A 56,323-nucleotide genomic window follows, 5' to 3' on the forward strand; every position below is an offset into this window, starting at 1 on the left:
GAGACCACCCGCGCGCTGGTTGCCTGAGCGCGCGGTTCAGCCTCACCCTCTCGATGGCCGATAATGGCCGTCCTCACCGCCCCCCGCACCGACCCGAAGACGATGAGCGACATCCTGCAGACGATCCTGGCCCGCAAGGCCGAAGAAGTGGCCCAGCGCCGCGCCCAGCGCCCGCTCGAGGAGCTGCAGGCCGCCGTGGCCAGCGCCCCGCCGGTACGTGGCTTCGTGCGCGCGCTGCAGGCGGCGGTGGCCAATGGCGACCCGGCGGTGATTGCCGAGGTGAAGAAGGCCAGCCCCTCCAAGGGCGTGATCCGCCCGGATTTCCGCCCGGCCGACATCGCCGTCAGCTACGAGTTCGGTGGCGCCAGCTGCCTGTCGGTGCTGACCGACGTGGACTTCTTCCAGGGCGCCGACGCCTATCTGCAGCAGGCCCGCGAAGCCTGCACGCTGCCGGTGCTGCGCAAGGATTTCGTCATCGACGCTTACCAGGTGTACGAGGCGCGCGTGCTGGGCGCCGACTGCATCCTGCTGATCGTCGCCGCGCTGGACGATACCCAGCTGGCCACGTTGTCCGAGCTGGCGCTGTCGCTGGGCATGGACGTGCTGGTGGAAGTGCATGACATCGACGAACTGGAGCGCGCGCTGCAGGTGCCGGCGCCGATGATCGGCATCAACAACCGCAACCTGCGCACCTTCGAGGTGTCGCTGCAGACCACGCTGGACATGCAGCAGGCGGTGCCGCGTGACCGCCTGCTGGTCACCGAGAGTGGCATCCTCGGCCCGCAGGACGTCGCGCTGATGCGCGATGCCGGCATCCATGCATTCCTGGTCGGCGAGGCCTTCATGCGCGTGGAAGAGCCGGGCGAGGGCCTGCGTCAGCTATTCTTCGCGGCATGACAACGCACTATCCGACGCCGCGCGACGATGCGCCGCTGGTGGTCTTCGATTTCGACCACACCCTCTACGACGGCGATTCGGGCACCCATCTGTTCGCCTCGCTGATCAAGCGCAACCCGCTGCGCATGCTGGCCGCGCTGCTGGTCACGCCGATCGCCGGGCCGTTGGTGGCGATGCTGCCGACCCGCCGAACGGGTATTTCGGTCTACGTGTGGATTGGCAGCTTCGGCCTGCACCGTGCGCGCGATTTCAACAAGGTGATCGATTCCTACGTGCTGCGCAACGAGGCGCAGATGCGCGCCAAGCTGCTGCCGCAGGCGCTGGAGGTGTTCGCCGCGCACCGCGCCAAGGGCGACCGTGTAGTGGTCGCCACCGGCGCGCCGCCGGAACTGGCCCGCGCCATCCTGGCGTTCGTTGCCCACCAGGACGTGCCGGTGATCGGCACCGAGGTCGGCCCGCGACTGGGCGGCGTCGGCCCGACCCGCCACTGCCACAACGAAGAAAAGATGCGCATGCTGCGCGAGCGCGGCTACGGCAATATCGACATCGCCTACTCCGACAGCACCGCCGACCTGCCGTTGCTGCTGGCCGCCAAGGCGCCGGTGGTGGTGAACCCGAAGCGATCCAGGGTGGACTTCTTCCGCCGCGTGCTGCCGGCCGGCACCCGCATCCTCAACTGGGGCTGCGTGGACCGCGGCGGCGACAAGGCGTAGCCCGGGGCCGGATCCCGTCCGGGGCCTGACCCCATCGCACGATGACGGATCTGCCGGCCAGCGGCCGGCACTACCCTCCTCCGTCCCGGTAGTGCCGGCCGCTGGCCGGCAAACGCTCAATGCCCCAGGTACCCGTACACCGCATGGCCGATCTGGAACAGGCTGATCCCCAGCACCAGCACGCCAACGGCCACCAGCACCCAGCGCTCCTTCACCCGCTTGACCAGGATCGCCGCCACCGGCGCGGCCATCATGCCGCCGATCAGCAGGCCGGCGACGATCTGCAGGTGCTGCACGCCCATCGACAACAGGAAGGTCGCTGACACGGTCAACGTGACCACGAACTCGGCCGCGTTGACCGTACCGATGGTGGTGCGCGCCTGGCCGCCACGGGCGAGCAGGGTGGACGTGGCGATCGGTCCCCAGCCGCCACCGCCGCTGGCGTCCAGCAGGCCCGCGAAGAAGCCCAGCACCGGTACCCGGCGGATCTCGCCCTTGGGCATCCAGCGCCCCGCGGCGCGCGCCAGGATGATGATCGCCAGCACCAGCAGGTACAGGTAGATGAGGGGGCGGATGATGTCGCCGGGGATCTGGGTGAGCACGTACGCGCCCAGGGCGCCGCCCACCGCACCGGGCAGGGCCAGCCGCAGGAACAGGCGTTTATCGACATTCCCGGCGGCGAGGTGCGACACGCCCGAGGCACCGGTGGTGAACACTTCAGCGGTGTGGATGCTGGCGCTGACCTGCGCCGGTGGCAGGCCCATGCTCAGCATCACCGACGAGGACACCAGGCCGAAGGCCATGCCCAGTGCGCCGTCAACCAGCTGCGCGCCAAGGCCGATGAGGATGAACCACCAGAATTCGCTGCTCAGTTCCATGCACCGAGCCTAGCGCGCGAAGGAGTGCGGACCAAGGTCCGCACCCACCGGGTGCTCAACCGTCAACGGGTGCCGTACAGCACCACGGTCTTGCCGCGGGCATGCAGCAGGCCGTCGGTCTGCAGCTTCTTCAGCACGCGGCCGGCCATTTCGCGCGAGCAGCCGACCAGGCGCGCCAGTTCCTGGCGTGACACGCGCAGCTGGCTGCCCTGCGGATGGCTCATCGCTTCTGGTTCCTGCGCCAGATCGTGCAGTGTGCGCACGATCCGATCGGTAACATCCAGGAATGCCAGGCGACTGGCCTTGCGGCTGGTATCGAGCAGGCGCTTGGAAATCTGCTGGCCCAGCGCATACAGCAGGCGCGGGGCGTCGGCCGACAGCGGGCCGAGGAACAGCTGGTGTAGGCGCTCGTAGCTGATTTCGGCCAGTTCGCAGGCGGTACGGGTCCGCAGGATCACCTCGCGGCGGTCCGATTCGACGAACAGGCCCATTTCGCCAACGAACTCGCCGGCACCGAAGTAGCCCAGCACAAGCTCTCGATCGTCATCTTCCTCGGCCATGATTGAAACCGAGCCGCTGACAACGTAATACAGGGTTCCCGCCGGGTCACCGGGTCGGAAGACGTCGGTACGGGTGGGATATCGCCGCCGGTGGCTGTGCGCCAGGAAACGATCGATGGTGGCGATATCCAAGGCCAGTGGACTGCTAGCTAGGCGCACGGTTGACACGATAGGGGCGCTCCCTCTGCGCATGAACGGATTCACGGGGTCGATAGCGGAGCTTAACCAGCGCAATTGTTAAGGGCAAACAGTGTGCCAGAACTCTTGCGTCTTCACGTTCCCCCCGGGGGCAGTTTGCCCCATAATTCCCCCTTTCCCTTCTTACACAGGAATCGACCGCCGTGGTCAAGCCGTTGCCTCGCCTGAGGCTGCAGGGTTTCAACAACCTCACCAAGGCGCTGAGCTTCAACATCTATGACGTGTGTTACGCGCGCACCGAAGAGGAGCGTCAGCGTTACATTGAATACATCGATGAAGAGTACAACGCCGACAGGCTGACTCAAATCTTGACCGATGTCGCCGAGATCATCGGCGCCAACATCCTGAACGTGGCCCGCCAGGACTACGACCCGCAGGGTGCCTCGGTGACCATCCTGATCTCCGAAGAGCCGGTGATCGACAAGAAGCTGGCCGGCAAGGAGCTGATCTCCGACGCCGTGGTCGCGCACATGGACAAGAGCCACATCACTGTCCACACCTACCCGGAAACCCATCCGCAGGAAGGTATCGCGACGTTCCGCGCGGACATCGACGTGGCCACCTGTGGCGTCATTTCCCCGCTGAAGGCCCTGAACTACCTGATCGAGAGCCTTGAGTCGGACATCGTGATCATGGACTACCGCGTCCGTGGCTTCACCCGCGATGTGAAGGGCAAGAAGCACTTCATCGACCACAAGATCAACTCGATCCAGAACTTCCTGGCCAAGAACATCAAGTCGCGTTACGAGATGTTCGACGTCAACGTCTACCAGGAAAACATCTTCCACACGAAGATGCACCTGAAGGACTTCGACCTGGACCAGTACCTGTTCGAGGAAAAGGCCAAGAACCTGTCGTTCAAGGAACGCATGAAGATCGAAGCGCTGCTCAAGCGCGAGATCGAAGAGCTGTTCCACGGCCGCAACCTGTCCGAGTAAGCCCCATGTGCGATGCCCGCAGGCATCGCCACCCAGGCGGGACGACCCGCCCCGTGGAACCAGTGCCCCCGCACGCGTTACAGTTCCACGGTGATGTACCGACCCACGGCCCGGTGTGAAAACACCGGGCCGTTTCGTTTTTTTCAAAAAAGGTAAGGAGCCCCCACCCATGCCCTGGATCTACCTGCTGCTGGCCGGCCTGTTCGAGATCGGTTTCGCCCTCGGAATGAAGTACTCCGAAGGCTTCAGCAAACCCCTGCCCACCGCTGCCACGGTGGTATCCGCGCTGATCAGCCTGTACCTGATGAGCCAGGCGATGAAGAGCATCCCGGTCGGCACGGCCTACGCGATCTGGACCGGTATCGGTGCCATGGGCGTGGCGGTGCTGGGCATCTACCTGTTCAACGACAGCGCATCGCCGGCCCGCCTGGCCTGCGTGGGCCTGATCGTGGCTGGTGTGATCGGCCTGAAGCTGGTCTCGCCGAACTGATTGATGGCCCGACCAACGGTCGGGCCCCACCGTCGGCCCCCCCCGCACCTCCTGGTAGGCCCGCACCGTTGGTGCGGGCGACCCTTCAAATGCGGTAGGCGATGGTCTTCATCACCCTGGAGGCCAGTGCCATCACGCCCGGGATCGGGAACGGCAGGCGGCGAGCGCCGGCCTGCTCGGCGTGGTCCGCATGGCGGGCCTCGTCTTCCTTCATCACCGCGATGACCGCGCGGCTGCGCAGGTCGCCGGCCGGCAGGTCGACCAGGTGCTCGTCCAGGTGGGCCTCCACCTGGCGCTCGGTCTCGACCACGAAGCCCAGGTTCCAGCCGTCGCCGCGCAGCCCGGCCAGGGTGCCGATGGTGTAGCTGCCGGCGTACCAGAGCGGGTTGAACAGGCTCGGACGGCTGTCCAGTTCGGCCAGCCGGGTGGCGCACCAGGCCAGGTGGTCGGTTTCTTCCTGCGCCGCTTCCAGCAGGTGTTCCCGCGTGGCCGGGTCGCGCGCCACGGCGGCCTGGCCGAAGTACAGGCCCTGCGCGCAGACCTCGCCGACGTGGTTGATCCGCATCAGGCCTGCGGCATGACGCCGCTCGGCGCTGTCCATGCCGGGCTCGCCGGTGTCCGTGGCGGGGTAGGGGCGGGCCGCCGGCGGATTGCCGAACACTGTGTCCAGGGCGCGCTGCGCCTCGGTCAGCAGGTGGTCCAGCGGAGTGGTCTGGCGGAGCACGGTCATGGCAGTACGCGGTGGAGCGGAAGACCCCCCGATTCTCGCCCGGCCCCGCGCCCCTGCCAACCCGGCCCAGGGGACGGGTTGCGCTCCCGCGGCAGGATGAGTACAATCCCGCCTCTTACGCTTCACCTTTTCACAACGCGTGGCAGAGTTCCGGCGAGCCTTTCGCCGCAATGAGCCCGACCTAACCTAGAGTTCTTCATGAGCACTTTCACTGCCAAGAACGAGACCGTCCAGCGCGACTGGTACCTCGTCGACGCCGAGGGCAAGACCCTGGGCCGTCTCGCCACCGAGCTGGCCCGCCGTCTGCGTGGCAAGCACAAGCCGGTCTACACCCCGCACGTTGATACCGGCGACTACCTGGTCGTCATCAATGCAGAAAAGATTGCCGTCACCGGCAAGAAGCTGCAGGACAAGATGTATCACCGTTTCACCGGTTACATCGGCAACCTGAAGACCGAGTCCCTGGCCCAGGCGCTGGAGCGCCACCCGGAGCGCGTGATCGAGATCGCCGTCAAGGGCATGCTGCCGAAGGGCCCGCTGGGTCGCCAGATGTACCGCAAGCTCAAGGTCTACGCTGGCACTGAGCATCCGCACGCCGCACAGCAGCCGCAGGTTCTGGATATCTAATCATGGCTATCACTCAAAACTACGGCACTGGCCGCCGCAAGTCCTCCACCGCTCGCGTGTTCCTGCGCAAGGGTTCGGGCAACATCACCGTCAATGGCCGTCCGCTGGACGAGTTCTTCGGTCGTGAGACCGCGCGCATGATCGTGCGCCAGCCGCTCGAGCTGACCAAGAACACCGAGAGCTTCGACATCCTGGTCACCGCCGCTGGCGGCGGCACCACCGGCCAGGCCGGTGCGATCCGTCTGGGCATCGCCCGTGCTCTGGTCGAGTACGACGAAACCCTGAAGTCCGAGCTGCGCAAGGCTGGCTTCATGACCCGTGACGCCCGTGAAGTCGAGCGTAAGAAGGTCGGTCTGCACAAGGCCCGCCGCGCCACCCAGTTCTCCAAGCGCTGATTTACCGCGCCTGGTTGGGCTCCTTCGGGAGCCTGCTGGATGGAAAAGCAAAAGCCCGGCTTCGGCCGGGCTTTTGTCGTTCCGGGGTCATGGATTTCCTGGTTGCCGGCCAGCGGCCGGCACTACCCGTGGTCTCGCGTGTCGGGAGGGTGGGGTCAGGGCCTTTCCCTGCGGAAAAGGATCCGACCCTGGGGTTCTTTCTGGAGAAGAGCCCCCTTGTTGTTCAAGGGGGTGTGCCGACAGGCGCGGGGACAAGGTGGAATGCGCGACCAGATTAAAAGCAAAAGGCCAGATCTTTCGATCTGGCCTTTTGTTTTTAATTTGGCTGCCCCGGATGGATTCGAACCACCGAATGCCTGAGTCAGAGTCAGGTGCCTTACCGCTTGGCGACGGGGCAAAACGTGCAACTATTTTCTCACTTTTCACGCTGAAAAACAACTTGATTTTCAGTGTGGTGGCTATGGGTGGACTCGAACCACCGACCCCAGCATTATGAGTGCTGTGCTCTAACCGGCTGAGCTACATAGCCTTGGTGAGCCCGCTATTCTGCGGATGTGTACCGCCCCTGTCAACACTTTTGTGTCGTGCTTGTGGGCCGACAGAGGGCATGGGATAGTCCCGGCCAGTAGATTTTCTTAGGAGTCCGCATCGTGATCGATCCGGACGGCTATCGACCGAACGTCGGCATCGTGCTGATGCGGCAGGACGGCCAGGTGTTCTGGGCACGACGCGTGCGCCGGGACGGCTGGCAGTTCCCGCAGGGTGGCATGAACACCGACGAGACGCCTGTCGAGGCCATGTATCGTGAACTGCAGGAAGAGACCGGCCTGCTGCCCGAGCATGTGGAAGTGCTCGGGGCGACGCCCGGCTGGCTGCGCTACAAGCTGCCGGCGCGGGCCATCCGCCGCAATGAGCGGCAGGTCTGCATCGGCCAGAAGCAGGTCTGGTTCCTGCTGCGCCTGACCGGCGACGAATCCCACGTGAAGCTGGACCACACCGACTCGCCCGAGTTCGACCACTGGCGCTGGGTGGACTTCTGGTACCCGGTGGAGCATGTGGTGATGTTCAAGCGTGGCGTCTATGCGCGTGCGTTGCGACATCTGGCGCCGCTGGCCCGCGGGGTGGCCGGGCAGGGGGTTACCGCCATGCCCAAGAGCGCCGCCGAAGCCTGGATGCCTGGCCATACCGCCGGGCACGACCGCCCACGCAAGCGCCCTCGGACCCGCGGCTACTGGCCGAAGAAGGCCACGGGCGATGGCCCGGCCAGCTGACGGGCTGAACGGTATCGAGAATGGTTCAGGTCTCTGATTGACAACCATTCTCGTTTCCATTGGAATAGCCAACAGGCCGCTTCTGGCCTGCCAGCCCGGTTCACGCCTGTGTACGTCTGCATCTGCAACGGAGTCACCGACCACCAGATCCGCGAAGCCGCCAGCCATGGCGTCAGTACGGTGGCCGAACTGACCATGCGTACCGGCTGTGGCGCTACCTGCGGTTCCTGCCTGGACATGGCCGGCGATCTGCTGGCCAAGGCGCGTGCCACCCACGATCTGCCGCTGCCGGTATTGGGTCTGGCCCAGGTCGCCTGATCGTCTCTTGGCGGCGCGTTGACGGCGCGCTTTCGCATTCTTCACGTGCGGCCGCACAGGCCAATGCGCACGATTCGCGTTCCTTCACGGCTGCAGGCAAGGCGTTAAAGTGCCTGCGTTTTCAGCGTGCAGGAGCATCCCCATGAAGGGCGACACCAAGGTCATCGAATTCCTCAACAAGGTCCTCTACAACGAGCTGACCGCGATCAACCAGTACTTCCTGCATGCCAAGATGCTGAAGAACTGGGGCATCAAGGAACTGGCCGAACACGAGTACAAGGAATCGATCGACGAGATGAAGCATGCCGACATGCTCGCCGACCGCATCCTGTTCCTCGAAGGCCTGCCGAACTTCCAGGCGCTGGGCAAGCTGCGCATTGGTGAGAACCCGACCGAGATCCTGCAGTGCGACCTGTCGCTGGAACGCGATGGCGTGGTCACCCTGCGCGAGGCCGTGGCGTATGCCGATTCGGTCGGCGACTACGTCAGCCGCCAGCTGTTCGTGAAGATCCTTGATTCGGAAGAAGAGCACATCGACTGGCTGGAAACCCAGCTCGACCTGATCGAGCGCATCGGTGAACCGAAGTACCTGCTGAGCAAGCTGGAAGAGTGAGTCAGCCGGCCTGGCCGGCGCGATGCTGTGCCAGGTAGCCCGTCAGTGCAACGCGCGCTCGGGCGAATTCCGCAACCAGCAGCGCCACCGCTACTGCGGGGCGCTGCAGGCTGCCGCTGCGGGCTTCGTGCTCGATGCGCTGCGCGACTGACGACAGCGACAGTGCGCCCACGTTCGCGCTGGATGACTTGAGGCTGTGCGCGACGGCCTGCAGGCGAGGCTCGTCGCCGTTCTGCGCGGCCTGCTGCAGCTGCTGCACCATTGCCGGCGCATCCTCCAGGAACACCGAGACGATCTGGATGGCGCTCTCCCCGATCACTGCATGCAGTTCGTCCAGCACGTCGCGGTCCAGCACCGGCTGCGGCTTGGAGCCGACTCGGCTGTCATCGTCCTGTAGAGCCGAGCCATGCTCGGCTGATGGAGCGCGACGGCTATCGGCCGTCAGCCGGGCATGGCTCGGCTCTATCGAAGGCCGTGCAGGTGATGCGGTTTTGCCGCCGCCCCAGCGCTGCAGCAGCGCATGCAGGGTGGCGCGTGCAATCGGCTTGGACAGATAGTCGTCCATGCCGGCCTGCAGGCAGCGCTCGCGGTCACCGGCCATGGCATTGGCGGTCATCGCGATGATCGGCAGGCGCGGGCGCCCGTTTTCCACTTCCTCGGCGCGCCAGCGGCGGGTGGCGGCATAGCCGTCCAGCACCGGCATCTGGCAATCCATCAGCACCACATCCACGTCGTCTTCGCGCAGGGCAAGCAACGCCTGCTCGCCATCGGCGGCGTTGCGCACTTCGCACTGGAACACGCGCAGCAGCTGCTCGGCCACCATGCGGTTGACCGTGTTGTCCTCCACCAGCAGCACGCGCAGGTGCAGCGGCGGCAGCGTGGGCGTGGGCTGGCCCTGTCCGGCGTTGGCCAGCAGCGCGGCAGGGCGCGCATGCGCAACCGGTGCAGCCAGCAGTGCATGCAGCCCAGCGTCGTCGAAATGCGAGGGTAGCTGCCGCTGGCGTGGGCGTGGCGGAAGGGCATCGTCCTGCAGCCACAGCACCTGCAGCCCGTCGTCTTCGCCACGTTCGGCCAACGCCTGTTGCAGCGTCGCTTCACCGATGCGGCGCGCACGTGCATCGACCAGCAGCCACGCCGGTGCCGGTTGCCCCGGCCTCGGCACCGCGCGCAGGCGCTCGACCACGGCATCGAACTGCGCCAGGGCGTGCACCAGCAGTCCATGATGGGCCGCGATGCGCTCGATGCGTGCCTGCAGGATGGCATCGCTACTGAACAGCAGCACCGCGTCTGGCGTGCGCGCCATGGCCGGCAGGTCGCCGGGCACCTTCAACAACGGGATCTCGAACCAGAACGTGGCGCCTTGGCCGGGCGTGGACAGCACGCCGATGCGCCCGTGCATCAGGTCGATGATGCGCTTGCAGATCGCCAGGCCCAGGCCGGTGCCACCGTAGATGCGGGTCGTTGAGGCATCGGCCTGGCTGAAGGACTGGAACAGGCGCGCCTGCAGTGCGTCGTCGATGCCGATGCCGGTGTCGATGATCTCGAAGCGCAGCTGGTGCTGTGCGGGACCTTCGCCCAGGCGCTGCACGCGCAGCTGTACCTGGCCGCGCGCGGTGAACTTGATCGCGTTGGCCAGCAGGTTGCTCAACACCTGGCGCAGGCGTACCGGGTCGCCACGCACCGGCAGGCGCACCGACGGGTCCAGCTGCAGCCCCAGCGACAGGCCCTTGGCGTCGGCGGCGCGCTGCATCAGCTGCACCACGCCATCGAGCAGGTCGCGCAGGTTGAAGCTGGTGATCTCCAGTTCCAGCGCCTGTGCTTCCAGCCGCGAGTAGTCGAGGATGTCGTCGACGATGCGCAGCAGCTGCTGCGAGCTGGCCGAGGCGGTGGCCAGCATCTGCCGCTGGTCCTCGCCCAGCGGGCCGCGTGCGATCAGCTCCAGCATCGGCAGGATGCCGTTGAGCGGCGTACGGATCTCGTGGCTCATCGTGGCCAGGAACTCACCCTTGGCCAGCACCGCCGCCTCGGCGGCCTGCTTGGCCTGCAGCAGCTGCTGTTCCAGCTGCCCCTGTCGTTCGGTGGTGCGGCGCAGCTGGTCACGTTCGGCGGCCAGCAGGCTGCGCTCGCGTTGCAGCTGGGCCAGTGCCCGGTTGCGCGCGCGCAGCCGCAGGCCCAACAGCAGCGCGCTGATGGAGGCCGCAGCAAGGGCAACCAGCAGCGCGACCCACATCGGCACGTCAGAGCACCGCGTTGTGGAAGTCGAAGTTCAGATCGCTGCCGGCCGACTGCACCATGTTGCCCTGGATGTAGTCGACACCGCCCACCCACATCGCGGCGGCGGCCTGTGGATCTTCGATCTGCTGGCCGATGATCTGCTGCCCGGCGGCGTGCGCCCGCTCGATTGCCCGGCGCAGCTCTTCGCGCGTGGCCGGATTGGAATGACTGCTGGAGAAGCGCGCGGCCATGCGCACGAACGACAACGGCAGCTGGGTCAGCAGCGCATCGGCTTCGCCCCCGGGTTCGAACTGGCTCAGGCAGAAGCGCACGCCGACGCCGGCCATGCGCTGGCAGAACTGCTGTAGCGGCACGGTATGGATCAGCGCGTCGGGCAGGCGGACGTCGATCACCAGCGCGCTGCCGGGCAGGTCGCGCTGCTGCAGCGATTCCAGCAGCCAATCCGCGAACGCATCGCGTTGCAGGGTGCGCAGCGACTGCGAAACGAACAGGTTCAGTGGTTGCGTCGCGTGCCGGTAAAGGTCGAGAAGGCCCAGTGCATGGTCCATCACCTGCTGGTCGAGATCGGCGATGCGCCCGGCAGCCTCTGCGGCCGGAATCACCTGGCCTGCCGCCAGCAGCGTACCGTCGGCCTGGCGAAGGCGCAGCAGCAGCTGGTACTGCGCGGTGTTGCCGCCGGCGACGGCGACGATCGGCTGGTAGGCCAGCTCAAGCTGGCCTTCCAGCAGTGCCAGGTGTTCCTGCTCGCTGGTCACGTCGCGGTGCACGTGGCCGGCCACGCCGGCGCTGAGCAGCCGTGCCTGCAGGGTGGTGCGCTCGACTGCCTCCAGCGCGCTGTTGGCATTGTCGAAGCCCGGCGACAGCGGTGCATAGCCGACCACGCCCCGCAGATGCACCGATTCGTCATCGCGGATCACGAAGGCCCGCGCCGACAACTGCTCGCGCAGCGCAGCGGCAATGCCTTCCAGGCTGTCCTCGCTGACATTGCGCGCAAGCAGCAGGAAGCTGTTGTCGTTCAGGCGCGCCAGCAGGTGCGGGTGGCCGGCTTCTGCCAGGCGTTGCCCGGCCTGCACCATCAGGCGCTCGAAGGCGGCATAGCCATAGCGCTCGCGCAGGCCCAATGCGCTGGATATCTCGACGAACAGCACGCCGCCCTGGTCGCGGTGGGCGAGCGCGGCGTTGAGCTGCTGCAGCACGTGATGCCGCGTCGGCAGCCCGGTTTCCGGATTGCTGGTGGCCGGGGTGCCGGATACGCCGGGCAGGGTTGCGGCCTGCGCCCGCGCACGGCGGATGCGGTTGGCCACGGCGGCGATCAGGTGGCGCGGGCGGATCGGCTTGCTCAGGTAGTCGTCGGCGCCACTGTCGAGCACCTCGAACTGGCGTTCCGGGTCCGGGTCGCCGCTGAGGAACACGATGGGCAGCAGCTGCAGGCCGGGCTGCTGGCGGATCAGCGCGGTCAGCCGCATGCCGTCCAGACCGGGCAGGTGCAGGTCCATCAGGATCAGGTCGGGGCGATGTTCCTTGATCGCCTGCAGCGCACCGTCGGCATCGCTGTGCACGATCGCCTGCATGCCGGCGCCATGCAGCACGCTCTGTGCGAACAGTGCCTGGGCGCGATCATCCTCGACGATCAGCACGCGGTAGGGCGAATCGGAATGCAGCGGTGCCGGGTCATTGCCGCCGGCCTCGGCCAGCAGGGATGGGCCGGGCAGCGGCGGCGGTGCGCTGCCGATCGATGCGGGTGCGTCGGAGGCGGCCAGCGGCGGAACCGCTGCCGGCGCTGCGGCGACGGCGCTCGCCGGTTCAGCGGTCCAGCGTTGCCAATGATCGGCCGGAGGGGTTTCAGCGCGTCCCGGGCGGGCGCCCGCGGGGGATTCGTTTGCGGCCATCGGTGCTCCTGGTGTTCGCGCCCATTATGCGACAAGCCCGGCGATCAACCGGTGCCGGGCTGGCGTGGACTGTCGGGCGATGCACTGCGTGCCAGCCAGCGCACGCCCTTCCACAGGGTGCGCCAGACCAGCCACACCAGCAGCGCGCCCGCCAGGCTGCAGGCCAGCACCACGATCAGCGCGATCCACGGGTGTGCCAGGGCCAGGGCCAGACCACCGACCACCACGGTGTCCTCGGCGGCGGAGGCCACCCAGTTGCTGGCAGGCTCGGGCGAGGTATTGAGCAGGGCGCGGGTGCCTGCCTTCAGGCCGTGGCTGGCCAGCGCGACACCTGCACCGGCAGCAAGTGCGCCGGTGCCCAGCTGCCCATCCGGCGACAGCGTGGCTGCGGCAAGGAAGGCACCTGCGGGTACACGTGCCAGGGTCTGCACCAGATCCCACGCCGAGTCGACGCCGGGAATCTTGTCGGCGAAGAATTCGGTCACCGCCAGCGCCGCCGAGGTGCCCAGCACCCACCACGATTCAGTGGCCTGCAGGGCCGGTGGCAGGTCGACCCAGCCGAGCAGGCCGGCCAGGCCGACACCGAACACGGTGAGGTAGACGCGGATGCCGGCCAGCCAGGCCAGCAGGATGCCGATCACGAACAGGTGGGCTTCGGTCATGGCGATGCTCCGGCGACGGAACTGTGCAGGGGACCACACTATCGACGATGGCATGCCTGAACGCCACAGACCGTGGCTCGCCACTGCGCAGGAAACCCACCCGTCCTGTCATACACTAGCCCGTCGTTTGCCACAGGGGCCGTACCGGTGTCGCCCTCGCGATGCCCCGGAATCCACCCATGACCAACCGTCCTCCCATGCGCGTGCAGGTCCGCCTGCCCGGCGCGCCGCAACCGCCGGCCGACCGCCGCCGCCTGCTGGTGATCGGCGGCATCTGGCTGCTCAGCCTGGTGCTGGCGGTGCTCGGCGGCTGCTGGATGGCCACCCCGCGCGATGCGCAGGGCCAGCGCCTGCAGGCCGCCGAGAAGCGTGCCGAGACGCTGCAGGCGCAGCTGACCGAACTGCGCCAGAAGCAGGCCACGCTGGAAGCCTCCGACCGCATCAGCCGCGCCGCCAACACCGAGGTGCAGTCCTCGCTGGCCGAGCGCGATGAGGAAATCGCCGGCCTGCGTGCCGACGTTGCCTTCTATGAGCGCCTGGTGGGTTCGACCAGCCAGCGCAAGGGCCTGAACACCCATTCGATCGAGTTCAGCCCGGAAGCGGCCGGCACCTGGCAGTACACCGCGGTGCTGACCCAGAACCTCAACCGCGGCGCCATCAGCCAGGGGCAGATGCGCTTCACCGTGGAAGGCGTCAAGAACGGCAAGCTGGCCACGATCAGCTGGGATGATCTGCACCAGCGCAGCAAGGTACCGGGACAGGATTACTCGTTCCGGTACTTCCAGCAGCTCACCGGCAGCGTGATGCTGCCGGCTGACTTCACCCCGCAACGCGTGCGGGTGACATTGGGGAGTGGTACGGGGGGTACCACCCAGGTATTCGACTGGAAACAGGCCGGTGCGCCGGCCAGCAAAGGGGAGTAGGCAGATGTTCGGAAGCAGCAAATCCAACCGTGAAGGCCAGCTGGTGGTGGATGCCCTGATCGGCAACCAGGTGGTGATCCGCGGTGATGTGGAATTCAGTGGTGGCCTGTACGTGGAAGGCCGCATCCATGGCAAGGTGATCGCCGCCGAAGGCGCCAGTGGCGCGACCCTGACGGTCGCCGAGCATGGCGTGATCGAGGGCGAGATCCGTGCCCAGGTGGTGGTCATCAGTGGCCGCCTGGACGGCGACGTGCACGCCAGCGAGAAAGTCGAACTGACCCCGAGCGCGCGGGTCAACGGCAACGTCCATTACCAGGTGGTGGAGATGAATGCGGGCGCCCAGCTGAACGGTCGCCTGATCCATGCCAGCGCCCCGATGGCCGCCCTGCCGGCCCCGGAAGCTGATGAGGCCAATGGCGGCAAGGGTGACACCGCCGCACGCCGCAAGCTGGCCGAGGCGATGGCTTGAAAGCCATCGTCGGCATCCCCATGCTGACACCATGAGCACGCTAGTCTCCCTGCCCGGCGCCACCCCGGCCGCCGCGCCCGATTACCAGTCGCTGGAGCGCCCGCTGAACTTCACCGAGTCGGCGGCCGCCAAGGTCAAATCCCTGATCCAGGAAGAGGGCAACCCCGACCTGGCCCTGCGCGTGTACATCGAAGGTGGTGGCTGTTCGGGTTTCCAGTACGGGTTCGAGTTCGACGAGAACCGTGCCGAGGACGATCTGGCGGTACAGACCAGCGGGGTGACCCTGCTGGTCGACCCGTTGAGCCTGCAGTACCTGATGGGCGCCGAGGTGGACTACACCGAGAGCCTGACCGGTGCACAGTTCGTGATCCGCAACCCGAACGCAAAGACCACCTGCGGCTGCGGCAGCAGTTTCAGCATGTAGGCGGGGCGCGGGGCCTGCGTCCCGCGCGACAAGGTGTGTGGAGCAAGCTCCACACCCACAGACGGCTTCGGCAAAGCCCGCGGCTTGCCACCCGCATCGATTGGCGGCACGCTTGCAGGATGCCCAATACTCCTTCGCCGCTTTCCGGTTTCGCCTTCGTGGGCGAACCGCTGGAGCGCGCCGATGCCCTGCGCGAAGATGCCGATGCACTGGCGCGCCTGTGGCCGGGCGCGCACATTCTGGTGCTCGATCAGGGCGGCAGCGCCTTCACCGGCGATGACGACCAGCCGCTGGCGCTGACCGGCGCCGACATCGGCGGCGGTCCCGGCTCCGCGATCTTCCTCGGCCTGCGCGGGGAACAAGCGTGGTTCTCGGTTGAAGCCGCCAGCGTCACCGTCACCGCACCACGTCGCCTCGACCTGCGCCAGGCCGCGCTGCTGTGGTCGGTGGCTGATGCGACCGCTTTCAGCTACGCACGTGGCATGTCCTACTGGCACTCGCGCACCCGTTTCTGCGGGGTATGCGGTGGTGCCGTGGCGTTCGCCCGCGGCGGCTTCGTGGGGCGTTGCGCGCAGTGTTCCACCGAGCACTACCCGCGTGTCGACCCCGCGGTGATCGTGGCGGTTGAAAACCAGGGCCGCCTGCTGCTCGGCCGTCAGTCAAACTGGGCGCCACGTCGCTACTCGGTGCTGGCCGGCTTCGTCGAACCGGGCGAGACCTTCGAGCAGACCGTGGTACGCGAAGTCCACGAAGAGAGCAAAGTGCGGGTGACCGCTTGCCAGTATCTGGGCTCGCAGCCGTGGCCGTTCCCGGGCGCACTGATGGTCGGCTTCCGGGCGCAGGCGCAGGACGATCTGCCGACCGTGGACGGCGAGCTGGAAGACGCGCGCTGGTTCAGTGCCGACGAGGTCGGCGCGGCACTGGCGCGCGATGTGGAGGACGATGGCCAGGGCATCCGCCTGTCGCCGCCGATCTCGATTTCGCGCGGCCTGATCGAGCACTGGTACCGGCAGCAGAAGGGCTGAGAGGGGCTGGCTGGGGCGATTGCATTGCCGCCACCTGAACACGGCACGGGTTACAGTCCGGTTCACCGCTGAGGGCGCCGCTGCGACAGGTAAGGTAGCGGCGCCGAGCGTTCTGTTTCGTAGGGAGACCTGCCATGTTCACCACTCTGGCCGCCGTGCTGGTGGCACTGGCCCTGGGCCATGTTGCTCCGGCCGCTGCTGCCTCGCTGCGCCGTTTCGACGGTTTCCGGCGTTGGCTGGGCTGGCTGGATGCGCGTGGTGGCAAGGCCTGGCAGGGACCGGCCGGCGTTGCCTTGGCCCTGCTGCCGCCGCTGTTGCTGATGGCGCTGCTGGCGTGGCTGTTGCGCGGGGTGCTGTTCGGCCTGCCGTCGCTGCTGCTGGGCGTGGCGGTGCTGGCCTGGTGCTGGGGCCCGCGTGACCTGGACCGCGATATCGAGGCCATCATCGATGCCGATGATGCGGCGACGCGGCAGGCTGCAGTGCGCAACCTGCAGTCGGCCGGCGGCAGCCTGCGCGAGGACATTCCGTCACTGGTCGAGGCGACGGTGCTCAACGCACTGCGGCGCTGGTTCGCGGTGCTGTTCTGGTTCCTGTTGCTGGGCCCGGCTGGCGCGCTCGGTTACCGGCTGCTGGCGCTGATGGCGGAAAGCCCGATGCGTGCCCGCGTGCCGGTGGAGCCGCTGGCGCTGGCGCAGCGGCTGCTGGGCTGGATCGAGTGGCCGGTGGCACAGCTGATGGCGTTCTCGATGGCGCTGGTGGGCAACTTCGATACGGCGTGGAAGGCGTGGCGCCAGGCCCATGGCGAGCGCCTGACCGGCAACACCGGGTTCCTGGGTGCGGTGGCGCGGGCCAGCGTCAACGCCGAACTGCGCGAGGATGCGCACGACTACACCGAGGCGGGGCTGTTGCCGGTGTGGCAGCGGTTGCCGGACCTGCGTGATGCGATGAGCCTGGTGTGGCGGATGCTGCTGCTGTGGCTGGCGATCCTCGCCCTGCTGGTGATTGCAGGCTGGGTGACGTAGGTGTTTTGGCAGGGCTTGCAGCCCTGCACCTGCAGAGGCAACAGAGCAACAGCAACAGCAACAGCAACAGCAACAGCTGGATTGCTGCGGGTTGGCGGGGTGGGTCGGATGGCGGGGGACGCCGTGAATCCATCCATGGAGGCTTGGTCGCCGCTTGCTCGTGTGCGCTGTCCTGCGCACACGGCAAGACCCGGGTTGGGCGTCCTGCCCAACCCGCCCGAGGCATGCCTCGGGCCCATGCGGCTCACACCCCCGCCATCCAACCCACCCCGCCTTCGACAGTTTTCCGCGCACGGACGTTCTCCAGAGCCGAGCCATGCTTGGCTCCGAGCGAGCGTAGCGAAGCGATCCGCTTCTGCTTTTGATCTTCTTTTTCTTTTCCGTGGTGGACGCACACGGAAACTGTCCGTGGCCGGGCGGGATGGGTTTGCGGGGGTGTCCGCGGCATGGATGCCGCGGCCAAGCCTCCACGGACGGATTCACGGCGTCCCCCGCAAACCCATCCCGCCCGGCCAACCCCAAGGCTTCTGCCTTCAAACGCCGCCCACCACGAGGGGCTGCGCCGTTGGCTGGAAACCTAGACCGGTGCCAGTGCAGTGAACGGTGCCCACGGCAGGTTGCGCAGCAGCGCATACCCGGGCAGCACCCAGAGCCAGAACACAGGATTGGCCAGCACCCGCATCAGCGGGTCGAGCACGCGTGGGCGGATGCCGGCGATGTTCAGCAGCATCAGCAACAGGAACGGCAGGCTGATGACCAGCAGCGGGTTCATCGCCATCGCGCCGGGCAGGTCGAAGTGGACCAGGGAATACAGGCAGCGCGTGCTGCCACAGCCCGGGCAGTACAGGCCGGTCAGGGCGTACAGCGGGCAGCTCGGCAGTGGATTGCCGGCGACATACGGATTGACGTTGCGCAGCACCACCGTGGCACCCACGGCCAGGCCGGCGGAAGCCAGCAGCGGTGCCCAGCGGGCGAGTCGGGAACGAGCGGGAAGCGCGGACATGCAACAACGGATCCGGCGCAGGCGCCGGATCCGTCCAGGCGTATCAGTAGCCGCTGTTGCTCATCGCGCCCATGCCGCCGAGCACGACGAAGAACAGCACGTACAGCACGACCAGCACGGCCCAGGCAATGGCCGACCAGATGGCCCACTTCTTGGCCTTGGCGGCGGAGTCCTGGGCGCCGGCGATGTCGCCAGCGGCCAGCTTGCCGTTGACCTGTGCGGCGTAGACGATCGACACGATGCCGGCCGGCAGGCAGCAGAACAGGGTGGTCAGGATGGCCCAGACCAGGTTGTTCGGGACCTGCGGAGTAGCGGTATTCATGGGTTCAAGCTCCTTGATGGGTGGTGGTGGTGAATCATTGGTCGGAAAGAGCGCCCAGTACGGCCAAGCCGCCGAACAGCCCGAGCCACAACAGCAACAGGACCGGCAGGGCCACGGCCGAAGCCACTGCCCACCAGCCCGCCTTGCGCGACGCGCTGTAGGCCCCCGGCAGATCGCCAGCCGCGCGGCGGCCATCGACCTGGGAGGCATAGACGATCGACACCACGCCCAACGGCAGGCAGCAGAACAGCGTCGTCAGGATCGCCCAGACCAGATGGTTGGGGATGTAGACCGGACGGCTGAGCGGTGGTGGTTGATTCAAAGCGAGACTCCATTCCTTGGTGGCCGGCCTTGGTGAATCGGCCGAACCTCCCCCCTGTGGGTGCGTAATCTACCGCAACCGGCGTTGCATGTATGCGTTTACACGCACGGCATGTCGTGTTCGCCACTGGACGGTGGCGTATGCGGGGGAGGTTGCCGGGCCTGCCTGTCAGTCCGATTCTGTCAGGCGTGATCGCCGCGCAGGGCCCGCACCTGGGCTTCCAGCGCCTGGGCGTTGGTGGTGTGGCCGTCCATGGACGGTGCCGCCACCACCTCGACGGTGGCTCGGAAACGGCGCGGCACCCGCATGCGGCCGAGGCGGCTGTCGCGCCGGCTCCACATGCTCGACCACATGCCGCGCAGGGCCATCGGCACCACCGGCACCGGCCGCCGTTCGAGGATCTTCTCGACGCCGGACTTGAACGGGGCGATTGCACCATCCCTGGTCAGTGCGCCTTCCGGGAAGATGCAGACCAGCTCGCCTTCGGCCAACGCGGCGTCGATGTCATCGAACGCGCGCTGCATCAGCGCCGGGTCTTCGCGCGCACCGGCGATCGGGATCGCCTTGGCGGTACGGAAGATCCAGCGCATCACCGGGATGTTGAAGATCCTGTAGTACATGACGAAGCGCACCGGACGCGGAATCGTCGCCGACAGGATCAGTGCGTCCATGTAGCTGACATGGTTGCAGACCAGCAGCGCGGCACCTTCGTCGGGCACGTTGGCTTCGATGCCGTGCGGGCGCAGCCGGTACAGGGTGCGCACCATCAGCCAGCTGAGGAAGCGCATCAGGAATTCGGGGACGATGGTGAAGATGTAGATCGCCACCAGCGCGTTGGCGATGGCCAGCGCCAGGAACTGCTGCGGGATGGTCCAGTGCAGCAGCTTGTGCGCGGCCAGCGACAACAAGGCTGCGCCGACGATGAAGCCGGAATTCTGGATGTTCAGCGCCGCGAACACGCGCGACATCTGCGCCTTCGGCGTGCGGCTCTGGATCAGCGCGAACAATGGCACCACGAAGATACCGGTGAACAGGCCGATGCCGATCAGGTCGATGACGATGCGGATGCTGCCGGGCTGCTGCAGGAAGGTGCCGATGGTCAACCCGTGCGCGGTCGCCTCGCCGCTGCGCGCGAAGTACAGGTCGAGCAGGAACGCGGTCATGCCGAACGCGCCCAACGGCACCAGGCCGATTTCCACCGTGCGTGCCGACAGCTTTTCGCACAGCAGCGAGCCGACGCCGGTGCCGACCGAGAACAGGGCCAGCGCAAAGATATACAGGGTCGGTTCGCCGCCGAGGTTGGTCACCGCATAGGCCGGCAGCTGCGAGGTCAGCACGGTGCCGACGAACCAGAACCAGGACACGCCCAGGATTGAATTGCGCACCGCCTTCTGCTGACGCGCCATGCGCAGCACCGCCAGCGATTCCGGCAGCGGGTTCCAGTTGATCTTCAGGTCCGGGTCGCCGGCATCGACCTTGGGAATCAGGCGGGCGGCGATGTTGCCGCAGATCGCCAGCGCGATGATCGCGCACGCGGCCACCACCGTGCCATGGCTGCCGGCCACGGTGAACACCAGGCCGCCGACGATCATGCCGGACAGGATCGACATCGAGGTGCCCATCTCGACCAGGCCGTTGCCGCCGGTCAGCTCTTCGGGCTTGAGCACCGAGGGCAGCACCGAGTACTTCACCGGGCCGAACAGGGTTGACTGCATGCCGGTGCAGAACAAGGCGACCAGCAGCACCGGCAGGCTCTGGGTGAGGAAGCCGGTGGCCGCCAGCGACATGATCACGATCTCCATGGTGGTGGTGATCACGATCAGTCGCGATTTTTCCAGCTTGTCGGCGATCTGCCCGGCCAGTGCCGAGAACAGGAAGTACGGCAGGATGAAGATGGCCGGTGCCAGCGTGGCGTACAGCCCCAGTTCTTCCTCCGGCACGGCCATGAACAGCAACATGCTGATGATCGCCTGCCGGTACACGTTGTCGTTGAACGCACCCAGCGCCTGGACGACGAAGAACGGCAGGAAACGGCGCTGGCGCAGCAGGGCGAACTGGTTGTGACCGGACATGGAACCTCCTTGACCGGCGCAGCCTAGCATTCCTGCCTATCCGCTGTGGGTGCGGACCTGTGGGTGCGGATCGTTGGTCCGCACACCTGTCGATGGTCTCAGACGATATCGTCGACCACGCCGCCGTCCACGCGCAGTGCTGCACCGGAGGTGGCCGAAGCCTGCGGCGAGGCCAGGTACACCACCATGTTGGCTACTTCCTCGACCGTGGCGGTGCGCTGGATCACCGAAGACGGCCGGTGTGCCATCACGAACTCGCGGCCGATCTGCTCCAGCGGCTTGCCGCTGCGCTGGCGTTCATCTTCGAACATCGCCGCGAAACCGTCGGACAGGGTCGGGCCGGGCAGCACCGCGTTGACGGTGACGCCACTGCCGGCCACGCGCTTGGCCAGGCCGCGCGACAGCGACAGCTGCGCGGTCTTGCTGACACCGTAATGGATCATGTCGGCGGGAATGTTGCGTGCCGATTCGGAGGAGATGAACAGCACGCGGCCCCAGCCGGCGTCGACCATCGCCGGCAGCAGTGCCCGCGACAGACGCACGCCAGACATCACGTTGGTCTGCCAGTAGCGCTCCCAGGTGGCGTCTTCGGTCTCGAAGAAGTCCTCGGGGCCGAAAATGCCGGCGTTGTTGACCAGGATGTCGACCTTGGGCAGGCCGGCCAGCAGCACATCGACACCGGCTGCATCGGAAAGGTCGGCGGCGACGCCGATCACCTCGGCACCCGGAACGGCGGCGAGCAGGCGCTGGCGGGCGCGTTCGACACTGTCGGTGCTGCGGCCGTTGAGAATGACCCGCGCACCCGCCGCGGCAAGACCCTGGGCGATCGCCAGGCCGATGCCGGCGGTGGAAGCGGTAACGAGCGCGGTGCGGCCGGCGAGTTCGATCTTCATGGGGGGAGTCCAGGAGCAGGGGATCACCCAGTATCCGCGCAGGAACGTGATCGGGATGCAGCGCCAGGCGCAACACACGGTTGCACACGGTGCAGTCCATCCACGCCATGCGTGGATGGACTGCGGGTCGCGCCAGGCCCTGCCCGGCGCCGGCCTTCAGGTGAGCGTGCGCACGGCCTCATTCGCCGCCGCCCGCACCTTCGGCAGCATCCGCAGCACCAGCGCCATCTGCGTGCGGATCAACTGCAGCTTCGCCGGCATCGCCTCGTCGATCTGCTCCAGCTCGGCCGCCACCGCGCGGTCGGCGTCGTTGTCGTCCTCGCTGACCGGCCGCCGTGCGGTCAGGGCCGAGGCCAGCTGCTGCAGCGCTTTCCGCACGCGGTCACCGGCGGCCAAGGCCAGCGGATCGCCGGCGTAGCTGTCCACCTGGTCGCGGTGTGCACCCAGCGCCGACAAGTGCCCAAGCAGCGTGTTGGAGAGCGCCAGGAAGTGGAAGCCGGCATCCAGGTTGCGGCGCACGTGACCGGGTTCGCGCAGCATGTTCGACAGCGCGGTGGACAGCGCGGCGTCGGCGTTGTGCATGTCGCGGCGGGCGATGCGGTAGGCCAGGTCATCGCGCATGCCGCTGCGGTACTGGCCCAGCACCGAATCCAGGTAGCGCGCGGCGGTATCGAGCACCCGCGCCAGCACAAGGTGCAGCTGGCGGCCCTGCCAGTCGGGCAGGATCAGGAACGCGGCGGCAGCGGCAATCGCGCAGCCCAGCAGCGTGTCGACCATGCGCGGCACGATCAGCACGAAGCCATCGCCGATCAGGTTGAAGCAGGTCAGGGCCATCACCGTGATCGCCGCCGATGCCACCAGGTAGCGGTCGGTGCGGGTGAAGAAGAACAGCAGCGCCGACAGCAGCGCGATCAGCAGTTGCACGTGCAGTTGCGGGAACAACTGCAGCAGCGCCCAGGTGAGCACGAGGCCGGCCACGGTGCCGACGATGCGCTGCGCCAGGCGCTGCCGGGTCGCACCGAAGTTGGGCCGGCACACGAACACGATGGTCAGCAGCACCCACGAGCCGTTCTGCGCATTGAACAGACGGATCGCGGCGAAACCGGCGATCAGCGCCAATGCCATGCGCAGGCCGTGGCGGAACAGGACCGAGCCGGGCGTGAGCTGCTGGCGCACGCGCACGCCCATCTCGCGCAGGGTATGCGGGTTGCTGTCGCGCAGGCGCGTATCGACATTGTCGAGACTGGCCTCGGAGCGTTCGGCGTCCAGCAGGCGGCGTTCGATGCTGCGCAGGTTGTGCACCAGCAGGTCCAGCGAACCCAGCAGGCGCTGCCACTGCGGGCGCTGCTGGTCGCGCAGGTAGGCCAGCGCATCGGCCAGGTCGCGCCCGGCCTGCTGGTTGGTTTCGCCATACACGAACGGGCGGCGCAGGCGGATCGCCTCGCCCAGGCGCGCGCAGGCCTGGCCTTGAAGATCGAGCAGGCGCTGGCAGCGGTACAGCACGTCGCTGTGGAAGAACGCATCGACCAGGGCGCCGTACGGGTAGTGCGAGGAACTGGCGCGCTCGTGGAAATCCTGTGCCATGTAATAGAGGCGCAGGTACAGGCCGGAGTTCACGCCCGGCCGCCCGGAACGGCCGAAGCGGGCGAGAATCGCGGTCTTGGCCTCGTTCAACGCGCCGACCACGCGCCGGTTCTGCTCGGCCAGGTCGAGCTGGCGGCGTTGCAGGTCGGCCTCACGTACCGGTTCGAACAGGGCGGCCTTCAGCTGCAGGTAGCGGCCCAGCTCGATGTAAAGCCGCGCCACGCGCTCGCGCACCGGTCGGTTGGCGAACAGTGCGGTCCACAGGATCGACAGCAGTCCGTACCAGACGGCGCCCGCCAGCAGGTGGCTGACCGCTTGCAGCGCGGTGTGCAGGTCGCTGGCACCGTGCTGCTCCAGCCCGATCATCGTGTAGATCGCCAGCGTTACCGTGGCCTGGGCGATGGATGCGTAGCGCTCGCCGAGCGCGCCCAGCAGGGTCAGGCAGAAGGTGGACAGTGCCAGCGCGCCGATGAAGATCCACGGCCAGGGGAACAGCCAGATCACCGACGCCGCAGCGATGCAGAAACACAGCAGCGACAGCGCCACCGCCTTGGTCCGGCCCCACCAGTTGTCGTCGGTCTCGGCGATGGCGCTGGCGATGATGCCGAGGAAAACGCCGGGCAGGGCGGTCAGCGCATCCAGCTGCCAGCACACGGCAAGCGCTGCGGTCAGGGCGATGAACACGCGCAGGCCGTAACTGGCCTTCTCGTGGGCCCACAGGCGGCTGAGGCGGGATTGGCGGGCGGGCATGCAGGCTCGGCGGAAGGATCTCCCACCATTATTGCGGGGTGCGCGTGAAATATGGAGGGCGGACCACCGCGGTAGTGCCGGCCGCTGGCCGGCAGATTTGCCGTACCGAGAAAGCCGGCCAGCGGCCGGCTCTACCCGTAGATCCACGCCATGCGTGGATGGGCCGTTCTACGCACGCTGCGCGCGCTTGAGCAGCTTCGCTTCGCGCTTGCGCGCGCGACGGGCCCGCCAGCGTTCGGCCAGGCACGAGAAGATCACGTACAGCGCTGGCGTGCTGAGCAGGGTCAGGCTCTGCGAGAACAGCAGGCCGCCGATCATCGCGATGCCCAGCGGGCGGCGCAGTTCGGAGCCTTCGCCCAGGCCGATCGCCAGCGGCACCGCCGCCAGGATCGCCACCATCGTGGTCATCATGATCGGGCGGAAGCGCACGATGCTGGCCTCACGCGCGGCATCGCGCGGTGCCAGGCCATGCTCGCGCTGCGTCACCAGCGCGAAGTCGATCATCATGATCGCGTTCTTCTTGACGATGCCGATCAACAGCACCAGCGCGATCATCGAGATCACCGACAACTCGGTGTTGGTGCCGAACAACGCGAGCAGTGCACCCACGCCCGCCGCCGGCAGCGTGGACAGGATGGTGACCGGATGGATCAGGCTCTCGTAGAGCATGCCCAGCACCAGGTACACGGTCAGGATCGCGGCGAACACCAGGATCAGCATGTCGCTGGGGTCGGAGTTGAAGCCGAAGCCCGCATCATCGGCCAGGCGGATGTCACCAGGCATGCGCATGCCGGCCACGGTCGCGTCGATGATCGCCTTGGCCTCACCCATGCTCACGTTCGGAGCCAGGTTGTAGCTGAGGTCCATCGTCGTGTACTGGTTCTCGTGGGTGATCTGCGAAGGGGCCAGGCCGGGCATCTGCGTGGCCACCGCGGTGATCGGCACCATGTCGCCATTGCGCGCACGTACGTACACCTCGTCCAGCGCGGCGGGGGTGGCGGTCTGCGAGGGCAGGGCGTTGACCACCACGCTGTACTGGTTGATGTCCGAATAGATGGTGGAGATCTGGCGCTGGCCGAACGCACCGTACAGCGCACCGTCGATGGCACCCACGGTGATGCCCAGGCGTGCGGCCTTGGCGCGGTCGATCTGGATGTTCTGGCGCAGGCCGGCGTTGTCCACGTCGGTACCGACATCGCGCAGCTTGGGGTTCTTCTTCAGCTCCGCCTGCAGCTTGGGCAGCCATTCCTGCAGCGATGCCAGGTCGTTGCCCTGCAGCGAGATGCGGTACTGCGCGCCCTGGCTGGAACCGCCGCCATCGTTGCTGGGCAGATCCTGGATCGCGCGCAGGCGCAGCTGCAGGTCGGGGTAGCGGTCGGCCTTGGCACTCAGCCGTGCGAGTGCGTGCGCGGTGGTCTCGCGACGGCCATCGCTGCGCGACTTCAGCTCGATGTTGAACTGTGCGCTGGAGCCCTGGCGGCCGCTGCCCAGGCGCACGCCCACGGTCTTCACCGCGGGGTCGGCCATCAGCATGTCGGTGATGCGGCGCTGGCGGGCGACCATGTCCTCGAAGGACACCGTGGCGCTGGAATTGGCGCGGCCCCAGATCAGGCCGGTGTCCTGCGGCGGGAACGCGCCCTTTTTCACCGCGCCGAACAGGAAGACGGTGGCGCCGATCAGGATCAGCGGGGTCAGCGACAGCAGCAGCGCGTGGCGCAGCGAGAAGTCGAGGAAGACCGTGTAGATGCGAAGCATGCGCTCATGGCCGGCATCCAGCCAGCGGCCGAAGCGCGACGGCGGCGCGCTGTGGTCGTGTGCGCTGAGGAACCGGCTGCACAACGCCGGAGTCAGCGTCAGCGAGACGATCATCGAGACCACGATGGCCGCCACCAGGGTGACGGTGAATTCGCGGAAGAACGCACCCATCATGCCGCTGGCGAACAGGAGCGGGATGAACACCGCCACCAGCGAGGCGGTGATCGAGACGATGGTAAAGCCGATCTCGCGCGCGCCGGTGAGCGCCGCCTGCATCCGCGGCATGCCTTCGTCGAGGTGGCGCATGATGTTCTCGATCACCACGATCGCATCGTCGACCACGAAGCCGATGGCGATCACCAGCGCCAGCAGGCTCAGGTTGTTCAGGGTGAAGCCCATCACGTACATCACCAGCGCGGCACCGGCCAGCGACAGCGGCACGGTCACCGCAGCGATCAGCGTGGGTGCCAGCCGGCGCAGGAACAGCGCCATGGTCAGCACCACCATCGCCAGGCTGATCAGCAGGGTGATCTGCACTTCATGCAGCGACGAGCGGATGGTCGGCGTACGGTCGAAGTACGGCGTCATCGTGGTGCCGGGCTGCAGGTAATCGCGCAGGGTCGGGATCTGCGCCTTGACCCGGTCCACGGTCTCCACGATGTTGGCCCCGGCACGGGTGAACACGTACATCACCACCGCCGGTTTGTGGTCGAACCACGCGGCCTGGTAGGCATCCTGCTGGCCGTCGTAGACGTTGGCGATGTCCTTCAGGCGGATCACCTGGCCATCGCCCTGGGTCTTGACCACCAGGTCGGCGAAGTCGGCGGCACGCGCCACCGAGTCGTTGGCGATGATCGCGGTAGTGGTGTTGCCGTCGCTGAGGAAACCGGTGGGCGAGGTCACGTTGGCCGCGCGCACGGCGTTGCGCAGGTCATCGGCGGTCAGGCCGAGCGCGTTCATCAGGCGCAGGTTGACGTCCACACGCACCGCCGGCGTCGAAGCGCCAGCGATGTCGACCGAAGCAACGCCGCTGATCTGGCGGATGCGCTGGGCCAGCAGCGAGTCGGCGACGTTGTACAGCTCGTCGGCCGACTGCGTCTGCGAGGTCAGCGCGATGGCGATGACCGGGTCGTCGTTCGGATTCGCCTTCTGGTACATCGGCGAGCCCATGCCCGAAGGCAGGTCGGCCTGCGCCGAGTTGATCGCGGTCTGCACGTCCAGCGCGGCCGAATCGATGTTGTGGCCGCTCTGGAAGATCATGAACACCAGCGAGCTGCCTTCCGAGCTCGACGAGCGCATGCGGTCGATGCCCGGCAGCTGGCCGAGGTGGCGCTCCAGCGGCGCGGTGACTGTCGAGGCCATGGTCGCCGCATCCGCGCCGGACTGGCTGGCGTGCACGAAGATCACCGGGATCTCGATGTTCGGCAGTGCCGATACGCCCAGGCGCAGGTAGCAGATCAGGCCGACCATGAACAGGCCGATGGCCAGCAGCGCGGTGCCGATCGGGCGGCGGATGAAGGGGCCGGACAGGTTCATCGTGCGGCCCACCGCAGCAGCGGGGCGTGGATCATGCCTGCGGCTCCTGCAGCGAACCGTTGCGCAGTGCGCGCTGCTCGCGGCGGCGCGCCAGCCATTCGGAGAAGCGTTCCATGTACAGGTAGATCACCGGCGTTGTGTACAGCGTGACCAGCTGCGACAGCAGCAGGCCGCCGACGATGGCGATGCCCAGCGGGCGGCGCAGCTCCGAGCCGATGCCGGTGCCCAGCGCCAGCGGCAGTGCGCCGAGCATTGCCGCGGCGGTGGTCATCATGATCGGACGGAAGCGCAGCAGGCAGGCGCGGCGGATCGCTTCATGCGCGTTGGCACCGGCGCGACGCGCCTCGATCGCGAAGTCCACCATCATGATACCGTTCTTCTTGACGATGCCGATCAGCAGCACGATGCCGACGATGCCGTCCACCGACAGGCTCAGCCCGCACAGCATCAGCGCCAGCAGCGCGCCGACACCGGCCGGCGGCAGCGTGGAGATGATCGTGATCGGGTGGATGTAGCTCTCGTAGAGCACGCCCAGCACGATGTAGATCACCACCAGCGAGGCCAGCAGCAGCCACACCACGTCGGTCTGGCTGCCGGTGAACTCGGCGGCCTTGCCGATGAACTCGGCATGCAGGTGGGTGGGCATGTCCAGGCTGTCCTTGGTTTCCTGGATCGCACGCACCGCTTCGGACAGCGAGTAGCCCGGCGCCACGTTGAACGACACGGTCACCGCCGGCAGCTGCTGCTGGTGGCTGACCACCAGCGGTGCGCTGCTGACCTTGCCTTCGGCCAGCGCCGACAGCGGGATGATGTTGCCGGCGCCGACGGTGATGCCGGTGTTCTGCGCGCCGATGCCGGTGGCGGTGGACGAGTTGGACGAGGTGACCTGGCCGAAGCTGGTGGCATTGGTGCCGGTCAGCGCGCCGGCGCCGTTGGAAGCCACGGCCAGCTGTTCCATCAGCGCGGTGCTGGTACGGAACTCCGGCGCCACTTCCAGCACAACCCGATACTGGTTGAGTTCGGTGAAGATGGTCGAGATCTGGCGCTGGCCGAACGCATCGTAGAGCGTGTCGTCGATGGTCTGCATCGGCACGCCCAGCACACTGGCCTTGTCGCGGTCGATGTTCAGTTCAAGCGCGCGGCCCTGGTTGGACAGGTTGTTGTCCACGTCGGCCAGTTCCGGGCGCTTGCGCAGCGCTTCGGTCAGGCGCGTGGCCTGCGTGGCCACCGTTGCCGAATCCACGTCCGACAGCGAGTACTGGTACTCGGTGGCGGCCACGCGGGTATCGAGGGTCACGTCCTGCACCGGCTTAAGGTACAGCGCCACGCCCGGGATTCCGGCCACCGCCTTCTGCAGGCGCGGCAGGATCTCATCCAGGCCATCACGCTGGCTGCGCTCCTTCAGCACGATCGACAGCTGGCCCTGGTTGAGCGTGGGGTTCATGCTGCCGGCACCGATGAATGCCGACACGCCGGTCACGTCCGGATCCTGGCGCAGGGCTTCGGCGACCTGCCTGGTGCGCTGTTCCATCTGCGGGAAAGCGATGTTCTGGTCGGCCTGCACCACGCCGGTGATCAGGCCGGTGTCCTGCTCGGGCAGCAGCCCCTTGGGAATCAACACGTACAGCAGCACGGTCAGTACCAGCGCGCCACCGGCCACGGCCAGGGTCAGGCGCTGGTGGCCCAGCACCCAGTCCAGGCTGTGCTCGTACAGGCCGACGGTGCGCGTCCACAGGTTCTGTTTGCCGGCCGCCGCTGCGCGCTCATGCGCATCCTCGCCCTCGGGCAGGGCGTCGGGCTTGAGCAGGTAGGCGCACATCATCGGGGTCAGCGTCAGCGAGATCAGCATCGACAGCACCACGGCGATGCTCAGCACCCAGGCGAACTCGTGGAACAGGCGGCCGGTGACGCCAGGCATCAGCAGCAGCGGCAGGAACACCGCCACCAGCGAGACCGTCAGCGACAGCACGGTGAAGCCGATCTGGCGTGCGCCGATCTCGGCCGCTTCCTTGCCACTCTTGCCCTGCTCGATGTAACGCACGATGTTCTCGATCATCACGATCGCATCGTCGACCACGAAGCCGGTAGCCACCACCAGCGCCATCAGCGACAGGTTGTCCAGCGACATGCCGGCAAAGGCCATCACAGCGAAGGTGCCGGCCAGCGACAGCGGCACCGCCACCGAGGGGATGATGGTGGCCCACAGCCGGCGCAGGAACACGAAGATCACCGCCACCACCAGGCCGATGGTGAGGATCAGGGTGAACTGCACTTCATGCACCGAGGCGCGGATGGTCTCGGTGCGGTCGTTGAAGATCTCCAGGTGCACGTCGGCCGGCAGCACGCCCTGCAGCTGGGGCAGGATCGCGCGGATGCGCTCGACGGTCTGCACGATGTTGGCGCCCGGCTGGCGACGCACTTCCAGCAGCACCGCCGGCTTGCCATCGGCCCAGGCCGCCAGCTGGTCGTTCTCCACGCCGTCGACCACCTCGGCCACGTCGGACAGCCGCACCGGGCGGCCGTTCTTGTAGCTGATGATGGTGTCGCGGTACTCGGCGGCGCTGGCCAGCTGGTCGTTGGTGCCGATGCTGTAGGACTGGGTCTTGCCGTTCAACGAGCCCTTGGGCGCATTGACGTTGGCCTGGGTGAGCGCGCTGCGCAGCTGTTCCAGGGTCAGGCCCATGTTCGACAGCTGCGCCGGATTGACCTGGATGCGCACGGCCGGGCGCACGTTGCCGGCAATCGAGACCAGGCCGACGCCCTGCACCTGCGACAGGCGCTGGGCCAGGATCGAGTCGGCGTAATTGTTGACGTCGCGCAGCGGGCGCGTGTCAGAGGTCAGTTTCAGGGTGACGATGGCCGCGTCGGCCGGGTTCACCCGGTTGTAGACCGGCTGGTAGGGCAGCGACGAGGGCAGGGTGGCCTGGCGGATCGCCGCCTGCACGTCCTGCGCGGCGATGTCGATGTCGCGGTCCATCGAGAACTGCAGGATGATCGTGGACAAGCCAGCCGACGAGTCGGAGGTCATCAGCTCCAGCCCGGAGATCTGGCCGAACTGGCGCTCCAGCGGCGTGGTGACCAGCGAGGCCATGGTGGTGGCGTTGGCGCCGGGGTACTGGGTGGTGACCACCAGGCTGGGCGCATCGATTTCCGGCAGCGCCGACACCGGCAGCTTGCGGTAACCGAGGATGCCCAGCAGCAACAGGCCCGCCATCAACAGCGAGGTAGCGATCGGGCGGCGGATGAAGATCGTCGAAAAGCCCACGGACTGATCCTTGCTGGCACTTCAATGTCGGCGCCGGCGGGTCCGCCGGCGCGAGGGAGAACCGTGGCCTGCGCTCAGCGCGGACCGCCACCGCGACGGCCACCGCCGCCACCGTTCTTCTGCTCGGCCGCCTTCAGCTCGGCCTCGGTCGGTGCGGCCGGGGTTTCGCCCGGCTTCAGCGCGGTGACCTTGCTGCCCGGCTTCAGGCGGAACTGGCCTTCACTGACCACCCGCTCGCCGCCCTTCAGGCCTTCGGCGATCTGCACCTGGCTGTCGCCCACTTCCACGCCGCTGCGCACGGTCTGCATCTTCACCGTGTTGTCGCCCTGCACGACGTAGACGTACTCGCCATCCGGCCCACGCAGCACGGCCTGGGTCGGAATGACCACGCCGCCGGCAATCGTGCGCAGCTGCATGCGCACGTTGACGAACTGGCCCGGCCACAGGCCGTTGTCGGTGTTGTCGAACAGCGCGCGCGCCTTGAAGGTGCCGCTGTCGGCACTGATCAGGTTGTCGACCACGTCCAGCTTGCCGTCGCCGGACAGCACGTGCGAGTCGGCGCGGTCCAGTGCCGCCACCGGCACCGCGCCGGCGGCCTGCGCCTGGCGCACGTCGCCGAGCTGGCGTTCGGGCAGGTTGAACAGGACGTGGATCGGGTGGATCTGGGTCAGGGTGACCAGCGCGGTGCCGGCGTTGACCACGTTGCCCGCGTCGACCGCGCGGATGCCGGCGATGCCGGTGATCGGTGCGGTGACCCTGGTGTACTGCAGCTGCACCTGTGCCGAGCGCATGCTGGCTTCGTTCGCCGCGACTGCGCTTTCGTACTGTGCCACTTGGTTTCGCTGTGTATCCAGATCGGTCTTGGCGACGAACTGGCGGTACTCCGGCGCATTGGAGCGCTGGTAGTTGGAGCGCGCGGTGGCCAGCAGCGCCTCGTTCTGGCGCTTGGCTGCCGCGGCCTGGTCGTAGCTGGCCTGGGCGGTGCGTGGATCGATCACTGCCAGCACGTCGCCCTTCTTCACTTCCTGGCCCTCGCGGAAGTTCAGGCTCATCAGCTGGCCACCGACCTGCGGGCTGACGGTGACGGTGTTCATTGCCGTCACGGTACCCAGTGCGCTGGCATACACCGGTACGTCCTGGTGCGTGGCCTCGACCACGGTCACCGGCACCGGGCCGGCATCCGGGTCTTCGCCACCCTGGCGCGCTCCCGCTGCCGGCTTTCCAGCCTTGTCCTTGCCCCCGCCGATGACGCGCAGGCCGACCACGGCCAGCACCAGAACCGCCACGACCAGCAGCACGATCTTCCAAACACGTGACATTACGAGGACTCCAAGAGGGCTGGACGGGGCGCGGCCCCGGTTGGCAATGCGCAAAGCATACCTGTGCCACATCACGTTTCCTGCATGACGGATGGGACGGGCGCTAAGACCGGATCCGGCCGCGGAGGTTCCCGTGGCGGCGGTGTTGCCCTACATTCAGCTGGACCCCTCTTGCTGTGGAGATTGCGATGCGCCGTTCGCTGCTGCTGTCCGCCCTGCTGCTGGCCCTGCCGGCCGTTGCCCACGCCCAGGACGGGCAACGGCCCGAAGTGACCGCCGCTGCCCAGCGCCTGCAGGCCAAGGTGGTTGAATGGCGCCGCGACTTCCATCAGCACCCGGAACTGTCCAACCGCGAGGCGCGCACCTCGGCCGAGGTCGCCAAGCGCCTGCGTGCGATGGGCTTGAAGCCGAAGACCGGCATCGCCCACCACGGCGTGGTGGCGATCATCGAAGGCGGCAAGCCCGGCCCGAAGATCGCGCTGCGTGCGGACATGGACGCGCTGCCGGTAACCGAACAGACCGGGCTGCCGTTCGCCTCCAAGGCCACCGACCAGTACCGCGGCCAGACCGTGGGCGTGATGCATGCCTGCGGCCATGACGCGCACACCGCCACCTTGCTGGGCGTGGCCGAAGCGCTGGTGTCGATGAAGAAGGACCTGCCGGGCCAGGTGATGCTGATCTTCCAGCCGGCCGAGGAAGGCGCACCGCCGCCGGAAGAGGGCGGTGCCGCGCTGATGCTGAAGGAAGGCCTGTTCGCCGACTTCAAGCCGGAGGCGGTGTTTGGCCTGCATGTGTTCTCCAGCGTGCAGGCCGGTCAGATCGCGGTTCGCGGTGGCCCATTGATGGCCGCCTCGGATCGTTTCGGGATCAAGGTGATCGGTCGCCAGACGCACGGCTCGGCACCGTGGAACGGTGTCGACCCGATCGTTGCCACCGCTGATCTGGTCGGTACCGCGCAGACCATCGTCAGCCGCCGCGCGAATCTGTCCAAGCAGCCGGCGGTGCTGACCTTCGGTGCGATCAACGGTGGCATCCGCTACAACATCATTCCCGATGAAGTGGAGATGGTCGGCACCATCCGCACCTTCGACGAGGGCATGCGCCAGCAGATCTTCGCCGACCTGCGCAACGTCGCCGAGCACACCGCCGCCGCGCACGGTGCGAAGGCGGTGACCGACATCTACGAATCAGAAGGCAACCCGGCCACGGTGAACGACCCGGCGCTGACCGCGAAGATGCTGCCGAGCCTGCAGGCGGTGGTGGGCAAGGACAACGTGTACGAGCCACCGCTGCAGATGGGCGCGGAGGATTTCTCGCTGTACGCGAAGGAAGTGCCGGGGATGTTCTTCTTCGTTGGTTCCACCAGCGTGGGCATCGACCCGGCGACGGCGCCCGCCAATCATTCGCCGAAGTTCCTGCTGGATGAGAAGGCGCTGGATGTCGGACTGCGCGCGTTGCTGCAGGTGAGCCTGGATTACCTGCACGGTGCCGGCACGCCTGCGGGGTGAGGGTTTCCGGCAGGGCTTGCAGCCCTGCACCCGCCTAAATCAACGTCAACGTCAAAAGCGGGCATTCCGTGGGATGGCGGGGTGGGTCCGGTTGAGGGGGACGCCGTAAACCCGTCCATGGGGGCTTGGCCGCGGCATCCATGCCGCGGACACCCCCTCAACCGGACCCACCCCGCCTTCGACAGTTTCCCGCGGCTGTTGGTGCCCGCTGCTGTTGGTGGGTGCCGACCGTTGGTCGGCACGGCGGACGTCATGAATGTCTGAAGGATCGGCTTCTGATTTTGATTTTCCTGATCTTTCCCGTGGTGGTGGTGGCGCGCAAGGAACTGTCAGGGGCCGGGTGGGTAGGCGGGGCGGGGGTGTCCGCGGCATGGATGCCGCGGCCAAGCCCCCAAGGACGGGTTTACGGCGTCCCCCGACCCGCCTACCCACCCGGCCAAGCCGATAGACCGCCTTCCACGACCAACCAACAAAACCACCACGGAGGGGCTCCGCCGTTGGCCAGCCCGGCCGAAGGCCCGCCGTCCGCGCGATACAATGACCCCCATGAACACCCCACAGGATTCCAGCCTCGGTCGCGAGGTCAGTTACCCGTCGCAGTACGATCCCGGCCTGCTGTTTCCCATCCCCCGCAGCGGCGCCCGCGCCGAAATCGGCCTCGATGACGCCGCGCTGCCGTTCGTCGGCCATGACCGCTGGCACGCCTTCGAGCTGAGCTGGCTCGACCCGCGTGGCAAGCCGCAGGTGGCCGTGGCCACCGTGCAGGTGCCGTGCACTTCGCCGCGGCTGATCGAATCGAAGTCGTTCAAGCTGTACCTCAACTCCCTCAACAGCACCCGCATCGACAGCGCCGAGGCACTGCGCGCGCGCATCGTGGCGGATCTGTCAGATTGTGCCGGTGCGCCGGTCCAGGTCGAGTTCGGGCTGCCGGGCCTGCGCGAGACGCCGCTCGGTGAATCCATCGACGGGCTGGAGCTGGAGATCGACTGCTACGGCCCGCCGCAGGCGGACTTTCTCTCGGCCAATGCCGGTGAGGTGGTGGAGGAGACCCTGGTCTCGGCACTGCTGAAGTCCAACTGCCCGGTCACCGGCCAGCCGGACTGGGCGACGGTCAGCCTGCGTTACCGCGGGCCGAAGATCGATCGTGCCGGCCTGCTGCGCTATCTGGTCAGCTACCGCGAGCACGCCGAGTTCCACGAGCAGTGCGTTGAGCGGATCTTCAGCGAGGTGTCTGCGCGCTGCCAGCCGCAATGGCTGGAAGTGGAGGCGCGCTATACCCGCCGTGGCGGCCTGGACATCAATCCGTGGCGTGCCAGTCCCGGCATTGCCGCCCCGGCCGCGACCTACCGCGAACTGCGCCAGTAACCGCCGCAGGCGGTTGCCCGTTGTGCCGGGCCATGCCCGGCGAACACCGGCCAGCGGCCGGCACTACCATGATTCGCAGGCGGTTACGGGTAGTGCCGGCCGCTGGCCGGCAATCGGCCAAGGCCGGATCCCCCTGGCACAGCCGACCAGCGGCCGGCACTACCGGGCACCGTCTCTCCCGATTGTTCAGCCGCCCCCCGGGGCGGCTTCACATCTGCACCATCCCCATTTAACAACCGCCATGGCACCGTGCGAGCCACGTAGTCATGCAGACGGGAGTTGTGGATGAGTACCGAGAAGAAAGCCGATTTCTCCGGCGTCAGCGCCAGCGTCGACAGTACCGCCGAGCAGGTGCCGAAGGCGGACTTCTCCGGCGTGAGCGCTTCGGTGGACAGCACCGCCGAGATCGTCAGCGGCGGCACCTATACCGTGCAGAAGGGTGACTCGCTGTCGAAGATCGCCAAGCAGCATCTGGGCGACGCCAACGCCTGGAAGAAGATCTTCGAAGCCAATCGCGATGTGCTTGACGACCCGGACAAGATCTTCCCGGGCCAGACCCTGAAACTGCCGCCGAAGTAAGCCGGCGATCAAACGCCGTCCGACAATCCCTGGGAGGAACCCCGAATGATCAAGACCACCCCGCTCCAGACCGCCCTGATCGCCGCCCTGTTGGGCAGCGTTGCCTTGGTCGGTTGCAAGAAGAAGGAAGAGTCGACCGACACCAACGCCGCTCCGGCCGCCACGGCTCCGGCCGAGCCGGCAGCGCCGGCACCGATGACCGGTGCACCGCCGCCGATGGCGGAAGCTGCCGCGGTCAGCGTTTCCACCGTCACCGTGGGCAAGACCGCTGCCGCCGACAAATCGGTCGCCCCGGCTGCACTGTTCTCGCCGAAGGATGATGTCATCGTCTCGGTCAAGACCGATGGCGCCGCCAACAACGTCAATGTCGGTGCCAAGCTGACCTTCCAGGACGGCCAGGTGGCCGGCGAACAGACCGCGACCCTGAATGCCAGCGGCGCGGAGACCACCAACGTCACGTTCAAGAATGCAAAGGGCTGGCCGGCCGGCAAGTACCGCGCCGAGGTCACGGTCGATGGCAAGGCGGCTGGAACGCCGCAGGAGTTCGAGGTCAAGTAAGTCCTGCCGACTCTCTCCCGGCAGGACTCACGATGGACGCAGCCGCAAGGCTGCGTCCTTTTTTATTGGCCGGTGGCTGGCTTCATCCATGCATGGCGTGGATTCACTGACGGCGGCGTTCGCGCAGATCCACGCCGCGCGTGGATGGATCACAGCGTTGCCGCCGTGCAGTACCGCCGCGTATGGCGCGGCTTTGCCCCGCGCGGCTGAAAACGCGACAATGCAGGGGTTTCCCCGCCGCGCGCCCACCCTGACGGCGACGGGGGAAAGCGACACGGTTGCACGTGGCCCGGCGCTGGCGCCGGCCTTCCCCTGAGCATTGCTACAGAGTCCAAGTCCCCCATGTCCAAGATCCTCTACACGCTGACCGACGAAGCACCGTTCCTGGCGACCCAGTCGCTGCTGCCGATCGTCGACGCCTACACCGCCACTGCCGGCATCGTGGTGGAAACCCGTGACATCTCGCTGTCCGGCCGCATCCTGTCGCAGTTCCCGGAACTGCTGTCCGACGCGCAGAAGGTCAGCGACGACCTGGCCGAGCTGGGCCAGCTGGCGACCACCCCGGACGCCAACATCATCAAGCTGCCGAACATCTCCGCCTCGGTGCCGCAGTTGAAGGCGGCCATCAAGGAACTGCAGGACCAGGGCTATCCGCTGCCGGATTACCCGGAAACCCCGGCCGACGACCAGCAGCGCGACTACAAGGCGCGCTACGACAAGGTCAAGGGCAGTGCGGTGAACCCGGTTCTGCGCGAAGGCAACTCCGACCGTCGTGCACCGCTGTCGGTGAAGAACTACGCGCGCAAGCACCCGCACCGCATGGGCGCCTGGGCGTCGGATTCGAAGTCGCACGTCGCGCACATGGCCGCCGGCGATTTCTACGGCAGCGAGAAGTCGGCCACCCTGGCCAACGCCGGTGCGCTGAAGATCACCTTCCACGGCAAGGACGGCAGCGCCGTCGTGCTGAAGGAAAAGACCACGGTCAAGGCCGGCGAGATCGTCGATGCCGCCGTCATGAGCCGCAAGGCGCTGGCCGCGTTCATCGGTGAGCAGATCGCCGATGCCAAGGCCCAGGGCGTGCTGTTCTCGCTGCACCTGAAGGCGACCATGATGAAGGTCTCCGACCCGATCATGTTCGGCGTGGCGGTCAACGAGTTCTACAAGGACGTGCTGGCCAAGCACGCCGACGTGCTCAAGCAGGCCGGTTTCGATGCCAACAACGGCATCGGTGACCTGGCCGCGCGCCTGCCGTCGCTGCCGGAAGCCACCCGCGCCGCGATCGAAGCGGACCTGGCCGCCGAGTACGCGCAGCGTCCGGGCGTGGCCATGGTCAATTCGGACAAGGGCATCACCAACCTGCACGTGCCGAGCGACGTGATCGTCGACGCCTCGATGCCGGCGATGATCCGCGACTCGGGCAAGATGTGGAACGCCGAAGGCAAGCTGCAGGACACCAAGGCGGTCATTCCGGACCGCTGCTACGCCGGCGTGTACCAGGCCGTCATCGACGACTGCAAGGCGCACGGCGCCTTCGACCCGGCCACCATGGGCTCGGTGCCGAACGTCGGCCTGATGGCGCAGAAGGCCGAAGAGTACGGTTCGCACGACAAGACCTTCCAGATTGCTGCCGACGGCGTGGTCAAGGTCACCGACGATGCCGGCAACGTGGTGTTCGAACACGCCGTGGAAGCCGGTGACATCTGGCGCATGTGCCAGACCAAGGACGCGCCGATCCAGGACTGGGTCAAGCTGGCCGTCGAACGCGCCCGCCTGAGCAGCACCCCGGCCGTGTTCTGGCTGGATGCCGCCCGCGCCCACGACGCGCAGGTCATCGCCAAGGTCGAGCAGTACCTGAAGAACCACGACACCACCGGCCTGGACATCCGCATCCTGCCGCCGGTGGAAGCCACCGCGTTCTCGCTGGACCGCATCCGCAAGGGCGAGGACACCATCTCGGTGACCGGCAACGTGCTGCGCGACTACCTGACCGACCTGTTCCCGATCATGGAGCTGGGCACCAGCGCCAAGATGCTGTCGATCGTGCCGCTGATGGCCGGTGGCGGCCTGTTCGAGACCGGCGCCGGTGGTTCGGCCCCGAAGCACGTGCAGCAGTTCGTCGAAGAGGACTACCTGCGCTGGGATTCGCTGGGTGAGTTCCTGGCCCTGGCCGCGTCGCTGGAACACCTGGGCAACCGCTACGACAACGCCGCCGCCCGCGTGCTGGCCAAGGCGCTGGACGAAGCCAACGGCCAGTTCCTGGACAACGACAAGTCGCCGTCGCGCAAGCTGGGTGGCATCGACAACCGTGGCAGCCACTTCTACATCGCGCTGTACTGGGCGCAGGCGCTGGCCGCACAGGACGAAGATGCGGCACTGAAGGCACGCTTCGCACCGCTGGCCAAGGCACTGACCGACAACGAGCAGAAGATCGTCGAAGAGCTGATCGCGGTGCAGGGCAAGGCCGTGGACATCGGCGGCTACTACCGCCCGGACGTCGCCAAGGCGAGCAAGGCGATGCGCCCGAGCGCGACCTTCAACGCCGCGCTGGAGCAGCTGCGCGGCTGATCCATCGCCGTTCGGTTGTGACACCGGAACCCGCGCTTCGGCGCGGGTTTCTTTTGGGCTCCGGGTCAGAACCCTTTTGCCATGCAAAAGGGTTCTGACCCCATTCGACCCGCGTCCAGAACCGTGATTCCCGTCGGCTGTCGGAATGTCGTCAACGAGGCATGAAACTTGCCCGCGATGGCCGTCGCAGAACTGATCGGACACCGTCTGCAACCGCCCTCGATCTGAGCAGTCGATCACGACGGCTGCCGCTGGCGATGCCCTAGCCTTGGCGACGCGAGGCCACCGGGGAGGTGGCCGCACGGGGAACACGGATGGCACGCGTGCTGGTAGTGGGAACCGACATCCAGGGCGAGCAGGCCCTGCTGCAGCGGCTGCGCGTGGCATCGGCCCTGCCGGACGGCCAGATCCGCCGCAGCCAGGACCTGGACGATTGCGACCTGCTGGTCATCCGCGATACGCCGGCGCTGCGCAACGCGGCCCAGCGCATGCGCCAGCAGCGTCCGCGACTGCAGTGCTGGATCGAAGACATCGGCGGCCAGCTGCGTGATGGCGACGGGCACCAGGACGTGCTTGATGACAGTGCCATCGGTCGCGCGCTGCGCCGCATGCAGTTGGCAGTGGAGCCCTTGGCCATGCACGCACCCGCACCGATCCGCCTGGCTGATGGTGCGCATGCCATCACCCGTCTGCTGCGCGAGCGGCTGCCGCTGCGACAGGGCCAGGCACTGCTGAGTGATGCGGGCGAGCCACTGCTGCTGATGGACCTTGAGCATGACCAGGCCGTGCTGCTGCAGGAACCGGCTACGGCCCTGGTGGAGCGTTTGGCCGATGCCTTCGACCGCCTGCAGCTGGATGCGCTGACACCCGCACGCCTGCATGGCCTGGCCGGCGAGCGGCCACGCCAGCCACTGCGGCCGCTGCTGTGGCAATGGGCGCAACGTAGCCGCCATTGGCAGGCACTGGACGAACGCCTGCGCGGTGCTTCGGTAAAGCTGCTGCGCTGGCCCGATTTCCGTGTGCTGGGCCATGACCATGATGGCTTCCGCCTGTGCTCGCTGCTGCTCAAGCGCGCGTGCACGGTGGACGAGTGCGCGATGTTGCTTGATCTGCCGCCTGCGGCCGTGCGCGATTTCATCCATGCCGCTTACCTGTGCGGTTACGCGCAGCTGCAGGCAGCACCGGCGGTACCGCTGGCGGAACGCGCTGCCGGCGCTGACAACGGCCTGCTCGCCCGCCTGTGGCGTCACCTGCGTGGGAGCGAGCGCAATGCGTGAGCACAAGGTGGTGGTGCTGGGCGGCATGGGCAGTGGCAAGTCGACCCTGGTGCGCAGCATCGCGGCCGGCGCGGTGGTCGACACCGACGTGGCCAACAGCGACCGCCTCGGTGCCGACAAGGCCTCCACCACGGTCGCCCTGGACTATGCGGATATCGACCTGCCCAATGGCGAGCGGCTGCGCCTGTATGGCACGCCGGGACAGCAGCGTTTCGATTTCCTCTGGCCGATCCTGCTGCAGGGCGCCCGCGGCGCCGTGCTGCTGCTGGATGCGCGGCGCGCGGGCGTGGTTGCCGAACTGGAGGATTATCTGCAGGTGTTGCGGCCGTTCGCATCGTCATTGGCGCTGGTGGTGGCCGTCACCCATCTCGACCAGGCACCGCACGCCGCGCTGGACGACTGGGCCGCCCGTGCCTGCCTTGATGACCAGCCGCTGCCGCTACTGGCCGTGGATACCCGCGACCGCGAACAGGGATTGCTGCTGATGGATGTATTGATGGGCGAGATGGAAGCGCACGCACTGGTGGCCGCGCATGGCTGACGGGCAGGTGGCGCTACTGCCCGACGCCGGCCAGCGTGAGCGCCTGCAGCCCTTGCTGCGAGACCTGCAGCAGCGGGTGGAAGGCATACGCACGGTGGTGCTGGCCAGTGTGGATGGCTTCGCCCTGGTCAGTGCCGGTGCCGAAGGGCGCGGTGAACGCCTGGCAGCGATGACCAGCGCGATGCTGGCGCTGGCTGCAGCGGTCGGGCGCGAACTTGTGCTTGGGGATCTGCAGACGCTGATGCTGGAGGCCGCGGGCGGCAAGGTGCTGATGCTGGCGATCCAGGCCGAGGGGCGCGTGCCGTTGCTGCTGATGGCGGCCTGCGACCAGCGCAGCGTGATCGGCCAGGTGCTGTGGCAGAGCAGGGAATGTGGCCAGGCGATCCTGGCCGAACTCGGCGGATCGTGAGCCCGGCCGCAGGGGAACGAGGGGCTCGAACCAACATCGACAAGGGGTGCGACGTGGCTGGACTGAATGAATCGTTGAACGCACTGATGGGCATCGACGGCGCGCAGGCAGTGGCGCTGGTCGACTATGAAAGCGGCATGCTGCTGGGCGAAGCCGGTGCCGGCATGGACATGGAAGTGGCCGCCGCCGGCAACACCGAAGTGATCCGTGCCAAGATGAAGACCGCCGCATCGCTGAACCTCAACGACAGCATCGAGGACATCCTGATCTCGCTGGGCAAGGCGTACCACATCATGCGCCCGGTGGCGAAGAAGAAGGGCCTGTTCTTCTACATCGTGCTGGACCGTACCAGGTCCAACCTGGCATTGGCGCGGCGCAAGGTGCAGGACGTGGAAGCCGAACTGGCGATCTGAGCCAGTAGTGCCGGCTGCTGGCCGGCATCTGCATCGATCCATCGACGGTCCAGGTGCTGCCGGCCAGCGGCCGGCACTACCTTCGCGCTCGACGGCATCGCACACGCCAGCGTATGGTGAAGCCGGTCCTTCCGGGTGAGCCATGCATGTCCAGGCCTGACATCGCTGCCGAGCTGGCACCGCGCATCGCGGTAGCCATCCGCGACGGTTTCGAGCAGTACCACGCCCGCTTTGCGGCGATCACCGCGCGGGCGCGGCAGCGCTTCGAGCAGCGCAACTGGGCCGGTGCGCGACAGGATGCGGTCGAGCGCATCGCCCTGTACGACCTGTGCATCGCCGAGCAGATGGATGCGCTGCGCCGCCTTGCCGGTGACGCGATCGGCGAGCGCGTGCTGTGGTTGCGGGTGCACGCCCGCTATAGCGCGCTGCTGCAGGGCCTGATCGACGCCGAGCTGTACAAGACCTTCTACAACACGTTGTCGCGGCGCCTGTTTGCCACCCGGGGCGTGGACCCGGCGCTGGAGTTCATCGCCTTCGATGTCGAACCCTCCGATGCCATCACCCACCCGGTGGCGCGGCATACCTACGCGGTTTCGCCGACGCGGCCGGTGGAGGCGCTGCAGCGGGTGCTGGCCGACTATCGCTTCGATATCCCCTATGCGCACCAGCTGCGCTGTGCCGCGGCCATCGCGGTGCGCCTGCAGGATGACCTGGCCCACTGGGGCGATACGCCGGTACGCAGCATCGAGCTGCTCGACACGGTGTTCTACCGCGAGCGCCGCGCTTACCTGGTTGGCCGCGTGTTCGGCGAGCACCGGTTCTCGCCGTGCGTGATTGCCCTGGTGAACGACGAGCGTGGCCTGCGCGCCGATGCAGTGCTGACCCGGCGCCGGGACGTGGCCCACCTGTTCGGCGTGTCACGCAGCTATTTCCAGGCCAACCTGGCCACGGTCGGTGATGCGGTGGTGTTCCTGCGCAGTCTGCTGCCGGGCAAGCCCATCGATGAGATATACACCGTGCTGGGCCGCGCCAAGCAGGGCAAGACCGAGCGCTACCGCACCTTCTTCCGTCATTTCAACGAGCACCCGCAGGAGCGGCTGGTGCATGCAGAGGGCACGCCGGGCATGGTCATGGCGGTGTTCACCCTGCCCAGTTACCCGCTGGTGTTCAAGCTGATCCGCGACCGTTTCGCGTGGCCCAAGGCGATGTCGCGACAGCAGGTGGAAGAGAAGTACGCGCTGGTGTTCAACCTCGATCGTGTCGGCCGCCTGCTCGATGCGCAGCCCTATCGTCATCTGCGCTTCCCGCGCCAGCGCTTCGCGCCGGCCTTGCTGGATGAACTGCTGCAGCAGTGCGCGCAGAGCGTACGCATCGATGGCGATGAGGTCGAAGTCGCACTGTGCTATGTGCAGCGTCGTTTTCGTCCCTTGAATCTGTACCTGCGCGAGCAGGGCGCGGAGGCGGTGCGGGCGGCGGTGCTCGACTATGCGCAGGCGATCACCGACATGGCGCGCAACAACATCTTCCCCGGTGACATGCTGCCGAAGAATTTCGGCGTATCACGGCACGGCCGGGCCGTGTTCTACGACTACGACGAGCTGTGTCTGGTCAGCGACTGCGTCTTCCGCGCCTGGCCGCAGCCGCGTACGCCGGAGGAAGCGATGTCCGACGAGCCATGGTTCCATGTCGGTCCGCGCGACGTGTTTCCCGAGCGCTTCGGCCCGTTCATGGGCCTGCCCGCTGCAGAGCTGGCAGCGGTGCGCGAGCACTACCGGCACCTGTTCGACCCGGGCTGGTGGCAGGGCCTGCAGGAACGCTTCGCCCGAGGTGCCTATCCGGACACGCCGCCCTATGCTGGCGCGCACCGGTTGGCGTGAGCCAGCTGTCATGGGTGTTGGGACTGAGGTACTCTCGCCCTTCATCACCAAGGATCCGGCAATGATGCGTTCCCCATTGTTCCTCGCTCTCGCGTTGGCCGTCGGTGCCGGCGCTCCGCTGTTAGCCGGCGATGCCAACGCGCAGACCACGCGCGCGGTGCGTGCCACCACCGAATTGAGCATGACACTGACCGGAAAGATCGAGGTCACGGCAGAAGGCGCAGTCAGCGCTCTGGTGCTCGATCAGAAGGCAAACATCAGCCCGGGTGTTGCCGCGTTTGTTGAACGCACCATTCGCCCTTGGCGTTTCGAGCCGACGCGGGTCGATGGCAAGGCCGTCGCCGCACAGGCACCGTTTCGGGTGCGTCTGCGTGGCAAGTCCACGGGCAAGGGCGACTACGAAGTCAGCATGACCAGCGTGGATTTCAGCGAGTACGATCCAAAGGCCACCGATTCGGTGACCGCAGAGCGCCTGGCGCCGCCGCGCTATCCGGACGAGGCAATGAGGATCGGTGGTCAGGGCGATGTGATCCTGATCATCAAGGTCGCCCGTGATGGCACGGTGGCCGACGTCATCGCCGAGCAGGTCAACATGACCGTGGCGGGGCCGGAGCGGACCATGGCCAAGCTGCGCGATGTGCTGGCCAAGGCCAGCATCAATACCGCCCGCAAGTGGACCTTCATTCCTCCAAGCAGCGGGAAGGACGTCACACGGGAATTCTGGTCGGTACGCGTGCCGGTCAACTATGCGTTCTCGGATGATCGCAATGCCGCTGCCGAGCGCTATGGCCGCTGGCGCGCCTTCATTCCAGGACCGAAGCAGCGCGCACCGTGGGTGACCGGTGACGCGGCGGAAAACGGCAGCGACCTGCTGCCCGAGGGCGGCATCTACATGGTCGACGGCGCCAAGCGCGGCCTGCGCCTGCTGACGCCGCTGGAGCAGGGCTGACGATCACTGCGGAGCCGGCCAGCCCGGCTTCGCGTCAATCGGCGTAGGGGTAGACCACCACTCGGTTGCGGCCCTGTTCCTTGGCCAGGTACAGCGCCTTGTCGGCCAGCCGCAGCGCCTGCTCGGCATCGACATGGAAGCTGGGGAAGTGGGCCACGCCCAGCGAGACGGTGATGGTGCCGACCGGTTCAAACGGATGGTCGGCAATGTGCTGGCGCAGACGCTCGCCAGCCTGTCGCGCTGACTCGGCGCTGATGCCCGGCAACAGCAGCAGGAACTCCTCGCCGCCGGCGCGGCAGAGGATGTCGCTGTCGCGCGAGTAGCGGCGCATCTGGTTGGCGATGTGGACGATGGCAGCGTCGCCGACGTCATGGCCGTGGTTGTCATTGATCGATTTGAAGCGATCGATGTCCAGCGCCAGGATCGCGAACGGGATGCCCTGTACCTGCAGGGCATCCAGCGCCTGCTGCAGGCCGCGGCGGTTGAGAAGACTGGTCAGCGGATCGGTGCGGCTGGCGCGGTTGAGCGTGCCGATGCGGTCCTGCAGTGCATTGAAGCTGTGCAGTACCGCCTGCTTGAGCTGGGCGACCTCGAAGTACCACGCGCGGATGCCGCTGACGTGGCTGATCGCATTGCCGGTGTCTTCGCCGCCCTGCACGTTGCGTGCGAGCTGCCACAGCGGCATCGAGATGCGACGGGCGAACCACCAGGTGATCAGCAGCGACAGCAGGCCCAGCGGGATTGCGTTCCAGATTACCGCAGTCATCAACCGCGACAGCGGCTGCAGCGTGGCCTCGGTCGGGCGCTGGGCGATGATGCCCCAGCCGGTGGCCGCCACCGGCGCATAGCCGGCCAGCATCGACACGCCCAGGTTGTTGCGCACCTGCTGCGCGCCACGCTCGCCGCGCACCACGGCCTTTACTGCGGGGTTGCCGACCACGTAGTCGCCCACCCGCTTGCCATCGGCGTGGTACAGCAGGCGGCCATGGCGATCGACCACGTACAGGTAGGAACCATCACGGTAGTAGTGCTTGCCCAGCAGCGTGTGCAGTGCGCTGCGCTGGCGCAGGTACAGGGTGCCGCTGACGTAACCACGGTAGTGGCCCTGGCGATCGAAGATCGGGTGCGACAGCGAGACCAGCAGCTTGCCGGTGGCCGACTGGTACGGGTCGCTGATCATCGGCTGGCGCGCGGCCAGCGCGGCATTGTTGCCGACGCTGTGCAGCACTTCGCCCTGCAGCTGCAGGGTCTGCGGCGAGGTGGCGATCACCAGGCCGTCGGCATCCACCACCAGCGAAGAGTTGAAGCTGTTGGTCTGCAGCTGCAGGCGGCTGGCTTCGTCCTGGGCCTGTGCCGGGTCGAGGTTGCCCTGGCCGAGCCGCGTGGCGGCGTAGGCCAGTTCCTGCTGGGCAGCCAGCAGGAAGTTCTGGGTCGTTTCGGCCAGTTTGGTGGCGTAGACGCGGTTGGCCTCCAGGGTGTTGCCGACCAGCTGGTCGCGCTGCACCCGGTAGCTGGCCAGCAGGGTGTTGGCCAGCGCGATGATGGCGCTGAGCAGGGCCAGGGCGAGGATCAGCTTGCCCAGGTTGAGGCGGGGAGACAGCGTTCGCATGCGTCGACGGATCCGGCAGGAGGCTGGACCCGACCGGTTCTCCGGAAGGGGCGACAGCGGGAATCGGTGGCCAGGCCCTCGGGGCCGGGCAGGGCATCGGGCGGATTATCGCCAAAACCGGGCGGCGGTGAAGTGAAGTGGGTCGCCCTGCAGGTGAAAAAAAACCTGCCGCAGCGAGCGGCAGGTTCTTTTCGATGCAATGCCGTGGCTCAGCGCTTCATCGAACCGAAGAACTCGTCGTTGGACTTGGTGTTCTTCATCTTGTCCAGCAGGAACTCCATCGCCGCCATTTCATCCATCGGATGCAGCAGCTTGCGCAGGATCCAGATCTTCTGCAGCAGTTCCGGTTCGATCAGCAGGTCTTCGCGGCGGGTACCCGAACGGTTGATGTCGATGGCCGGGAACACGCGCTTTTCAGCGATACGACGGCTCAGGTGCACTTCGCTGTTGCCGGTGCCCTTGAACTCTTCGTAGATCACCTCGTCCATCTTCGAGCCGGTGTCGACCAGCGCGGTGGCGATGATGGTCAGGCTGCCGCCTTCTTCCACGTTGCGCGCGGCACCGAAGAAGCGCTTCGGGCGGTGCAGGGCGTTGGCGTCCACGCCACCGGTCAGCACCTTGCCCGAGCTCGGCACCACGTTGTTGTAGGCGCGGGCCAGGCGGGTGATCGAGTCGAGCAGGATCACCACGTCCTTCTTGTGCTCGACCAGGCGCTTGGCGCGCTCGATGACCATTTCGGCCACCTGCACGTGGCGCGCGGCCGGTTCGTCGAAGGTCGAGCTGATGACCTCGCCGCGCACGGTGCGCTGCATTTCGGTCACTTCTTCCGGGCGCTCGTCGATCAGCAGCACGATCAGGTGCACGTCCGGGTGGTTGGTGGTGATGGCGGTGGCGACCTGCTGCATCATCATGGTCTTGCCGGCCTTCGGCTGCGACACGATGAGCGAGCGCTGGCCCTTGCCCTGCGGCGCCATCAGGTCGAGGATGCGGCCGGTGATGTCTTCCGACGAACCGTTGCCGCGCTCCAGGGTGAAGCGGCGGCGCGGGAACAGGGCGGTCAGGTTCTCGAACAGCACCTTGTTCTTCGACGCTTCGATCGGCTCGCCGTTGATGGTGTCGACGATGTTCAGCGCGAAGTAGCGCTCGCCGTCCTTCGGGAAGCGGATGCGGCCGGAGATATGGTCGCCGGTGCGCAGGTTGAAGCGGCGGATCTGGCTGGGCGAGATATAGGTGTCGTCCGGGCCGGCCAGGTAGCTGGCTTCGGCCGCGCGCAGGAAGCCGAAGCCGTCCGGCAGGATTTCCAGCACGCCGTCGGCGGCGACGCCGTCACCGTGGCGGGTCAGTACCTTCAGCAGGGCGAAGATCACATCCTGCTTGCGGGCGCGTGCCACGCCTTCGGAGATCTGCAGCTGCTCGGCGATTTCCAACAGCTTCTGTGCCGGCATGCGCTTGAGGTCGCTCAGCGAATAGACCGGGAAGCCTTCCGGTACGTTGGCGTGCGGACGCGGCACGAAGGGCTGCTGCTCGCCGCCGTCGTTGGGCATGCCGTCGTCGCGGAAGCGGTTGTTGTTGCGGTCACGGTCACGGTCGCGGCGGTTGCGGAAGCGGTCACGGCGGTTGCCCTGGCCTCCCTGGCCCTGCTGGCCGTTCTGGTTGTACGGGTTCTGGCCCTGGTTCTGGCCACCGCCCTGGTGGTTCTGCTGCCGCGGCTGGCCGGATTCGCGACCCTCACCACCTTCGCCACCGCCACTGCTGGCAGGGGCCTCGGCGGCGGGCGCGCTCGGTGCGGGGGCGGGGGCCGGTGCCTCGGGCGCGGCGGCCAGCGGCAGGGTCGGCTGCGCCGGAGCGGCGCTGGTTTCGGCGGCTGCCGGGGCGGCGGCCTTGCTCACGCGGGGCTTGCGCACGCGCTTTTCGGCGGGCGCATCGGCGCTGCCGGTTTCGGAAGTGTTATCGGACAAGAGCGTTATTCCTCGCTTGAAGGTGCGAGCGCCCGGCTGGGGCGGCGAACGTTGGGAATGGGTCTGGAAGAAACTGCGTCCAGAGGGTGCGGCACGCGAACGCGGCCGGATGTGCCGACACTATCATCGGCCTGCGGCGCCGTGCAAGGGCTGCCGGGAACAGCATTCATCATGGACGCAGGGCGTCCGCCGGCAGCCGCGGGTGGCGGCTGCCGGAAAACAGCAGGATCAGGCCAGGGCCTTGTCCAGCAGGCCGGCCAGCTGGGCCTTGCCCACCGCACCGATCTGCTCGCCGACCTTCTCGCCGTCCTTGAACACGACCAGGTACGGGATCGAACGCACGTGGTACTTGGCGGCCAGCGCACGATTGTGGTCGACGTTGACCTTGGCGATCTTGGCGCGGCCCTGGTAGGCATCGGCCAGTTCGTCCAGCGCCGGGGCGATCATCTTGCACGGGCCACACCATTCGGCCCAGAAATCGACCAGCACCGGTTCCTTGGAATTCAGCACTGCGCTATCAAAGTCGGCGTCGCCGACATGTACAACCTTGTCGCTCATCTTGGTTTCTCGTCTTGGATTGCACCCGGCCATGCCGGAGGTGGGTGAACTGGGCCATGCCCGGTGGCGCGACCCTCGTCGTTGCCTCGCGGCGCACTGCCGCGGTGCGTTCGGCGGGATGCCTGGACGCTCACGGCCGGCAGTGTACCCCTATCGCAGGGCGGGGACAGGCGCCGGCTGGAACCCAGCGTATCGTGATCGCTTCGAAGCCCGGTATGTGTCGGATTTCACTGTCTTCCCGAAGATGGGGGTGGCAGCGGGCGACACCAGCGGGACCGGCGGGGTCGTTCAAGTCCCGTGTGGCTGGATGAAGGCGCGCCGTCTCTCCATCCGGTGAGACGGGGCATTCCGGTTTGCCGGCCCGAGTGCGTTAAACTGGGCCATTGTGCGGCGCGCGGACCGGGTGGTCCCAGCCTGCCAACCCGCCGCAGGGGCCGCAGTTTGCGACGGTGCCCCTAGACGATGAAGTGCCAGCCGCCCCACGGGCCGGCGGCCATACCAAGACGGACTCATGAGCGACAAACCGCTGACCGATTTGACCTTTTCCTCCTTCGAGCTGCACCCGGCCCTGCAGGCCGGCCTTGAAGGAGCCGGATTCACCCGCTGCACCCCGATCCAGGCGCTGACCCTGCCGGTCGCGCTGCCCGGCGGTGATGTTGCCGGCCAGGCCCAGACCGGCACCGGCAAGACCCTGGCCTTCCTGGTCGCTGTCGTGAACCGCCTGCTGACGCGTCCGGCGCTGGCCGATCGCAAGCCGGAAGATCCGCGCGCGCTGATCCTCGCCCCGACCCGCGAGCTGGCCATCCAGATCCACAAGGATGCGGTGAAGTTCGGTTCCGACCTGGGCCTGCGCTTCGCCCTGGTCTATGGCGGCGTGGATTACGACAAGCAGCGCGAGCTGCTGCAGCAGGGCGTGGACGTGATCATCGCCACCCCGGGCCGCCTGATCGACTACGTCAAGCAGCACAAGGTGGTGTCGCTGCACGCCTGCGAGATCTGCGTGCTGGACGAAGCCGACCGCATGTTCGACCTGGGCTTCATCAAGGACATCCGCTTCCTGCTGCGCCGCATGCCGGAGCGCACCACCCGCCAGACCCTGCTGTTCAGTGCCACCCTCAGCCACCGCGTGCTGGAGCTGGCCTACGAGCACATGAACGAGCCGCAGAAGCTGGTGGTCGAAGCCGAGACCATCACCGCCGCGCGCGTGCGCCAGCGCATCTACTTCCCGGCCGACGATGAGAAGATCCCGCTGCTGCTGGGCCTGCTTTCGCGCAGCGAAGGCGCGCGCACCATGGTCTTCGTCAACACCAAGGTGTTCGTCGAGCGCGTGGCGCGTTCGCTGGAAAAGGCCGGCTACCGTGTCGGCGTGCTGTCCGGCGACGTGCCGCAGAAGAAGCGCGAGAGCCTGCTCAACCGCTTCCAGAAGGGCCAGCTGGAAATCCTGGTGGCCACCGACGTGGCTGCGCGCGGCCTGCACATCGACGGCATCAAGTACGTCTACAACTACGACCTGCCGTTCGACGCCGAAGACTACGTGCATCGCATCGGCCGCACCGCGCGCCTGGGTGAAGAGGGCGACGCGATCAGCTTCGCCTGCGAACGCTATGCCATGGGCCTGCCGGACATCGAGGCCTACATCGAGCAGAAGATTCCGTCCGAGCCGGTCACCAAGGAACTGTTGACCCCGCTGCCGCGCCCGGAACGCCCGGCTCCGGCTGCAGGCGAGGAAGGCGAGGACAATGAAAGCGTCGGCCAGATCTTCCGCGAAGCGCGCGAAGCCCGTGCCGCCGAGGAAGAGCGTCGGGGCGGTGGCCGCAGTGGCGGCCGTTCCGGCGGTGGTGGTGGTGGCCGTGGTGGCCGTGACGGTGAGCGCAGCGGCGAACGCCGTTCGCGTGGCCCGCGCAAGCCACGCGCGGAAGGCGAGCAGGGCGCTGCCGCGCCGGCCGCCGGTGCCGAAGGCGCCGCTGCCCAGGCCCCGCGTCCGCCGCGCCCCCCGCGTGCCGAAGGCGCACCGGAAGCTGCGGTGGACGGCGAGCACAAGCCGCGCAAGCGCCGCCGCCGTCGCCACGGTCGTCCGGTCGAGGGTGCCGAGGGCGTGCAGAACGCCGCCGGCAATGGCGCCAGCCCGGTCACGCCGGTGCAGGTGGTGGCCAAGCCGGTGCGCACGGCTGCTGATACCGGCGATTCGTTCCTGACCCGCATCGGCCGCAAGATCCGCCGGATGCTGTCGGGCAGCTGATCGGCAGCGCCGATCAGCTGGTAGCACCCGACCGTTGGTCGGGTGGCTTCAAGGGCGTGCCGACCAACGGTCGGCACCCACCCTGGCCGGCAGTTGTGTGGGTTGCCGGCCAGCGGCCGGCACTACCGATCGTGTGACCGTCTCCACGACGTCGCGCCGGTCCTGCATAATCGGGGCATGAGTGTCCTGCGCTTCGACAATGTCAGCAAACAGTACGCCGGTGGCCACGAGGCACTGACCGATGTCAGCTTCGAGGTCGCGCCGGGCGAGATGCTGTTCGTCACCGGCCATTCCGGTGCGGGCAAAAGCACCCTGCTCAAGTTGATCCATCTGGACGAGCGGCCCAGCCGTGGCGCGGTGGTGTTCGACGAGCGCAACCTGCTGAAGGTGCGTGGCGGCGATGTGCCCCGCCACCGTCGCGCGGTGGGTGCGGTCTACCAGGACCACCGCCTGCTGATGGACCGCTCGATCGCCGAGAACGTGGCGCTGCCGCTGATCCTGCGCGGCACCCGCCGTGGCGACATCAGCAAGCGCGTGCGCTCGGTGCTGGAACGGATGGGCCTGGGCCACCGCGAGAAGGCGCTGCCCTCGCAGCTGTCGGCCGGTGAGCAGCAGCGCGTTGGCATCGCCCGCGCCATCGTCGGTGAGCCCAAGCTGCTGGTGGCCGATGAGCCGACCGGCAACCTCGACCCGACCCTGGCGGCGGAGATCATGGCCCTGTTCGCCGAGCTGCCCGCGCGCGGCACCAGCGTGCTGGTGGTCAGCCACGACCTGCCGTTGCTGCGCCGCATGCGCAAGCGCGTGCTGATCCTCGACCACGGCCGGCTGGTGGATGACATCTCGCCGCAGGATCTGGCGGAGTAACGCATGGCGAAGAACGAAAACAGCGAAGCCGCCGCCCCCTCGCGCGTGGGCGTCTGGTTCCAGCACCACGCGCACAGCGTGGTGTTCAGCCTCGGCCGTGCCTGCCGCAAGCCGTGGGCGACCCTGCTGACGGTGATGGTCATGGCGCTGGCACTGGCCCTGCCGTTGGGCCTGTCGATCGCGCTGGACAACCTCAAGCAGTTCGCTGGCAGCGTGCAGCAGTCGCGCGACATCAATGTGTTCCTCAAGGGCAACGTCGATGGCCCCGGCGCGCTGCGCCTGGCCGGCCAGCTGCGCGACCGCGACGACGTGGCCGAAGTGAACGTGCGCACGCCCGAGCAGGGCCTGCAGGAACTGCGCGACGCCGGCCTCGGCGAGGCGATCGACGCACTCAATGACAACCCGCTGCCCTCGCTGCTGGTGATCACCCCCGGCCAAGGCAAGGACGACGCGCGCCTGGCACGCGCGCTGGAAAGCCTGCCCGAGGCCGACCTGGTGCAGCACGATGCACTGTGGCGCCAGCGCCTGGATGCCTGGCTGGCGTTCGGCGCGCGGCTGGTGCAGGTGCTGTCGGTCCTGCTCGGCGTCGGTGCCGCGCTGGTGGTCGGCAACACCGTGCGCCTGGACATCCAGGCCCGCCGCGAAGAGATCGGCGTGCTGCAGCTGCTCGGCGCCAGTGATGGCTTCATCCGCCGCCCGTTCCTGTACCTGGGTGCGTGGTATGGCCTGGGCGCCGGCGCGGTTGCGCTGGCGCTGATCGGCGCCGCCGGTGCCGCGCTGCGCGTGCCGCTGGCCGAACTCTCGCGCAGCTACGGCAGCCCGTTCGTGCTGCACGGCCTGGACCTGCTGCACGGTGGCCTGGTCCTGCTCGGCACGCTGCTGCTGGGCTGGCTGGGTGCGTGGCTGGTCACCGGCCACTTCCTGCGCCAGACCCGCCCGACCGACACCTGAGACCGGCATGCAACCGCAAGCGCTGAAGCACCTTGAAGGGCCCGCGACGCGGGTGATGGTGGTCGATGGCTCGAAGCTGGTCCGCAAGCTGATCGCCGACGTCCTGCAGCGCGACCTGCCAGGCGTGGAGGTGATCGGCTGCGACAGCATCGAGGATGCGCAGCAGGCGCTGGCGCAGGGCCCGGTGGACCTGGTGACCACCTCGCTGACCCTGCGTGATGGCGACGGCCTGGCGCTGGCGCGGATGGTCCGCGAAGCGGCCGGCCAGGCCTACGTGCCGGTGATCGTGGTGTCCGGCGATGCCCAGCAGCATCTGGAGCAGCGTCGCTTCACCGAGTACGTCACCGACTATTTCGACAAGGCGCTGGGCCACGAGGCGCTGGCGACCTTCATCCGCGGCTATGTGCAGCCGCAGACCATTCCCGGCGCGACCATCCTCTACATCGAGGACAGCCGCGTGGTGGCCGAGGCCACCAAGCGCATGCTCGAACGCCAGCAGTTGAACGTGCTGCACGTGGTCAGCGCCGAAGAGGCGTTCACCCTGCTCACCGCCGAGTCGCTGGGCCGCAGCCGCCATCGCATCGACCTGGTGCTGACCGACGTCACCCTGAAGGGTGAACTGAGCGGCCGCGACGTGGTGCAGCGCGTGCGCGTGGACTTCGGCTACGGCAAGCGCCGCCTGCCGGTGCTGGTGATGACCGGCGACGGCAACCCGCACAACCAGACCGGGCTGCTGCAGTCCGGCGCCAACGACCTGGTACTCAAGCCGATCGAAGAACGGCTGCTGGTCACCAAGGTGCTGTTCCAGCTGCGCCTGGCCCGGTTGAACGATGGACCCCTGATTCGATGAAGTGGTGCAATGATTGATGAAGTAGCGGACACCCCGACGATCCAGCTGGAACCGAGCTGGAAGCAGCATGTCGGCGATTACCTCCTGCAGCCGCAGATGCGCGAGCTGTCCGGCTTCCTGCGCCAGCGCAAGGCCAGCGGTGCGGCGGTATTCCCGCCCGGCCCGCAGATCTTCGCCGCATTCGACGCCACGCCATTCGAGCAGGTGAAGGTGGTGATCCTCGGCCAGGACCCGTACCACGGCCGTGGCCAGGCGCATGGCCTGAGTTTCTCGGTGCCGCCGGGCGTGCCGGTGCCGCCGTCGCTGCTGAACATCTACAAGGAGATCGAGAGCGATCTCGGTATCCCGCGCCCGGACCACGGCTGCCTGATCCCATGGGCGCAGCGCGGCGTGCTGCTGCTCAATGCCGTGCTGACGGTGGAGGAGGGCAAGGCCGGCGCACACCAGGGCCGCGGCTGGGAAGGCTTCACCGATCACGTGGTGGACGTGCTCAACCGCGAACGCGAAGGCTTGGTGTTCATGCTCTGGGGTGCCTACGCGCAGCAGAAGGGCAAGGTCATTGATACCCGTCGCCATCGCGTTCTGAAGGCCCCGCATCCGTCGCCGCTGTCGGCCCATCGTGGCTTCCTCGGCTGCCGCCATTTCTCGATGGCCAACGAGTACCTGCAGCGTCGCGGCCAGGCCCCGATCGACTGGTCGCTGCCGCCGCGCTCGGTGCTCTGAGCGCCGGCTGGCGGCCGGGCCTGAACGCCGGACAACGTTCCCTGGCCTGAATGGGCCTCCAGAACGGCCCGTTCAGCTCCGCTTGACCGGAATCGGCCGGCTTCCGGCAGGTAATTGCTTGAATTCCAAGGGATTGTGAATCCCGAAAAGCGCGCTCGCCACTGTCATCAAATCGCGCTACGGTAGGGCTCTGTTTGGGACCAGTGTTGCATCAATAGGATGCTGGAACTTTTTCCTCCTTTAGCAGTCCAAATCCCGGACTGCTAAGATGGGTGCCTATGAGCCAGAACACCTCTACTGCCCTTGTGGCAAACAATCTCCCGATTCCCAGTGCGCTCGGTTCGCTGGACGCCTACATCGGTGCCGTGCACCAGATCCCGGTGCTGTCGGTCGATGACGAACAGGACCTGGCCCGTCGCTTCCGCGACGGCAACGATCTGGACGCCGCCCGCGAGCTGGTGCATTCGCACCTGCGCTTCGTGGTGCACGTGGCCCGCGGTTACAACGGCTACGGCCTTGCCCTGGGCGATCTGATCCAGGAAGGCAACATCGGCCTGATGAAGGCGGTCAAGCGCTTCGACCCGGACATGGGCGTGCGCCTGGTCTCCTTCGCCGTGCACTGGATCCGTGCAGAGATGCACGAGTTCATCCTGAAGAACTGGCGCATCGTGAAGGTCGCCACCACCAAGGCGCAGCGCAAGCTGTTCTTCAACCTGCGCAAGTCGAAGACGCGCCTGGGCTGGATGAACGCGGCGGAAGTGAGCGCGGTGGCCAAGGACCTGAACGTGTCCGAGCGCGAAGTCATGGAAATGGAGTCGCGCCTGTCCGGCCGCGATATCGGTTTCGATGCGCCGACCGACGAGGACAACGAACACGCACCGCCGTCGCCGGCTGCGTTCCTGGTTGCCGATGACGAAGACCCGTCGATGGCCTACGAGCGCGAGGACAGCGAAGACAACCAGATGCAGCTGCTGCGCGAAGGCCTGGCGGAACTGGATGCCCGCTCGCGCGACATCATCCGCCGTCGCTGGCTGGACGCCGACAGCAAGGTGACGCTGCAGGAGCTGGCCGACGAGTACGGCGTGTCGGCCGAGCGCATCCGCCAGGTTGAGGCGAACGCGCTGAAGAAGATGAAGGCGCTGTTCACCGCGTAAGCGGGAAGGCGTTGGAATGAAGAAGGCCCGGCGGTGATGCCGGGCCTTTTTGTTTTTGGAGCGCATCCACGCATGGCGTGGATCAATCCTGACGCCAGGGCGGCAACTGCGCCGACCGCAGCATGCGCTGGACGCTGATTTTCACGCCGTACCACTCGGTGGCACGGTATGATCATGTCACGTGTCTTCCGCACCCGAAGCTTCAACCGCAGTACACGACGTTCTTCACTGACCGATAGAGCCTTGTGCCGCGCGGTGGTGGAAATGCGTCAAGGACTGATTGATGCAGACATAGGGGGCGGCCTTCTCAAAAAGCGAGTTGCGCTGCCGGGCCGCGGAAAGCGCGGTAGCGCCCGCGTTATTGTCGCAACCAAGGTGGGGCGCTACTGGTTCTTTCTCTTCTGCTACGAGAAGAACGCGCGCGCGACCATCAGTAGTGCGGAACGGGATGCCCTTCAGCTGTATGCGTCTGAGTTCTTGGGAATGAGCCCTGCACAGTTGGACAGGGCAGTTATCTGCGGAGAACTGCAGGAGATTTGCCATGACAAAGACGGTTGAACATAGACGTGCAAAGAGTGCGATCCTCGATGCGGTGCATGAAGGCGCGGCGGGCCTTTACGCCAGCGGCTTCATCGACAAGCGGCGCATGAGCATGTACGAGGCGCTTTGTCTGGAGCCTGTGCCCGAATACAGCAGCGCCCAGATCCGTGCACTTCGCACGTCGTTGGAACTTAGCCAGCCGGTGTTCGCAGGTGTGCTCAACACCAGCGTTTCGACGGTCCGTAGCTGGGAACAGGGCGAGAAGAAGCCGAGCGGGCCGTCGCTGAAGCTTTTGAACCTGATTGATCGGAAGGGTCTCGAAGCAGTCCTGTAAAGCAAAGGCCCGGCAATGCCGGGCCTTTGCTTTACCGTGGTATTCAATCCGCGCCATGCATGGAAGCGGGGGTGTGCCTCACCCCTCGCGTGCGATCGCGCGCCAACCAATGTCGTTGCGGTGGAACTCGTTGGCCCAGGTCACCTTGGCCACGCCGGCATAGGCATTGGCCTGCGCGTCGCGCACGCTGTCGCCCAGTGCGGCCACGCACAGCACGCGACCGCCGGCACTGACCACGTGGCCCTGCGCGTCCAATGCAGTCCCCGCATGGAACACCTTGGCACTGGCCGGCACGTCGTCCAGGCCGGAAATCACGTCACCGGTGATCGGCGCTTCCGGGTACGGCCTGGCCGCCAGCACCACGCCCAGCGACGGGCGCACGTCCCACTGCGCTTCGACCTGGT

The 56,323-nt window shown here is 67.0% G+C and carries 53 protein-coding genes and 2 tRNA genes (2 of these 55 running past the window's edge); 34 read left to right on the forward strand and 21 right to left on the reverse strand.

Annotated features, from left to right (window positions below):
• The 3 genes from trpD to AC5P6S_RS12345 form a co-directional block, all read left to right on the forward strand.
• A protein-coding gene (gene trpD / locus AC5P6S_RS12335; RefSeq protein ID WP_005411320.1) for an anthranilate phosphoribosyltransferase crosses the window boundary here: on the forward strand, nt 1-27 show its 3' end. Its footprint begins 1,005 nt before the window's first position; only the last 27 of its 1,032 coding nucleotides appear in the window; its start codon lies beyond the left edge, outside the window; it ends in the stop codon at nt 25-27.
• A 75-nt stretch (nt 28-102) separates the two neighbouring features.
• Nucleotides 103-897, forward strand: a complete 795-nt coding sequence (gene trpC / locus AC5P6S_RS12340; RefSeq protein WP_005414695.1) for an indole-3-glycerol phosphate synthase TrpC — start codon at nt 103-105, stop codon at nt 895-897.
• The gene (locus AC5P6S_RS12345) at nt 894-1,610 is read left to right on the forward strand and encodes a haloacid dehalogenase-like hydrolase (RefSeq protein WP_012481436.1); all 717 of its coding nucleotides are present in this window, start codon (nt 894-896) and stop codon (nt 1,608-1,610) included. The genes trpC and AC5P6S_RS12345 overlap by 4 nt, the downstream gene beginning before the upstream one ends.
• A gap of 116 nt (nt 1,611-1,726) precedes the next feature.
• On the opposite strand, the gene AC5P6S_RS12350 is transcribed toward AC5P6S_RS12345, so the two are convergent.
• Together AC5P6S_RS12350 and crp are read right to left on the reverse strand one after the other, a co-directional pair.
• Complete coding sequence (locus AC5P6S_RS12350) at nt 1,727-2,488, reverse strand: sulfite exporter TauE/SafE family protein (RefSeq protein ID WP_005411317.1); 762 nt, start codon at nt 2,486-2,488, stop codon at nt 1,727-1,729.
• A 62-nt stretch (nt 2,489-2,550) separates the two neighbouring features.
• Entirely contained in the window at nt 2,551-3,240 is a 690-nt protein-coding gene (crp, locus tag AC5P6S_RS12355) for a cAMP-activated global transcriptional regulator CRP (protein WP_012481435.1), read from the reverse strand.
• A 149-nt stretch (nt 3,241-3,389) separates the two neighbouring features.
• On the opposite strand from crp, the gene speD reads away from it, so the two are divergent.
• Nucleotides 3,390-4,184: an adenosylmethionine decarboxylase gene (gene speD, locus AC5P6S_RS12360; protein ID WP_005411315.1), complete on the forward strand. Its 795-nt coding sequence runs from the start codon at nt 3,390-3,392 to the stop codon at nt 4,182-4,184.
• A gap of 169 nt (nt 4,185-4,353) precedes the next feature.
• Nucleotides 4,354-4,674: a DMT family transporter gene (locus AC5P6S_RS12365; protein ID WP_005411314.1), complete on the forward strand. Its 321-nt coding sequence runs from the start codon at nt 4,354-4,356 to the stop codon at nt 4,672-4,674.
• Nucleotides 4,675-4,759: 85 nt separating this feature from the next.
• Here AC5P6S_RS12365 and coq7 read toward each other — a convergent pair whose 3' ends face one another.
• Nucleotides 4,760-5,404 (reverse strand): 2-polyprenyl-3-methyl-6-methoxy-1,4-benzoquinone monooxygenase, encoded by a 645-nt coding sequence (gene coq7, locus AC5P6S_RS12370; RefSeq protein WP_005411313.1) that lies wholly within the window; start codon nt 5,402-5,404, stop codon nt 4,760-4,762.
• A 198-nt stretch (nt 5,405-5,602) separates the two neighbouring features.
• Here coq7 and rplM point away from each other — a divergent pair, with 198 nt between their 5' ends.
• Both rplM and rpsI read left to right on the forward strand, forming a co-directional pair.
• Nucleotides 5,603-6,031: a 50S ribosomal protein L13 gene (gene rplM, locus AC5P6S_RS12375; RefSeq protein WP_005414692.1), complete on the forward strand. Its 429-nt coding sequence runs from the start codon at nt 5,603-5,605 to the stop codon at nt 6,029-6,031.
• A 2-nt stretch (nt 6,032-6,033) separates the two neighbouring features.
• Complete coding sequence (gene rpsI / locus AC5P6S_RS12380) at nt 6,034-6,426, forward strand: 30S ribosomal protein S9 (protein ID WP_005411311.1); 393 nt, start codon at nt 6,034-6,036, stop codon at nt 6,424-6,426.
• A 322-nt stretch (nt 6,427-6,748) separates the two neighbouring features.
• Here the strand turns inward: rpsI and AC5P6S_RS12385 are convergent.
• Both AC5P6S_RS12385 and AC5P6S_RS12390 read right to left on the reverse strand, forming a co-directional pair.
• Nucleotides 6,749-6,823 (reverse strand) — tRNA-Gln (locus AC5P6S_RS12385).
• 55 nt (nt 6,824-6,878) lie between these two features.
• Nucleotides 6,879-6,955: transfer RNA gene (locus tag AC5P6S_RS12390), tRNA-Met, on the reverse strand.
• Between the two features lie 121 nt (nt 6,956-7,076).
• Here AC5P6S_RS12390 and AC5P6S_RS12395 point away from each other — a divergent pair.
• The 3 genes from AC5P6S_RS12395 to bfr all read left to right on the forward strand — a co-directional run bounded on the left by AC5P6S_RS12395 (nt 7,077) and on the right by bfr (nt 8,628).
• The gene (locus AC5P6S_RS12395; RefSeq protein WP_005411310.1) at nt 7,077-7,697 is read left to right on the forward strand and encodes an RNA pyrophosphohydrolase; all 621 of its coding nucleotides are present in this window, start codon (nt 7,077-7,079) and stop codon (nt 7,695-7,697) included.
• 108 nt (nt 7,698-7,805) lie between these two features.
• Entirely contained in the window at nt 7,806-8,015 is a 210-nt protein-coding gene (locus AC5P6S_RS12400) for a (2Fe-2S)-binding protein (protein WP_005411309.1), read from the forward strand.
• A gap of 142 nt (nt 8,016-8,157) precedes the next feature.
• Nucleotides 8,158-8,628, forward strand: coding sequence for a bacterioferritin (gene bfr, locus AC5P6S_RS12405; protein WP_005414691.1), 471 nt, complete (start codon nt 8,158-8,160; stop codon nt 8,626-8,628).
• A gap of 1 nt (nt 8,629) precedes the next feature.
• On the opposite strand, the gene AC5P6S_RS12410 is transcribed toward bfr, so the two are convergent.
• The 3 genes from AC5P6S_RS12410 to AC5P6S_RS12420 are packed head-to-tail and all read right to left on the reverse strand — an operon-like array spanning nt 8,630 to nt 13,414.
• A complete protein-coding gene (locus AC5P6S_RS12410; RefSeq protein WP_044570976.1) occupies nt 8,630-10,864 on the reverse strand; it encodes an ATP-binding protein in 2,235 nt (744 codons plus the stop codon).
• 1 nt (nt 10,865) lies between these two features.
• Nucleotides 10,866-12,752, reverse strand: coding sequence for an EAL domain-containing protein (locus tag AC5P6S_RS12415; protein WP_262248253.1), 1,887 nt, complete (start codon nt 12,750-12,752; stop codon nt 10,866-10,868).
• A 44-nt stretch (nt 12,753-12,796) separates the two neighbouring features.
• On the reverse strand, nt 12,797-13,414 hold the full coding sequence (locus AC5P6S_RS12420) for a DUF4126 domain-containing protein (RefSeq protein ID WP_005411305.1): 618 nt from the start codon (nt 13,412-13,414) through the stop codon (nt 12,797-12,799).
• 179 nt (nt 13,415-13,593) lie between these two features.
• On the opposite strand from AC5P6S_RS12420, the gene AC5P6S_RS12425 reads away from it, so the two are divergent.
• From AC5P6S_RS12425 to ampE, 5 genes are all read left to right on the forward strand, one after another.
• Nucleotides 13,594-14,337 (forward strand): DUF6776 family protein, encoded by a 744-nt coding sequence (locus tag AC5P6S_RS12425; RefSeq protein ID WP_005411304.1) that lies wholly within the window; start codon nt 13,594-13,596, stop codon nt 14,335-14,337.
• 4 nt (nt 14,338-14,341) lie between these two features.
• Nucleotides 14,342-14,806, forward strand: a complete 465-nt coding sequence (locus AC5P6S_RS12430) for a bactofilin family protein (protein ID WP_024958552.1) — start codon at nt 14,342-14,344, stop codon at nt 14,804-14,806.
• Between the two features lie 31 nt (nt 14,807-14,837).
• Nucleotides 14,838-15,230: an iron-sulfur cluster insertion protein ErpA gene (gene erpA / locus AC5P6S_RS12435; RefSeq protein ID WP_005411302.1), complete on the forward strand. Its 393-nt coding sequence runs from the start codon at nt 14,838-14,840 to the stop codon at nt 15,228-15,230.
• Nucleotides 15,231-15,349: 119 nt separating this feature from the next.
• Nucleotides 15,350-16,255 carry an NAD(+) diphosphatase gene (nudC, locus tag AC5P6S_RS12440; protein ID WP_043034289.1) on the forward strand — a complete coding sequence of 302 codons (906 nt, stop codon included), beginning with the start codon at nt 15,350-15,352 and terminating at the stop codon, nt 16,253-16,255.
• Between the two features lie 134 nt (nt 16,256-16,389).
• Nucleotides 16,390-17,277 carry a regulatory signaling modulator protein AmpE gene (gene ampE, locus AC5P6S_RS12445; protein WP_005414686.1) on the forward strand — a complete coding sequence of 296 codons (888 nt, stop codon included), beginning with the start codon at nt 16,390-16,392 and terminating at the stop codon, nt 17,275-17,277.
• Nucleotides 17,278-17,854: 577 nt separating this feature from the next.
• Here ampE and AC5P6S_RS12450 read toward each other — a convergent pair.
• From AC5P6S_RS12450 to AC5P6S_RS12490, 9 genes are all read right to left on the reverse strand, one after another.
• On the reverse strand, nt 17,855-18,280 hold the full coding sequence (locus tag AC5P6S_RS12450) for a DUF2752 domain-containing protein (RefSeq protein WP_005414685.1): 426 nt from the start codon (nt 18,278-18,280) through the stop codon (nt 17,855-17,857).
• A gap of 43 nt (nt 18,281-18,323) precedes the next feature.
• Nucleotides 18,324-18,602, reverse strand: a complete 279-nt coding sequence (locus AC5P6S_RS12455) for a CD225/dispanin family protein (protein WP_005411298.1) — start codon at nt 18,600-18,602, stop codon at nt 18,324-18,326.
• 34 nt (nt 18,603-18,636) lie between these two features.
• Complete coding sequence (locus AC5P6S_RS12460; protein ID WP_005411297.1) at nt 18,637-18,924, reverse strand: CD225/dispanin family protein; 288 nt, start codon at nt 18,922-18,924, stop codon at nt 18,637-18,639.
• 182 nt (nt 18,925-19,106) lie between these two features.
• A complete protein-coding gene (locus tag AC5P6S_RS12465; RefSeq protein ID WP_043034291.1) occupies nt 19,107-20,996 on the reverse strand; it encodes an MFS transporter in 1,890 nt (629 codons plus the stop codon).
• 98 nt (nt 20,997-21,094) lie between these two features.
• On the reverse strand, nt 21,095-21,889 hold the full coding sequence (locus AC5P6S_RS12470) for an SDR family NAD(P)-dependent oxidoreductase (protein ID WP_012481431.1): 795 nt from the start codon (nt 21,887-21,889) through the stop codon (nt 21,095-21,097).
• A 156-nt stretch (nt 21,890-22,045) separates the two neighbouring features.
• A complete protein-coding gene (gene yccS / locus AC5P6S_RS12475; RefSeq protein ID WP_012481430.1) occupies nt 22,046-24,223 on the reverse strand; it encodes a YccS family putative transporter in 2,178 nt (725 codons plus the stop codon).
• Nucleotides 24,224-24,391: 168 nt separating this feature from the next.
• Nucleotides 24,392-27,514 (reverse strand): efflux RND transporter permease subunit, encoded by a 3,123-nt coding sequence (locus AC5P6S_RS12480; RefSeq protein WP_495204624.1) that lies wholly within the window; start codon nt 27,512-27,514, stop codon nt 24,392-24,394.
• 31 nt (nt 27,515-27,545) lie between these two features.
• On the reverse strand, nt 27,546-30,779 hold the full coding sequence (locus tag AC5P6S_RS12485; protein WP_012481428.1) for an efflux RND transporter permease subunit: 3,234 nt from the start codon (nt 30,777-30,779) through the stop codon (nt 27,546-27,548).
• A gap of 74 nt (nt 30,780-30,853) precedes the next feature.
• A complete protein-coding gene (locus AC5P6S_RS12490; RefSeq protein ID WP_043034293.1) occupies nt 30,854-32,098 on the reverse strand; it encodes an efflux RND transporter periplasmic adaptor subunit in 1,245 nt (414 codons plus the stop codon).
• Between the two features lie 188 nt (nt 32,099-32,286).
• On the opposite strand from AC5P6S_RS12490, the gene AC5P6S_RS12495 reads away from it, so the two are divergent.
• From AC5P6S_RS12495 to AC5P6S_RS12545, 11 genes are all read left to right on the forward strand, one after another.
• Nucleotides 32,287-33,606 carry a M20 family metallopeptidase gene (locus AC5P6S_RS12495; protein WP_012481426.1) on the forward strand — a complete coding sequence of 440 codons (1,320 nt, stop codon included), beginning with the start codon at nt 32,287-32,289 and terminating at the stop codon, nt 33,604-33,606.
• Nucleotides 33,607-34,152: 546 nt separating this feature from the next.
• Nucleotides 34,153-34,971, forward strand: coding sequence for an NADPH-dependent 7-cyano-7-deazaguanine reductase QueF (gene queF / locus AC5P6S_RS12500; protein ID WP_012481425.1), 819 nt, complete (start codon nt 34,153-34,155; stop codon nt 34,969-34,971).
• A gap of 285 nt (nt 34,972-35,256) precedes the next feature.
• Complete coding sequence (locus AC5P6S_RS12505) at nt 35,257-35,550, forward strand: LysM peptidoglycan-binding domain-containing protein (protein WP_005411287.1); 294 nt, start codon at nt 35,257-35,259, stop codon at nt 35,548-35,550.
• 45 nt (nt 35,551-35,595) lie between these two features.
• On the forward strand, nt 35,596-36,108 hold the full coding sequence (locus AC5P6S_RS12510; protein ID WP_005411286.1) for a hypothetical protein: 513 nt from the start codon (nt 35,596-35,598) through the stop codon (nt 36,106-36,108).
• A 342-nt stretch (nt 36,109-36,450) separates the two neighbouring features.
• A complete protein-coding gene (locus AC5P6S_RS12515) occupies nt 36,451-38,673 on the forward strand; it encodes an NADP-dependent isocitrate dehydrogenase (RefSeq protein WP_005414674.1) in 2,223 nt (740 codons plus the stop codon).
• A gap of 314 nt (nt 38,674-38,987) precedes the next feature.
• Entirely contained in the window at nt 38,988-39,950 is a 963-nt protein-coding gene (locus tag AC5P6S_RS12520; RefSeq protein ID WP_099561517.1) for a hypothetical protein, read from the forward strand.
• A complete protein-coding gene (locus AC5P6S_RS12525; protein WP_005411282.1) occupies nt 39,943-40,491 on the forward strand; it encodes a GTP-binding protein in 549 nt (182 codons plus the stop codon). The genes AC5P6S_RS12520 and AC5P6S_RS12525 overlap by 8 nt, the downstream gene beginning before the upstream one ends.
• A complete protein-coding gene (locus AC5P6S_RS12530) occupies nt 40,484-40,900 on the forward strand; it encodes a roadblock/LC7 domain-containing protein (protein ID WP_005411281.1) in 417 nt (138 codons plus the stop codon). The genes AC5P6S_RS12525 and AC5P6S_RS12530 overlap by 8 nt, the downstream gene beginning before the upstream one ends.
• 53 nt (nt 40,901-40,953) lie before the next feature.
• Complete coding sequence (locus AC5P6S_RS12535; RefSeq protein ID WP_005411280.1) at nt 40,954-41,313, forward strand: hypothetical protein; 360 nt, start codon at nt 40,954-40,956, stop codon at nt 41,311-41,313.
• A 146-nt stretch (nt 41,314-41,459) separates the two neighbouring features.
• Complete coding sequence (gene aceK / locus AC5P6S_RS12540; RefSeq protein WP_495204625.1) at nt 41,460-43,190, forward strand: bifunctional isocitrate dehydrogenase kinase/phosphatase; 1,731 nt, start codon at nt 41,460-41,462, stop codon at nt 43,188-43,190.
• A 61-nt stretch (nt 43,191-43,251) separates the two neighbouring features.
• On the forward strand, nt 43,252-44,139 hold the full coding sequence (locus AC5P6S_RS12545; RefSeq protein ID WP_043034296.1) for an energy transducer TonB: 888 nt from the start codon (nt 43,252-43,254) through the stop codon (nt 44,137-44,139).
• A gap of 34 nt (nt 44,140-44,173) precedes the next feature.
• Here AC5P6S_RS12545 and AC5P6S_RS12550 read toward each other — a convergent pair whose 3' ends face one another.
• The 3 genes from AC5P6S_RS12550 to trxA form a co-directional block, all read right to left on the reverse strand.
• Entirely contained in the window at nt 44,174-45,748 is a 1,575-nt protein-coding gene (locus AC5P6S_RS12550) for a sensor domain-containing diguanylate cyclase (protein WP_005411277.1), read from the reverse strand.
• A gap of 209 nt (nt 45,749-45,957) precedes the next feature.
• Nucleotides 45,958-47,706, reverse strand: a complete 1,749-nt coding sequence (rho, locus tag AC5P6S_RS12555) for a transcription termination factor Rho (protein WP_049395351.1) — start codon at nt 47,704-47,706, stop codon at nt 45,958-45,960.
• Nucleotides 47,707-47,934: 228 nt separating this feature from the next.
• Complete coding sequence (gene trxA, locus AC5P6S_RS12560) at nt 47,935-48,264, reverse strand: thioredoxin (RefSeq protein WP_005411275.1); 330 nt, start codon at nt 48,262-48,264, stop codon at nt 47,935-47,937.
• 511 nt (nt 48,265-48,775) lie between these two features.
• Here trxA and rhlB point away from each other — a divergent pair.
• From rhlB to AC5P6S_RS12600, 8 genes are all read left to right on the forward strand, one after another.
• A complete protein-coding gene (gene rhlB / locus AC5P6S_RS12565) occupies nt 48,776-50,503 on the forward strand; it encodes an ATP-dependent RNA helicase RhlB (protein WP_049395352.1) in 1,728 nt (575 codons plus the stop codon).
• Nucleotides 50,504-50,680: 177 nt separating this feature from the next.
• Entirely contained in the window at nt 50,681-51,367 is a 687-nt protein-coding gene (gene ftsE, locus AC5P6S_RS12570; RefSeq protein ID WP_005411273.1) for a cell division ATP-binding protein FtsE, read from the forward strand.
• Between the two features lie 3 nt (nt 51,368-51,370).
• Nucleotides 51,371-52,318 (forward strand): permease-like cell division protein FtsX, encoded by a 948-nt coding sequence (gene ftsX / locus AC5P6S_RS12575; protein WP_005414664.1) that lies wholly within the window; start codon nt 51,371-51,373, stop codon nt 52,316-52,318.
• A 7-nt stretch (nt 52,319-52,325) separates the two neighbouring features.
• Entirely contained in the window at nt 52,326-53,168 is an 843-nt protein-coding gene (locus AC5P6S_RS12580; protein WP_005411271.1) for a response regulator, read from the forward strand.
• 9 nt (nt 53,169-53,177) lie between these two features.
• A complete protein-coding gene (gene ung / locus AC5P6S_RS12585; protein ID WP_005414662.1) occupies nt 53,178-53,891 on the forward strand; it encodes a uracil-DNA glycosylase in 714 nt (237 codons plus the stop codon).
• Nucleotides 53,892-54,169: 278 nt separating this feature from the next.
• Entirely contained in the window at nt 54,170-55,045 is an 876-nt protein-coding gene (gene rpoH / locus AC5P6S_RS12590) for an RNA polymerase sigma factor RpoH (RefSeq protein ID WP_005411269.1), read from the forward strand.
• 174 nt (nt 55,046-55,219) lie between these two features.
• The gene (locus AC5P6S_RS12595) at nt 55,220-55,603 is read left to right on the forward strand and encodes a type II toxin-antitoxin system RelE/ParE family toxin (RefSeq protein ID WP_043034597.1); all 384 of its coding nucleotides are present in this window, start codon (nt 55,220-55,222) and stop codon (nt 55,601-55,603) included.
• The gene (locus AC5P6S_RS12600; protein WP_005414661.1) at nt 55,587-55,919 is read left to right on the forward strand and encodes a helix-turn-helix domain-containing protein; all 333 of its coding nucleotides are present in this window, start codon (nt 55,587-55,589) and stop codon (nt 55,917-55,919) included. Before AC5P6S_RS12595 ends, AC5P6S_RS12600 begins: the two co-directional genes overlap by 17 nt.
• Nucleotides 55,920-55,997: 78 nt before the next feature.
• On the opposite strand, the gene purD is transcribed toward AC5P6S_RS12600, so the two are convergent.
• Nucleotides 55,998-56,323, reverse strand: partial view of a phosphoribosylamine--glycine ligase gene (gene purD / locus AC5P6S_RS12605; protein WP_005411266.1) — the 3' end only. Its footprint extends 958 nt past the window's final position; 326 of the gene's 1,284 nt are visible here — the last part of the coding sequence; the start codon falls outside the window, past its right edge; it ends in the stop codon at nt 55,998-56,000.

It is taken from the genome of Stenotrophomonas sp. YJH_SMC_119 (assembly GCF_059368315.1).

Excerpts from the sequence above, each read along its gene's own strand:
- ftsE (WP_005411273.1), top strand. The coding sequence starts at position 50,681 with ATGAGTGTCCTGCGCTTCGACAATGTCAGCAAACAGTACGCCGGTGGC.
- AC5P6S_RS12420 (WP_005411305.1), bottom strand. The coding sequence starts at position 13,414 with ATGACCGAAGCCCACCTGTTCGTGATCGGCATCCTGCTGGCCTGGCTG.
- AC5P6S_RS12490 (WP_043034293.1), bottom strand. The coding sequence starts at position 32,098 with ATGTCACGTGTTTGGAAGATCGTGCTGCTGGTCGTGGCGGTTCTGGTG.
- AC5P6S_RS12470 (WP_012481431.1), bottom strand. The coding sequence starts at position 21,889 with ATGAAGATCGAACTCGCCGGCCGCACCGCGCTCGTTACCGCTTCCACC.
- trpC (WP_005414695.1), top strand. The coding sequence starts at position 103 with ATGAGCGACATCCTGCAGACGATCCTGGCCCGCAAGGCCGAAGAAGTG.
- AC5P6S_RS12530 (WP_005411281.1), top strand. The coding sequence starts at position 40,484 with ATGGCTGACGGGCAGGTGGCGCTACTGCCCGACGCCGGCCAGCGTGAG.
- coq7 (WP_005411313.1), bottom strand. The coding sequence starts at position 5,404 with ATGACCGTGCTCCGCCAGACCACTCCGCTGGACCACCTGCTGACCGAG.
- AC5P6S_RS12465 (WP_043034291.1), bottom strand. The coding sequence starts at position 20,996 with ATGTCCGGTCACAACCAGTTCGCCCTGCTGCGCCAGCGCCGTTTCCTG.
- AC5P6S_RS12425 (WP_005411304.1), top strand. The coding sequence starts at position 13,594 with ATGACCAACCGTCCTCCCATGCGCGTGCAGGTCCGCCTGCCCGGCGCG.
- AC5P6S_RS12550 (WP_005411277.1), bottom strand. The coding sequence starts at position 45,748 with ATGCGAACGCTGTCTCCCCGCCTCAACCTGGGCAAGCTGATCCTCGCC.
- AC5P6S_RS12455 (WP_005411298.1), bottom strand. The coding sequence starts at position 18,602 with ATGAATACCGCTACTCCGCAGGTCCCGAACAACCTGGTCTGGGCCATC.
- ung (WP_005414662.1), top strand. The coding sequence starts at position 53,178 with ATGATTGATGAAGTAGCGGACACCCCGACGATCCAGCTGGAACCGAGC.
- AC5P6S_RS12495 (WP_012481426.1), top strand. The coding sequence starts at position 32,287 with ATGCGCCGTTCGCTGCTGCTGTCCGCCCTGCTGCTGGCCCTGCCGGCC.
- crp (WP_012481435.1), bottom strand. The coding sequence starts at position 3,240 with ATGCGCAGAGGGAGCGCCCCTATCGTGTCAACCGTGCGCCTAGCTAGC.
- nudC (WP_043034289.1), top strand. The coding sequence starts at position 15,350 with ATGCCCAATACTCCTTCGCCGCTTTCCGGTTTCGCCTTCGTGGGCGAA.
- AC5P6S_RS12520 (WP_099561517.1), top strand. The coding sequence starts at position 38,988 with ATGGCACGCGTGCTGGTAGTGGGAACCGACATCCAGGGCGAGCAGGCC.
- AC5P6S_RS12595 (WP_043034597.1), top strand. The coding sequence starts at position 55,220 with ATGTCACGTGTCTTCCGCACCCGAAGCTTCAACCGCAGTACACGACGT.
- AC5P6S_RS12415 (WP_262248253.1), bottom strand. The coding sequence starts at position 12,752 with ATGGCCGCAAACGAATCCCCCGCGGGCGCCCGCCCGGGACGCGCTGAA.
- AC5P6S_RS12350 (WP_005411317.1), bottom strand. The coding sequence starts at position 2,488 with ATGGAACTGAGCAGCGAATTCTGGTGGTTCATCCTCATCGGCCTTGGC.
- ftsX (WP_005414664.1), top strand. The coding sequence starts at position 51,371 with ATGGCGAAGAACGAAAACAGCGAAGCCGCCGCCCCCTCGCGCGTGGGC.
- AC5P6S_RS12365 (WP_005411314.1), top strand. The coding sequence starts at position 4,354 with ATGCCCTGGATCTACCTGCTGCTGGCCGGCCTGTTCGAGATCGGTTTC.
- trxA (WP_005411275.1), bottom strand. The coding sequence starts at position 48,264 with ATGAGCGACAAGGTTGTACATGTCGGCGACGCCGACTTTGATAGCGCA.
- rpsI (WP_005411311.1), top strand. The coding sequence starts at position 6,034 with ATGGCTATCACTCAAAACTACGGCACTGGCCGCCGCAAGTCCTCCACC.
- erpA (WP_005411302.1), top strand. The coding sequence starts at position 14,838 with ATGAGCACGCTAGTCTCCCTGCCCGGCGCCACCCCGGCCGCCGCGCCC.
- AC5P6S_RS12480 (WP_495204624.1), bottom strand. The coding sequence starts at position 27,514 with ATGAACCTGTCCGGCCCCTTCATCCGCCGCCCGATCGGCACCGCGCTG.
- AC5P6S_RS12525 (WP_005411282.1), top strand. The coding sequence starts at position 39,943 with ATGCGTGAGCACAAGGTGGTGGTGCTGGGCGGCATGGGCAGTGGCAAG.
- AC5P6S_RS12600 (WP_005414661.1), top strand. The coding sequence starts at position 55,587 with ATGACAAAGACGGTTGAACATAGACGTGCAAAGAGTGCGATCCTCGAT.
- rplM (WP_005414692.1), top strand. The coding sequence starts at position 5,603 with ATGAGCACTTTCACTGCCAAGAACGAGACCGTCCAGCGCGACTGGTAC.
- AC5P6S_RS12505 (WP_005411287.1), top strand. The coding sequence starts at position 35,257 with ATGAGTACCGAGAAGAAAGCCGATTTCTCCGGCGTCAGCGCCAGCGTC.
- AC5P6S_RS12545 (WP_043034296.1), top strand. The coding sequence starts at position 43,252 with ATGATGCGTTCCCCATTGTTCCTCGCTCTCGCGTTGGCCGTCGGTGCC.
- AC5P6S_RS12430 (WP_024958552.1), top strand. The coding sequence starts at position 14,342 with ATGTTCGGAAGCAGCAAATCCAACCGTGAAGGCCAGCTGGTGGTGGAT.
- AC5P6S_RS12515 (WP_005414674.1), top strand. The coding sequence starts at position 36,451 with ATGTCCAAGATCCTCTACACGCTGACCGACGAAGCACCGTTCCTGGCG.
- AC5P6S_RS12450 (WP_005414685.1), bottom strand. The coding sequence starts at position 18,280 with ATGTCCGCGCTTCCCGCTCGTTCCCGACTCGCCCGCTGGGCACCGCTG.
- bfr (WP_005414691.1), top strand. The coding sequence starts at position 8,158 with ATGAAGGGCGACACCAAGGTCATCGAATTCCTCAACAAGGTCCTCTAC.
- yccS (WP_012481430.1), bottom strand. The coding sequence starts at position 24,223 with ATGCCCGCCCGCCAATCCCGCCTCAGCCGCCTGTGGGCCCACGAGAAG.
- AC5P6S_RS12510 (WP_005411286.1), top strand. The coding sequence starts at position 35,596 with ATGATCAAGACCACCCCGCTCCAGACCGCCCTGATCGCCGCCCTGTTG.
- AC5P6S_RS12345 (WP_012481436.1), top strand. The coding sequence starts at position 894 with ATGACAACGCACTATCCGACGCCGCGCGACGATGCGCCGCTGGTGGTC.
- rpoH (WP_005411269.1), top strand. The coding sequence starts at position 54,170 with ATGAGCCAGAACACCTCTACTGCCCTTGTGGCAAACAATCTCCCGATT.
- AC5P6S_RS12580 (WP_005411271.1), top strand. The coding sequence starts at position 52,326 with ATGCAACCGCAAGCGCTGAAGCACCTTGAAGGGCCCGCGACGCGGGTG.
- queF (WP_012481425.1), top strand. The coding sequence starts at position 34,153 with ATGAACACCCCACAGGATTCCAGCCTCGGTCGCGAGGTCAGTTACCCG.
- aceK (WP_495204625.1), top strand. The coding sequence starts at position 41,460 with ATGTCCAGGCCTGACATCGCTGCCGAGCTGGCACCGCGCATCGCGGTA.
- rhlB (WP_049395352.1), top strand. The coding sequence starts at position 48,776 with ATGAGCGACAAACCGCTGACCGATTTGACCTTTTCCTCCTTCGAGCTG.
- ampE (WP_005414686.1), top strand. The coding sequence starts at position 16,390 with ATGTTCACCACTCTGGCCGCCGTGCTGGTGGCACTGGCCCTGGGCCAT.